This is a genomic window from Legionella moravica DSM 19234 (assembly GCF_000423305.1).
GTDB lineage: Bacteria > Pseudomonadota > Gammaproteobacteria > Legionellales > Legionellaceae > Legionella > Legionella moravica.
This window is the reverse complement of record NZ_KE384005.1, coordinates 27,733-70,370: the sequence shown is the minus strand read 5'-3', so window position 1 is coordinate 70,370 and position 42,638 is coordinate 27,733. Positions and strand designations below refer to the sequence as shown.

Below are 42,638 nucleotides of genomic sequence, written 5' to 3'. Positions count from 1 at the left end.
CCCTATCTGCCGTGGGCGTAGGAAAATTGAGAGGAGCTGCTCCTAGTACGAGAGGACCGGAGTGGACGAACCTCTGGTGTACCGGTTGTCACGCCAGTGGCATAGCCGGGTAGCTAAGTTCGGACGGGATAACCGCTGAAAGCATCTAAGCGGGAAGCCTCCCTCAAGATGAGTTTTCCCATGAAGCCCGTTGAAGACTACGACGTTGATAGGCAAGGTGTGGAAGCGCAGTAATGTGTGAAGCTAACTTGTACTAATTGGCTGATTGTCTTGACCATATAATCTGAGTTACTTCGGGTTATAGAAGTAGACGATAAAATAGAGTAGAATGTGTTACCTCGAATCTTTACCAGGCCTTGGGCTTGTTGATTAAAAAAATCATCAATCTGAAGGTAAACAGTTTTCCTGGCGACAATAGCGGTTTGGAACCACCTGATCCCATCTCGAACTCAGAAGTGAAACGAACATGCGCCGATGATAGTGTGAGGCTTCCTCATGCGAAAGTAGGTCATCGCCAGGGTTTTATTTAAGTGACCTAAATATAGTTATTAATATATAAAAAAGTCACTAAATGTTTTACAAATAATGTAAAAGCGTACAGGCTGGCGTAGCTCAGTTGGTAGAGCAACTGACTTGTAATCAGTAGGTCCCGGGTTCGATTCCTGGTGCCAGCACCATCTAAGTAGAAGAGAATGTCAACTAAAATGTTGACATTCTCTTCATCTTAAAAGACAATAGCGTTCTTTTTGGAGGGGTTCCCGAGCGGTCAAAGGGATCAGACTGTAAATCTGACGGCTCTGCCTTCGAAGGTTCGAATCCTTCCCCCTCCACCAGTTAAAGTTGAAAAGATAGAAAGCGGGTGTAGTTCAATGGTAGAACTTCAGCCTTCCAAGCTGATAGCGTGGGTTCGATTCCCATCACCCGCTCCATAAATGTAGTAGAATATTTGCTTGTGGATGAATATTTGGCAAGCCGATATATTAAGCCCACATAGCTCAGGCGGTAGAGCACTTCCTTGGTAAGGAAGAGGTCGTTGGTTCGAGTCCAGTTGTGGGCACCATGTAAATATCAATTAGCAAACGGGGAGACTTTCCGATGGCGAAGGAAAAATTTGAACGTAAAAAGCCGCACGTAAATGTGGGGACTATTGGCCACGTGGATCATGGTAAAACAACCTTGACAGCTGCGATTACAACAATCATGGCGAAGAAGTATGGCGGTACTGCAAAAGCGTACGATCAGATTGATGCTGCGCCAGAAGAAAGAGAGCGTGGTATTACTATTTCTACTGCACACGTAGAATATGAATCAGCTAACCGTCACTACGCGCACGTTGACTGCCCAGGACATGCTGACTACGTTAAGAACATGATCACCGGAGCTGCCCAGATGGATGGAGCAATCTTGGTTGTATCTGCAGCAGATGGCCCTATGCCACAAACCAGAGAACACATATTGTTATCTCGTCAGGTTGGTGTTCCTTATATTGTTGTATACATGAACAAAGCGGACATGGTTGACGATGCTGAGCTGTTAGAGCTGGTTGAGATGGAAGTTCGTGATCTGTTAAGCAGTTACGAGTTCCCTGGCGATGATATTCCAATTGTTGTTGGTTCAGCGTTAAAAGCATTGGAAGGTGATACCAGCGATATCGGCGTACCGTCTATTGAAAAATTGGTTGAAACTTTGGATTCATATATTCCAGAACCAGTTCGTAACATTGATAAATCATTCCTGTTACCAATTGAAGACGTATTCTCAATTTCAGGACGTGGAACAGTTGTTACTGGACGTGTTGAGAGTGGAATTATTAAAGTTGGTGAAGAAGTTGAGATTGTTGGTATTCATGATACTCAGAAAACAATCTGTACCGGTGTTGAAATGTTCCGTAAACTTCTTGATGAAGGACGTGCCGGTGATAACGTGGGTGTGTTATTGCGTGGAACCAAGCGTGATGAAGTTGAGCGTGGACAAGTATTAGCTAAACCAGGTACAATCAAGCCGCACACCAAGTTTGAAGCTGAAGTATACGTATTGTCTAAAGAAGAAGGTGGTCGTCATACGCCATTTTTCAATGGATACCGTCCTCAGTTCTATTTCAGAACGACTGACGTAACAGGTACTTGTGATCTTCCATCTGGAATTGAAATGGTTATGCCAGGAGATAACGTTCAACTCGTTATTAACTTGCATGCACCTATTGCGATGACAGAAGGTTTACGTTTCGCAATTCGGGAAGGTGGCCGTACTGTAGGCGCCGGTGTTGTCGCTAAAATAATCGAGTAATTATAATGAGTAGCAATCAAAACATTAAAATAAGATTAAAATCCTTCGATCATCGGTTGATTGACTTATCAACTCGAGAGATCGTTGAGACAGCTAAGCGTACAGGTGCTCAAATTCGTGGACCTATACCTTTGCCTATCAGAAAGGAAAAATTTACCGTATTGACTTCTCCGCATGTAAACAAAGATGCGAGAGATCAATATGAATTACGTACTCATAAACGCTTGGTCGTTATTGTTCATCCAACTGAAAAAACAGTAGATGCATTGATGAAATTGGATCTGGCTGCTGGGGTTGATGTTCAGATAAGCCTTGATGACTAATTGTTAGGGTGAAGGATATTAAAGAGGTGTTACAATGATGATCGGTTTATTAGGCCGTAAAATCGGTATGACGCGTGTTTTTACCGCAGAAGGAGTTTCAGTTCCTGTTTCTGTTGTAGAAGTACACCCAAATCGTGTTTCTCAAGTTAAAACTATTGATGCTGATGGCTATTCAGCAGTTCAATTAACTGGCGGAACCAAAAAAGCTAGCAAAGTAAGCAAGCCTATGGCTGGTCACTTTGCCAAGGCTGAGATTGAAGCTGGTGATATGCTCACTGAATTTCATGTTGAATCTGAAGATGCTTACACTCTTGGTCAGGTTATTTCTGTAGCTGATTTGTTCAGTGCAGGACAATATGTTGATGTGTCTGGTGTCAGTAAAGGTAAAGGTTTCGCTGGTACCGTAAAACGATACAACTTCAGAACACAAGATGCGACTCATGGTAACTCCAGATCTCATCGTGTACCCGGTTCAATAGGTCAAAACCAAACTCCAGGTCGTGTTTTTAAAGGTAAAAAAATGGCAGGTCATATGGGTAATGCTCATTGCACTACTCAAAGCCTGGAACTTGTTCGTGTTGACGCTGAGAGAAATTTACTACTGATTAAAGGTGCTATTCCTGGAGCTCCAGGTTCACGAGTAGAAATTAAGCCTGCGATCAAAAAGCAAGCAAGAGGTGAGTGATGGAAATTACTACTATAGATACAAAAACTCAACTGCAACTTAATGATGAAGTTTTTGCATATGCATACAACGAAGGCTTGGTGCATCAGGCAGTTGTTACATACATGAATAATGCGCGCAGCGGTAATAGCGCACAAAAAACACGCTCTGAAGTTAGAGGTGGTGGAAAAAAACCTTGGAACCAAAAAGGAACTGGCCGTGCTAGAGCTGGTACCATCAGAAGTCCTATTTGGAGAAGTGGTGGAGTAACTTTCGCATCAAAAAAACGAGATTACTCACAAAAACTTAATAAAAAAATGTACAAACGTGCATTACGTAGTATAATCTCCGAACTTTGTCGTACAGGCAACCTGGTAGTCGTTAATGATTTCCAATGTGAGAGCCATAAGACTAAAGATTTCATCAACAAAATGACACAGATGGATATTAAAAATGCTCTGATCATTATGAATGAAGTTGGTGAAAGTGAATATTTAGGTTCTAGAAATCTAATTGACTACGATATCTGTGATGTTACAACTATAGATCCTGTTTCCTTACTCAGATTTGAAAAAGTTGTTGTTACAGAAGCTGCAATTAAAAAAATTGAGGAACAGTTACAATGAATGCTGAGAGATTGATGATGGTTCTTCGTGAACCACATACTTCTGAAAAGGCTACTGTCATGGCCGATAAGTTTAAGCAGTTCACATTTAAAGTGTTAAAAACTGCGACAAAAACAGAAATTAAAATGGCTGTGGAGCACATATTTAATGTAAAAGTTAAGCATGTATCTGTTATCAATGTAAAGGGCAAATCCAAACGCTTTAAACAAACCAGCGGTAAAAGAAGTGACTGGAAAAAAGCATTTGTATCCCTTCACGCTGATCAAGATATTGACTTTACAGTTACCGAATAAGGCAGATTAAGATGGCACTACTAAAATCGAAACCGACTTCGCCTGGGAAACGTGGCGAAATACGTGTTGTTCATCACAATATCCATAAAGGCAAACCCCATGCAGCATTAGTTGAAAAACTAAAGAAAACTGGTGGAAGAAATAACCAGGGTAGAATCACTGTACGACATATTGGTGGTGGACAACGTCAAAAATACAGACTTGTAGATTTCAAGCGTGATAAAGATGGAATCGCAGGACGAGTAGAGCGTCTAGAGTACGATCCTAACCGGACAGCGCTAATTGCTCTGATTGCATATAAAGACGGTGAAAAAAGATATATTATCGCCCCATCAAATCTGGAAGTAGGAGCTACAGTACTAAGTGGTGCTGATTCTCCAATTAGTGTAGGTAATTGCCTGCCGCTTAAAAATATTCCAGTTGGTACAACGATCCACTGCGTTGAAATGAAACCAGGAAAAGGCGCTCAGATGTTAAGAAGTGCTGGATGTAGTGGACAAATTGTAGCTAAAGAAGGTATCTATGCTACTTTACGCCTTCGTTCAGGTGAGATGCGTAAAATACACGTTTTATGCCGCGCTGTAATAGGAGAAGTAAGTAATAGCGAGCATAGTCTGCGCTCTTTAGGTAAAGCAGGTGCAAAACGTTGGAGAGGTGTAAGACCAACTGTTCGTGGTGTGGCTATGAACCCTGTTGATCACCCACATGGTGGTGGTGAAGGTCGTACTTCTGGTGGACGTCATCCAGTTTCTCCTTGGGGTGTTCCAACTAAAGGTTATAAAACCAGAAGTAATAAGCGTACTGATGGCTTTATTGTCAGAAGACGTAAAAAGAAATAATTATTGAGAGGATATCAAGTGGCTCGTTCTATTAGAAAAGGTCCATTTATTGACCATCATTTGATCAGCAAAGTAGAAGCTGCAATCGAATCAAAATCAAAAAAGCCAATTAAAACCTGGTCTAGACGTTCAACAATCGTTCCTGAAATGATTGATTTAACAATTGCCGTTCATAACGGTAAAGATCACGTACCTGTATATATTACAGATAATATGGTTGGTCACAAACTAGGTGAGTTTGCCATGACTCGTACATTCAAAGGCCATTCTGGAGACAGAAAGGCTAAAGGCAAGTAAGAGGATATGATGGAAGTTACAGCTAAGTTAAAAGGTGCTCCTTTATCCGCTCAAAAGGGCAGATTGGTAGCCGATATGATACGTAATATGAACGTATCTGGTGCGCTTGATGTCCTCAAGTTTACACCAAAAAAAGGTGCTCAATTGATGTTGAAATTATTAGAATCAGCGATTGCTAATGCTGAAAATAATAATGGAGCAGATATTGATGATCTAAAAGTAGGTATGGTATGCGTTGATGAAGCAGCGACTTTAAAACGTATTAGTCCCAGAGCTAAGGGTCGTGCAAATCGTATTTGTAAACGTACCTGCCATATCACGATTAAAGTGTCTGACGAGGAATAGCAATGGGACAAAAAGTAAACCCGATAGGCATACGCCTTGGTATTATTAAAGATTGGAACTCAAAGTGGTTCGCTGGAAAACGCTACGCTGAATTCTTAATTCAGGATATTAAATTACGCACTGAGCTTAAGAAAAAACTTATGGCTGCGGCAGTAAGCAAAATTTTAATTGAGCGTCCTGCTAATAATGCTGTAGTTACGATTCAAACTGCCAGACCTGGAATTATCATTGGTAAAAAAGGTGGCGGTATTGAAACGCTGCGTAAAGAGATTTCTGACAAATTAGGTGTACCTGTTCATCTAAATATTGAAGAAATAAAGAAACCCGAACTTGATTCAACTCTTGTTGCTGAAGGTATTGCTCAACAGTTAGAGCAACGCGTTATGTTTAGAAGAGCTATGAAACGAGCGGTAACATCAGCTCTAAAGGCTGGTGCAAAAGGTATCAAAATCTGCGTAAGCGGACGACTTGGTGGTGCTGAAATAGCTCGTTCTGAGTGGTATAGAGAAGGTCGTGTACCATTACATACATTTAGAGCTGACATCGATTACGGTACGGCCGAATCTAAAACAACCTACGGAATTATTGGTGTTAAAGTCTGGATCTTCAAAGGTGAAATTTTGCCTCAAAAGAAAAGATTATCTGACAGCGCCCAGTGAGTGAGGAATAAGTATCATGTTGCAACCAAAGCGTACTAAATACCGCAAACAGATGAAAGGCCGTAATAGAGGTTTAGCCTTACGCGGTAGCAAAATTAGTTTCGGTGAGTTTGGTCTGAAGGCTTTAGAGCGTGGTCGTTTAACCGCTCGTCAGATTGAAGCCGCTCGTCGAGCGATGACACGTCATATTAAGCGTGGTGGTAAAATTTGGATTCGAGTATTTCCAGATAAACCAATTACACAAAAGCCTTTAGAAGTGAGACAAGGTAAAGGTAAAGGTAGTGTTGAATATTGGGTAGCTCAAATACAGCCTGGAAAGGTTCTATTTGAAATGGAAGGTGTTTCAAGAGAGCTTGCAATGGAAGCTTTCGACCTTGCCAAAGCAAAACTTCCTTTCAAAGTAATATTTGAAGAACGGACGGTAATGTAATGAAAAAAATCGATGAATTGCGCAATTTGACTGTAGAAGAATTGCAAACTGAATTGCTTTCATTACGTAAAGAACAATTTAATTTACGAATGAAGAAAGCAAGTGGCTCACTAGATAAAACACATCTCATCACTCTGGTGCGTAAATCAGTGGCAAAAGTTAAAACAATGTTGACTGAAAAGGCAGGTAAGTGAAATGTCTACTAATAGTGAATCGAATGCCAGAACTATGGTTGGAAAAGTAGTTAGTGACAAAATGGATAAAACAATCGTAGTAATGATTGAGCGTACTGTGAAACATCCTAAGTACGGAAAAATCATGAAGCGCAGAACTAAATTGCATGCACACGATGAAAATCAAGTATGTCAAATAGGTAATACTGTAAAGATCCGTGAGTCAAGACCACTCTCTAAAACGAAAAGCTGGGTATTAGTCGAAGTAATTTCTTAATCAACTCGGTTGATATACTTTTAAAACCCTAAAAGGCCTGATATAATCAGCAACCTTTTTCTGGTCGAAATTAGAGCTGGAGAATATAATGATCCAAATGCAGACAGTGCTCGAAGTTGCTGATAATAGCGGAGCACGAAAGGTAATGTGTATTAAAGTACTTGGCGGATCACACAGACGGTATGCCCGTGTTGGTGATGTCATCAAAGTCAGTATTAAAGATGCGATACCAAGAAGTAAAGTAAAAAAGGGTGCTGTGATGAAGGCTGTTGTTGTTCGAACTGCGCAAGGTGTGCGTCGAGATGACGGGTCTTTAATTCGATTTGATGGAAACGCAGCAGTACTTTTAAATAACCAAAACGAGCCAATTGGAACTCGTATATTTGGCCCTGTTACTCGCGAGCTACGAGAGAAATTTATGAAAATAATTTCTCTGGCTGCTGAAGTTTTGTGAGAAGGATTAAAGTATGAAACGTATTAGATCAGGCGATGAAGTAATTGTAATCGCCGGTAAAAGTAAAGGTCATGTGGGTAAAGTCCTACGAGTAATCGGTAACTCAGTTGTAGTTGAGGGGGGCAATTTAATTAAGAAACACGTTAAGCCTAATCCTCAAAAACCAGAAAACAAAGGTGGAATTATTTCACGTGAGGCTCCACTACACGTTTCAAACGTTGCTCTTTACAACCCTGTTACTAAAAAGGCAGATAAAGTAGGCTTTAAGTATCTTGAGAATAGCGGCGTTAATAAAAAAGTTAGATATTTTAAATCTAACGATGAAATAATTGACCGTGTTTAATTAGGTGATTGAAATGGCAAGACTTAAAGAGTTTTACAAGAAAGACGTCGTCACAATGATGATGAAACGGTTCAACTATTCAAGTGTTATGGAAGTTCCAAAAATACTGAAAATCACCCTGAATATGGGTGTTGGAGAAGCCGTTGGTGATAAAAAAGTTATGAATCATGCTGTAGAAGACATGACTCTTATTTCTGGTCAAAAACCAGTTATTACCAAAGCTAAAAAATCACTTGCTGGTTTTAAAATCAGAGAAGGTTGGCCGATTGGATGTAAAGTTACTCTAAGACGCGAACGGATGTATGAGTTTCTAGACAGATTGATTTCAGTTACTTTACCCCGGGTGAGAGATTTTCGTGGATTAAACCCTAAATCTTTTGACGGAACTGGTAACTACAGTATGGGTATACATGAGCAAATTGTATTTCCAGAAATTGATTTTGATAAAACTGATGGTATAAGAGGTTTAGACATTTGTATTACTACAAGTGCTAAAACAAACGAAGAAGCTAAAGCTTTGTTAGAAGCATTTAATCTTCCATTGAAAGATAGAGATAGAAAATAAAAGGGTGAAATTGTGGCTAAAAAATCAATGCTTGTGCGAGAGTTAAAGCGTGGAAAACTGGTAGAAAAATACAGACAACGCAGAAACGAATTAAAACAATTGATTAAATCTTCTGATGATTTCCAAGTTATAATGGAATCTCAGGCAAAATTAGCAAAATTACCAGTTAATTCAAATCCTGTTCGTCATAGTACTCGATGCCAGTGTTGTGGACGGCCACATGCAGTCTATCGCAAATTCAGTCTTTGCAGAATTTGCCTCAGACAACAGCTTATGGTTGGCAATGTACCCGGCGGAAGAAAATCGAGCTGGTAAATTATTTAGATTGGAGAACGATTGTGAGTATGCATGATCCAGTTGCTGATATGCTGACCAGAATACGAAATGGTCAACAAGCGAAACATCAGCAAATAACATTAGTTTCTTCTAAGTTAAAGGAAGAAATTGCTCGTGTTTTGAAGGAAGAAGGTTATATTGAGAATTTCTTCGTTGAAACATTAGACAATAATCTTAAGTCCATAACTGTTAAGCTAAAGTATTATCACGGTAGACCAGTTATTGAGTTGATTAAAAGAATTAGCCGGCCAGGACTAAGAGTATACAAATCTTACAAAGATTTATCATCAATCCCAGGATTTGGTGTGGCTATTTTATCTACATCTAAAGGTATAATGACTCACATATCTGCTAAATCTAAAGGTGTTGGTGGCGAAGTCATTTGTGAAGTGGCTTAATTCTTGCGAGGAATGATATGTCTAGAGTAGCTAAAGCCCCTGTTGTTCATCCAGCAAATGTTGAAGTAACATTCGTTGATGGAACAATCACTGTAAAAGGGCCTAAAGGAACACTAACCCAAAAAATTAACCGGTTAGTTAGTATTACTAAAAGTAAAGAGTCTAACCAATTAGAATTTGCTCCTGCAGCAAACGATCCAAAGGCATGGGCTCAAGCTGGAACAGCAAGAGCATTGGTAAGCAATATGGTTCACGGTGTTACTGATGGTTTTACAGTAACTCTTGAGTTGGTTGGTGTGGGTTATAGAGCACAAGCCAAAGATAATTCTATTACCTTATCTCTAGGTTTTTCTCATCCTGTTGAATATGAATTACCAAAAGGTGTGAGTGTTGAAACCCCAAACAATACAACTGTTGTACTGAAAGGCGTTGATAAGCAAATTTTGGGACAAGTAGCTTCTGAAATTAGAGCGTTTAGACCACCAGAGCCTTATAAAGGCAAAGGAGTTCGCTACGCTGGTGAAGTAATTGCTCGAAAAGAAGCCAAAAAGAAATAAGGTATAAGTTATGAATAAGCAAAACTCGCGTGAGAGACGTGGATTAAAAGCAAAAGCCTTAATCCGTAAATCGGGTAGAGCAAGATTAGTTGTTTATAGAAGCGGAACGCATATCTATTCACAAATTGTTCAAGCTGATCAACTCGGTGATAAAGTTTTGGTAGTATGTTCTACCAATGAAAAAGAATTACGAGCCAGTTTATCTGGGAAATGCAAAGTAGAACAAGCTACTTTAGTTGGCAAGATGCTTGGAAATCGTGCCAAAGAACAAGGCATTAGCCAAGTTGCATTTGATCGTGCTGGTTATAAATATCATGGCCGAGTGAAAGCACTTGCTGAAGGTGCTCGCGAAGCTGGATTAGATTTTTAAGGAACGATTATGGCATTCGAAGATTCACCCAAGTCAGATGGATATCAAGAAAAGTTGGTATCAGTAACTCGTACCGCAAAAGTTGTTAAAGGCGGACGTGTTTTTGGCTTTGCTGTTTTGGTCGTTGTTGGTGACGGAAAGGGTAAAGTTGGTTTTGGTAGAGGTAAGGCACGAGAAGTTCCAATTGCAATTCAGAAAGCTATGGATCAAGCCAAGAAAAACATGGTTTACATTCCTCTTTCTGGAACGACAATATTCCATGAAATTACCTTTAACTACGGCGCATCAAAAGTATTTATGAAACCAGCTAGCGAAGGTACAGGGATTATTGCTGGTGGTGCTATGAGAGCTGTACTTGAAGTATTAGGTGTACAAAATATACTTGCAAAAAGTATTGGTTCTACTAATCCAAGTAATATTGTCCGAGCAACTATTGGTGCCTTAACCAGTATTGGTACACCAGATTACGTTGCAGCCAAACGTGGTAAAACTGTTAATGAAGTAATGGCGGGCTAATTATGGAAAAGAAAATTAAAATCACTTTGGTTAAAAGTACTATTGGTAGAAAACCAAAGCATATTCATATTGCAAAGCAGTTAGGTTTAGGTAAAACAAATTCAAGTGTATGTCACAATGACACACCAGCTATTCGTGGACTTGTTAATGCAATAAACTACCTGCTGCTAGTCGAGGAGAGTGTATAATGAATCTGAATTCACTATCACCAGATCCCGGTTCAAGACCTCCAAAAAAGCGTTTAGGTAGAGGTATAGGATCCGGTTTAGGTAAAACCAGTGGTAAAGGCCATAAAGGTCAAAAAGCCAGAGCAGGCGGATACCATAAGATTAACTTTGAAGGCGGTCAGATGCCAATTCAAAGACGTCTTCCTAAAATGGGATTTAAGTCTCGTATTGGCAGAACAGTTGATGAAGTATGCTTGAGTGAGCTTGCTAAGTTAACCGCAGATGTCATTGATATTAAAGTTTTGCGTGAAGCTGGAATAATTAACAGTTCAATAAAAGATGTAAAAGTTATTCTTTCCGGTGAGTTAACTACAGCCATCAAGCTTAAGGGTTTAAGAGTTACTAAAGGTGCTCGTTTAGCTATCGAAGGCTTGGGTGGTAGTATAGAAGAGTGACTATGAAAAACCAAAAACATAATGGAAGCCAATCACGTGGTGGGTTGGCTGAACTAAAATCAAGATTGATATTTGTTATTCTAGGGATTTTAGTTTACAGATTAGGCGCTCATATTCCTGTTCCAGGATTGGATCCTAATAAGTTGGCTAATTTCTTTAATGAGCAACAAAATACAATTTTTGGCTTATTTAATATGTTTTCTGGTGGCGCATTATCTCGTGTAACGGTCTTTGCTATTGGAATAATGCCGTATATTTCTGCTTCCATTATCATACAACTCTTTTCGGTTGTTTCTCCAAAACTGGAGCAATTGAAGAAAGAAGGCGAGTCTGGACGTAGAAAAATAAATCAATACACTAGATATCTAACTCTGTTGCTATCAATATTCCAGTCACTAGGCATGGCTCGATGGCTCGCAGGACAACAAATTGCATTACAACCAGATTTTTCATTTTATTTTACAGCTGTTGTTACATTAGTCACTGGAACAATGTTCTTAATGTGGTTGGGTGAACAGATAACAGAAAAGGGTGTAGGGAATGGTATTTCTCTGATCATTTTCTCTGGTATCGTTTCCAGTATGCCAACAGCAATTGCCTCAGTGCTGCAACAAGTTAAAGAAGGGCAAATGCAAGCGTTGACCTTGGTCATCGTTGCTGTAGTTGTAGTAGTGGTAACTGGTTTTGTAGTGTTCATGGAGCGTGCGCAACGTCGTATACGAGTTAATTATGCTCAAAGAACGCAAGGTAGAAAGGTTTATGCTGCTCAAACTAGCCATTTACCTTTAAAAATCAATATGTCTGGAGTAATTCCCCCAATTTTTGCGTCCAGTATTATTTTACTGCCTGCAACTTTAGCACAATTTTTTTCGCACACTAAAGGTATGGGTTGGCTGTCGGATGTCGGAATGGCTCTGTCTCCAGGACAACCGTTGTATTTGATTGTATATGCCCTTGCAATTTTGTTTTTTGCTTTCTTCTACGCAGCGTTAGTATTTAACCCAAAGGATACAGCAGAGAACTTGAAGAAATCTGGAGCATATATACCCGGAATTAGACCTGGTGAACAAACAACTAAATATATTGATTCTGTTATGACTCGATTAACTTTGGTTGGCGCTTTATATCTGGTACTGGTTTGTTTATTGCCTCAGATCTTAATGTACACATGGCATGTTCCTTTCTATTTTGGTGGAACATCATTACTGATTATAGTTGTAGTTATTATGGATTTTGTAGCTCAGATACAAGCTCATTTAATGACCCAACAATATGATTCGTTAATGAAAAAGGCTAATTTTAAAGGTACGAAACTACCTGGTCTATTATGATTTTTATCGGAGTTCGGAATGAAAGTAAGAGCATCAGTAAAGCGAATTTGTCGCAATTGCAAAATTATTAAAAGAAGTGGCACTATACGAGTAATTTGTAAGGATGCCAGGCATAAACAAAAGCAAGGTTAATATCTGCTTGATTTAATTTTATAAAAATAGTATTCTTCTGTCCCTTTCGACAGAACAAAATAACGTTCGGAGAAGCTAATGGCTCGTATTGCAGGAGTGAACATACCTGATCACAAACATGTGGTAATTGCTTTAACAGCTATTTATGGTATTGGTAAAACCACATCGTTAAAATTATGTAAAACAGTTGATATTGATCCTTCAGCTAAAGTTTCGCAATTATCAGATGCTCAGTTAGAGTCATTAAGAATTGAAATTGCAAAAATTACAGTAGAAGGTGATTTACGTCGTGTTGTTACTATGAACATTAAACGATTGATGGACCTTGGCTGTTATAGAGGCTTAAGGCATAGAAGAGGATTACCCTTGCGCGGACAACGTACGAAAACAAATGCTCGTACTAGAAAAGGCCGTAGAAAAGGCACTAGTAATTGATTTTTCATGTAGGAAAATAAGATGGCAATAACTAAGTCAAAACAGCAAAAAGTACGAAAAAAGGCAAAACGTGTTGTATCAGATGGTATAGTTCATGTTCATGCATCTTTCAATAATACAATTGTTACCTTTACTGATAGACAAGGTAATGCATTATGTTGGGCAACATCTGGTGGTTCTGGTTTCAGAGGTTCCAGAAAAAGTACACCTTATGCTGCACAAGTTGCAACAGAGCGTGCAGCTGTTGTTGCTAAAGAATATGGTATGAAATCTGTAGCAGTATTTGTTCATGGTCCTGGTCCTGGTAGAGAGTCCACTATTCGTGAATTAATATCCCAGGATTTTAAAATTGTTGAAATAACCGATGTAACTGGCATACCCCATAATGGTTGTAAGCCACCTAAAAAACGTCGTGTATAAGACTCAGGAGTAATTAATGGCTAGATATCTTGGTCCAAAATGTAAATTATCACGACGTGAAGGTTGTGATCTATTACTAAAAAGTGGTGTGCGTGATCATAAATCCAAGTGTAAATCTGAAAAGTTACCTGGACAACATGGTGATAAAAAGCCACGTTTAAATGGCTACGGAATTCAGCTTAGAGAAAAACAAAAAATCAGAAGATTATATGGTGTTCTTGAAAAGCAATTCCGCAATTATTATACAATGGCAGCTCGTCAAAAGGGTTCTACAGGTGAAAATCTGATGTCTCTTTTAGAAAGACGTCTTGATAATGTTGTATATCGTATGGGTTTTGCTAGCACTCGTGCAGAAGCTAGACAATTAGTAACTCATAAGGCAATACTTGTTAATGATAAAATAGTTAACGTACCTTCATTTTTAGTAAGTCCTGGCGACGTTGTTACTGTTCGTCAAAGAGCTAAAAGTCAGGGTCGGGTTCAGGCAGCTTTGGCATTATCTGAACAACGAGCTCCTTGTGATTGGATTACTGTAGATTCTACTGCTTTTAAAGGTACTTTCTCTACAGCACCAACGTTAACTGACTTATCTTCAGACTACAACGTAAATCTTGTTGTAGAACTTTACTCTAAGTAAGCTCGGAGAAATAGCTGAATGTATACTGAAATCAATGAAATGCTAACGCCTAAAGTGCTTAAGGTACAGGCAGAGTCACCTTATAAAGCTAGAATCGTTCTAGAGCCTTTGGAGAGAGGTTTTGGTCACACCCTCGGCAATGCGTTGAGACGTATATTATTGTCATCTATGCCTGGAAGTGCCATTACTGAAGCCTCAATTGATGGAGTTCTTCATGAATACAGTACAATTGAGGGCGTTCAAGAAGACGTGGTTGATTTGTTACTTAACTTGAAGTTAGTAGCTATTAAATTGACCGTGGGTGAGGAAGCTACTATTACTCTGAATAAACAAGGTCCTTGTCAGGTAACTGCTGGCGACATTCAATTGACGCATGGGCAGGAAATTGTAAATCCTGAGCTTGTTCTTGCCAACTTGAATGAAAAGGGTAAATTGAATATGACCCTGAAGGTAGAGCGTGGAATTGGTTTTCATAATACTGATTCGTTCGTTAGTCACCTTGATGATGAGATTGAAAAGAAATCAGTTGGTAAATTAAAAATTGATAATAGCTTCTCTCCTGTAAAGAAAGTTGCTTATTTTGTCGATAGTGCGCGTGTTGAAAATCGTACTGATCTTGACAAGTTAACAATTGAATTAGAAACGAATGGTACGATTGATGCGGAAGAAGCAATCCGTATTTCAGCCAGTATTCTTCAAAGACAGCTTCATGCCTTTGTTGATATGAAATTTGAAGAATCACGATCTGATAATAAAGAGCGCAATGATTTCGACCCCGTTTTATTACGTTCTGTTGATGATTTAGAGTTAACTGTTCGTTCTGCTAATTGTTTAAAAGCAGAAAACATTCATTATATTGGCGATTTAGTTCAAAGAACTGAAAATGAGCTGTTAAAAACACCTAATCTTGGTAAGAAATCTCTTACTGAAATTAAGGATGTATTAGCTTCTCGCTCATTATCGCTTGGAATGAAACTTGAGAATTGGCCGCCAGCAAGTCTTGGCGAGTAATATTTAGGAGTCTTTGTTATGCGTCACCGTAATTCGGGCCGTAGTTTTAGCCGTACAAGTAGCCATCGTAAAGCCATGTTTTCTAACATGTGCTGTTCTTTGATTGAGCATGAGTTGATTAAAACAACTTTACCAAAAGCAAAAGATTTACGTCGTTACATTGAACCTTTAATTACTGTTAGTAAGGCTGATTCAGTAGCATCTCGTCGTCATGCTTTTGATATTTTACGTTCTAAATCTGCTGTAGGAAAATTGTTTAGTGATTTAGGACCACGTTTTGTGGAAAGACCTGGTGGTTATGTTCGTATCATCAAATGTGGCTTCAGAGAAGGTGATAATGCGCCAATGGCTATAGTTGAGTTATTAGATAGACCAGTGGCTAATACTGAAGCAGATGAGTAGTTTATACTGTCTTTATACGAACCCGCTTAAAGCGGGTTTTTTTTTACTTTTATATATTGTTATAATTGAATTTTACTACCTAATAAGTGGATTTTTGAAGCTGTATATATAATTCAAATATTATGGCCAGGTTCCTTTTTTATGTTTCAGGCCATCAATTAAGTACATTGAATCTCCTAACCTCTCCAGATATATTGGGGAAGTTAAAAGATTATCGACTATGGTTTACTTGCTCTTTGTTGTAGGTATCACGTTATTTTGTTCGGAAATTGCCTCAATGAACTGTTCACCATGGCTTGGTTTAAAAAATTTGGGGGCCTGCCCAGTAACTATCCGGTATAGTCCCACACCGCTACACAGCAGACCAATTATTCGCACACAATCTCTGAAAAATCGCTGCCATAAAGGATCCCTGTGTTCTTGAATCTTGTCTTGAGTTTCCTTAAGCCTACTATTAAATTGGACCAATTGCTCAGAGGGTAGTTTGTGGGTTTCCTTCAGGCAGTTGATCAGCTCTGTGACCGCCTTGTTCTTTGCGTGGAACAAAACACTATTATCCTTTGATTGGTTTAGATGGTTCAAATAGTGTGTTGTTATTTTTAATAACGAATCAATAGCAACAATTGCGTCTCTTTCTTCTTTGCTTTGATAGGCATCTAAAAGGGATGTTAATCGCGCGACTTCTTTTTCTTTGGCGTTTTCGGTCTCACTGATGATCTGTTCCAATTGATGCTGGGTCGATTTTTGTTGTTTTCGAGTGGAATCGAGTTCCAAGGTTATTTGTTCTAGTTTCATCTGTGTCGTTTGAACTGTCTGCTCTAAACGCTCAACGTTGGCAAGTTTATGGATATATGAGTAAAATTTGCTGTCGAGTTGTTCAGGTTGATTGGCTAGAGCTTCGGGCATTTTACTTAGTATAGTACTGGCATTGGTCAGTAGTATGACTTGTTGTTGGCTTATGATGTGGAATATATGTTCTTTAGATTTATCAAAACAAATCTCTTCTGCATTTCCCCCTAATATGGGCAAATCCCTGGACCAATGATCAACAAGCTTTTTTTGATCGTACCATGGTTCTAAGGCATTAATTTGTTCTATTAACATATCCAGGTCTTCAACTAATTTTTGGGTGTCCATGAGCCATGAGATTGGAGTTCCGTCAGTAGTATCAAACTTATCTGTACTTGCTAGAGTTTTCCGAAGATCTTCAGCGTCACGTGACAGTTTATACGCCATTGATAAAAGCGCCTGTTGATGTTGCAGTATGGTTGAGGTTAAATCTTTTCTGATTTCCTCCATAAAAGTTGACGCCAGTTTGGTTCTGTTGGGATCTATTCCCGACGTAGCTGTAGCAGCCTCTCTAAGTGTATCAAACGTGTTAGCGACACAGTTTCTGCATTGCATTCTCTCTTCAATGGATAAATGATTTCTCAAGTAGGTTTGTGTAACGGTGTTTACCAGGTATGAAAGAGATTCTTGTACTAAAGTATGATTTTTTTCTTCCATTAGCAGGCTGGATATCATATGGTTTTGATCTTTGATGGGTTGAGTCAAATCAACCGGTTTAAAGGCATATTCAATGTTGTCCTTGAGCCATTTTACTTGTTCAACTAAATTCAATTCGAAAAAATTGGATAGTTTTAATGTGTTTGCCATCCACAATTTAACATGTTGAAGGTTGAGAAATATTGTTCCATCTCCATGAACATCAAGATCGGTAATGGGTGTATTTCCTCTTTGACGAAAATGAACCTGACGTTGAGCCATGTAACGCCCCAATCCGGTATAGTTACGAGTTGCAAGCCACTCGAACGCCGGATAGTTATCCTGAATGTGTTGATAGTTACTCAGAAGTTGACTAGAGCGCTCTGATGAGTTGGCTGGCAGATATGCATTTGTTACCGCATCCAGCTCAGAATGCCCCAGATCAATAGCTGTATCCATTTTAACTTCGTTAGGAAACATAAAATCAATCCATCGCCTTAAAACCAGATCTTGGACGCCCGAAAGATCACTATTTTGTTTAAATGATTCAGGAACAGGCGAACCATTGTGATCAAACTGGTTTCCGTCACCAGTACCGTGACAACCTGGAATTACTTCATAGGGCATACCTAGTGGAATAATTGGCTTAAAACAATTAGATGTTTCATGTTTTTGTACAAACTCCTGTCTTTGCACGACGAATTCTGGAAGTGTATAAAAACATTCTTCCTGCCATCCCAGGCGAATTAATTTACCGAAATTTCCACCAGGTACCGGATCAAGAACAAACAGTTTAACCTGTAGTGCATTCAGATTATTCAAGAGCTTCAATTTAAGTTCTTGTTCATCATCTAATGGTTCGCTGGTGACTAATTCTGTGAGCACCTGGCGTGTATAGCTGGGATCTTTTACTAGAGCAAGGCCAGGTACGCTGTTACTTTCTTGTATAAGGGTAGCCAGTGAGCGACGGTCTCCTGGTTTTTCAATGCTTAAATCTCTCGCCAGCGCATCGCGGACTCGTGCCAGTTCATGGGTTAATACAATGGACTCTACTCCTCCGCGACTGAACCCCGAGATACTTAATTGAGTTTTTCCTTCTGCAACAGCAGCAAGGGCTAACATAAGCGCTTTTGCTAATCTATCACCTACTTCATATCCTGGCGTATCCGCACCATTGATCACATCAACTGAATTCGAATGATAGGCATGCGCATAATAGGGGGACTTGGGGAGGTGGGCGTCAGCGTATTTTATTGTAGAGTCCTGTTCACCGAGCAACAGGGTCATTAACTGAGCAGTATAAGAAAATGTTTCACCACGAATATAGGATTTATTGATGTTGGGGTCTGTCGGGCGATCAACGTAATCAACTGCAGTACCCAATAGGAACAAATGGTGTTCTTTTCCCAAATCCTTGCCTGGATTACGAAGTTTGGTAATAAGATCTTTGAAATAGTGAGACATGTAATTGTTCCAGGGTGATACAAAAGAAGACTAATAGTTTAATCGTTTAAGCTTAAGAGAATATTACCAAAATAAATCAAAGTGCTTATTTTAAGGCCTTTTTTTGATGTGGCAATACGCAGTAGTACCGTGAGCTGTTCTGTAGTGAGTTGAGAAGTATTTTTGTTGTAAGAAATTGGTATCCGGATGGACGTTTTGGGGGCATTACCTTTGAACAAAATTTCCTAACCCGCAATACGGTCATTACGGGTTAGGAGGCAAACTTAGAACTTAGAATGGAATATCATCATCCAATTCATCAAACGCGTCTTGAGCTGCTTGAGCTGGTTGTTGTCTATTGGCATTTGAGTATTGGGCAGGGGCTGATTGTGGTTGCGCTTGTGGCATGTCATCATAAGATGGGCCGCTGCTGCCTTTACTGTCAAGCATTTGAATATCAGAAGCAATAATTTCTGTTGTGTATCTGTCTTGGCCTTGTTGATCTTGCCATTTACGGGTACGTAAACTGCCTTCTACATAGAGTTTTGAACCTTTTCGAACGTATTCACCAGCTATTTCGCCTAAGCGATTAAAACAAACCACGCGGTGCCATTCGGTTCTGTCTTGTTTTTCACCTGTTGTCTTGTCTTTCCAGGTTTCACTGGTAGCTAAGGATAAAGTGGTTACAGCATTTCCGTTTGGTAAGTAGCGGACATCAGGATCAACCCCTACATTACCAACCAAGATGACTTTGTTTATTCCTCTTGCCATTTTTTATCTCCTGTATGCGAAAGTTAGAGAGAAAGATTATACCTAAATTAAGAGATATTGCGTAGCAACTGATTTAAATTAAACCTTATTCACTATGAATTGATGCCAGTATTTGCTCCGCGGAACCAGGCTGGTACTGATCTTTATCAATGCGAACATAGATGACTTGCTCATCCTGCGACAGAACAGCCTCCTTGACTCCCTGCACTTGTAACAATTTTTGGATGAGGGAATCATCGTTATCAACTTGAGGTGAGTAATGCAGTATCAGGGTTGAAACATAAACATTGGGTTTCATAAATATGGCGACACTCAACCAGATAATGCCTAGAAAGGCATTAATTAAAAAGATACCCTGGCTGCTATGCCATTGATATAAAATACCGGCAAGAGAGCCTCCAGCAAAAATTCCTAAAAATTGGCTGGTAGAATAGATGCCCATAGCAGTGCCTTTGCTGTTGGGATTTGCCTGCTTCGATATCAGTGAAGGTAATGTTGCTTCCAGGATATTAAAGGCAATGAAATAAACAAACATCAGGAGGCAAAGGCTGTACCAATCCTGGCAGGTAAGCGCCAGAAGAAATTGTGCGGCTGTTGAAAACAGAACGGAAAGAACAAATACAATTTTCATTAATTTTTTCTTTTCGGCGATAACAATAAAAGGAATCATTACAATGAAAGAAAAAAGCATCAAGGGCAAATAGAAATGCCATTGTTGGGTTAAATGCCCTTGTTTGATATGGTGGCTCAGTAAGATGGGTATAGCAAAAAATGTTGAAGTTAAAATAAAATGCTGGCAGAAAATACCTACATTCAATCGTTGTAAATGTCGGTTACTAATAACCGGTTTAAATAAAGAGACAGTTGCTTCACTGTCTGCATGAAAGCATTCTTTGATAGGATTGGGTATAACCAAATGCAGTAATACAATCCCTGAAATTGCCAAGAATGCAGTGAGATAAAAGATACCCGAAAGCCCCGCATAATGCGAAAGAGCAGGACTGACAATCATTGCCAGACTGAAGGAGATGCCGATGGTCATGCCAATTACCGCCATGCCCTTAGTACGTTGTTCATCGGGAGTTAAATCAGCTAATAGGGCAATCAGCACGCTGCCTACCGCGCCTGTTCCCTGAAGTGTTCTGGCGAGAATCATGCCGTATATAGAGTCGGTTATGGCTCCTAGTAAACTGCCCAAAGTGAAAAGCACCAATCCGATCGTTATCATTGGCTTTCTGCCAAATTTGTCAGAAAGCATGCCGAAAGGCATTTGCAGTAACCCTTGTGTTAATCCATATCCACCTAATGCAAGACCTATCAGTGCAGGTGTTGCTCCTTTGAGTTCCTCAGCATAAACAGAAAATACGGGTATAAGCAGGAATAGTCCCAACATTCGAAAAGAAAAAATGGCAGCAATTGGAAAAACTGTTTTTAACCAGGAATACTTCATGGATATGAATTTTTAATATAGTGATGTTCAGATGGTACAAAGTTAAAGCGTTAGAAACAAGGTATTTTACTATTCCTATACGTATTAGGTCATTGACAGATTTTAATATTCCCGGTAGTTTGGTGCCTTTTTATACTAGAGGATGACTCTATGAGTTCAGTATTTGCAGGAAAGGTCGCTTTAATTACTGGAGGAGCAAGGGGCATAGGAAAAGCAACTGCTCTAAAATTAGCTCAGGCAGGAAGTGATGTGGCTATTGTGTACTACAACAGTTCCGATGAGGCGCAGGCTCTTGTGCAGGAAATACAAAATTTAGGGCGTAAAGCCGTTGCCCTGCAGGCTAATGTCGCGGATCACCAATCTGTTAAAGAACTGTTTGGTCAATTCAAAGAGCACTTTAATCATCTTGATTTTCTCATTAGTAATGCTGCCAGCGGAGTATTAAAACCCGCATTAAAGATGTCGACCAAACATTGGCGGTGGTGCATGGAAACCAATGCTCTGGCGCTAAATCATTTGGTAAGTGAAGGTCGTGAGTTGATGCCTAAAAACAGCCGGGTTATTGCTTTATCCAGTTTGGGAGCATCCAGGGCAATACCTAATTATGCCTTTATTGGCGCATCCAAAGCAGCTCTTGAGGCTCTAGTTCGCTCATTGAGTTTGGAGTTGGCTGCTTTTGGAATTACAGTGAATACTGTTTCTGCCGGAGTGGTTGATACAGATGCTCTAAAACATTTCCCTAACAGAGAACAGTTACTTGATGAATATCAGTCTCATGCTCTTGCTGAAAGACCATTGATTCCTGAAGATGTAGCTAATGCTGTCTATCTTCTTTGTTTACCCGAAGCGTCTATGATCAATGCACATACCTTGTTTGTAGATGCTGGATACAGCCAGGTTGGATAGAGCAGTATTATATATAGATGAATAATGATCTTTTTGTGATATAATTTTCAGCTTTGTGAACTTGGTTAGCACTGGGGAAGAATTATGAATGTAGCTGGCGTTTACCCTAAAGTTAGGGAAATTATTGCTGATGTATTAGTTATCGATGCTGAGGAAGTCTCTTTAAACAGTCGATTAATTACAGATTTGGGCGCAGAGTCCATTGATTTTCTTGATTTGGTTTTTCAACTGGAAAAAGAATTTAAGATTAAAATTCCTCGTGGGCAGTTGGAAAAAAATGCACGTGGCGAACTGGCTGAAGATGAGTTTGAGAAAGGCGGCACATTAACACCAGCAGGACTTGATGCATTAAAAAACTATTTAAGTGAAGTCCCTGCGGATCAATTTAAATCCAATATGAAAGTTAATGAAATTCCTATGCTGTTTACTGTAGAAACATTTTGTAAATTGGTCGTTGCTGCAGTGGAACAACAAAGCGCGGAACCTGTTGCCTGATGCGATTTTTATTTGTTGATCAAATTGTGCATCTATCCCCCGGCGAATGGGTTGGGGGAATCAAACACATCACCAGGGACGATGCCTATGTCACCCTTGATGAGCAAGGAAATACCTGTTTTATTCCTTCATTAATCGGGGAAACTCTCGGGCAATTAGCCGCCTGGAATGTGATGCAACATAATGATTTTACTTTAAGACCTGTTGCCGGAGTTGTTGCAAGCGCGCGTTTGTATCGGCCTGCTTATGTCGGCGAAACTCTGTTACTTGAGTCTCATATCGATTCTCTGGATGACAAGGCCGTCCATTATCATAGCGTTGCGCGCGTGGGTGACGAACCTGTCTTTAGTATTGAAGGAGCATTGGGTCCTTTGCTCCCTATGACTGATTTTATCGATGCGGAACTAATCAGGCAGCAGTTTGCAGAAATTTACCATCCGGCAGACTGGGACGAAGTGTGCAGTATGAACTCGATGGTAGCCAGTAATGAGCTGACAGGTCATGGGCCAACAATTGCACCTTTGATGTTTGATCGGATCACTTCAAGTGAAGCAGGCGTCAGTATGACTGCAGAAAAGAGAATTTCTCTTGCGGCTCCCTACTTTCCAGATCATTTTCCCAAGAAACCCGTTTTACCCATGACGGTCTTATTGGAGTGTAAATTAAACCTGGCGCGCGAATTTGTTGCGCGGGCTGGGTTTCCAATCGCTTATCAAGTGAGTGAATTGCGCAAAATTAAAATGAATGATTTTGTTCTTCCCGGTGATGTTGTGGTGTGTTCTGTGAAAGTCAAGCAACAAACTGATGAAGAAATTATCCTGTCTTATCGCAGTGAAGTAGAGGGTAAGCGGGTATGTGTTGTGGATTTAGTGCTTATACCTAAAGGTTGATGAGATGAATAAAAGACGAGTTGCAATAACAGGGCTGGGTGCCGTTTCACCCATAGGTCATGATGTCGACTCCACCTGGAGTAATTTGATTGCCGGAAAATCTGGAATCGATGAAATCAAGCAATTCGATGCAAGCGCTTTTCCAACTTATATCGCGGCAGAAGTGAAGAATTTCATCCCTGACCCTTCTCTAAAGGGAAAACACACCCGTTTCGCAATGTCCTTTACTCATTATGCTTTGGAAGCCGCACGTCAGGCTTTTGAAGATGCTGCTGTAATGCCAACCCAACAGAACTCCTCACGATGGGGCGTTGTAACGGGGAGTGGCATGATGACCGCTGAATTTGACTATTTGAAGCGATTTCAAAAAGTCTGTGCACTAAGCGGTGAAGCCGATTGGGGCGCTTTACAGGCTAATTCCAGGGAATTTTATAAATTAACCGATTTTGGAAAAACCACATCTAATTCAGGATTGTCATTACTGATCCAGCATTTTGGTATCACTGGTTATGCATCATCAGTCCATACTGCGTGCGCATCAGGTGGCCAAGCTTTAGGTTTGGCTATGCAGGTTATTCGTCGTGGAGATGCTGATTTTATGCTTGCCGGTGGGTTTGATTCCATGATTAATCCATTGGGTCTCTCCAGTTTTTGTTTATTGGGCGCTTTATCTACCTACAATGATACGCCTCATAGCGCCAGCCGTCCTTTTGACGCAGCGCGTAATGGTTTTGTTCTGGGCGAAGGCGCTGCTTTTCTAATTCTTGAAGAATGGGATAAAGCAAAAGCACGTGGTGCTCGTATTTATGCTGAACTCGCTGGCGAAGGTAACTCATTAAGCTCGTACCGAATTACCGATTCTCATCCTAATGGAGATGGCGCAATTCAGGCTATTGAACGCGCTCTTAAAGACGCTGGGGTTCAAGCTCGTGATGTGGATTATATTAATGCCCACGGGACTTCAACCAAAATGAATGATCTTAGTGAAACTAATGCCATTAAGGCTGTATTTGGTAGCCGAAGTGCCAGTTTACCGACGAGCTCTACCAAGAGCCAAACGGGTCATTTGATCGCTGCGGCAGGTGCTCTTGAGGCGGTTTTATCTGTAAAATCCATAGAGCAAGCGCAAATTCCTCAAACTGCTAATTTAACAAATCCTGATCCTGAATGTGATTTGGATTATGTTACAGAAGGGCCTCGAGAAAAGTCTCTGGGGGTTGTTTTATCCAATTCGTTCGGATTTGGTGGTTCAAATAGTTGCCTGTTGTTCAAGCATCCTGAGTTTGAAGGAGCACGTCAATGACCGATCTAAACAGAGTATTTATAACAGGACGAAGTGCGTTAACTGCTTCAGGAAATACTGCGGATGAGACCTGGCAGGCAATTCTGTCCGGTGACAGTGGAATAGATGAAATTAAATATTGGGATTTATCTCAGTGGTCACATCGTCTGGGTGGTGAATTAAAAGATTTTCAACCCGCTAAAATGTTGCCTGATCGAAAATTAATTAAAGTTATCTCCCGCCAGGATGTTATGGGCATTAATGCCGCTGTGCAAGCGGTAGAACACAGTCAAATGCTTGCCTATCGAGATACTCTTGAGTCTGCTGAATCATTTAATGAGCAAACCGCTGTTTATGTTGGTTCACCAGGAAATAAATATTTTCAACAATATGATTTTTTGCCTTTATTAGCTAAAACTCAAGATGACATGCAGAGCTTTGCTAAAAATCTTTTTGAAGAAGTTCACCCAATGTGGTTGTTAAGGATTTTACCCAATAATGTTCTTGCGTACACTGGTATTACATATGGCTTTAAAGGACCAAACCACAATGTCACCAACCATGCAGTAGGTGGCACGCAAGCCATTTTGGAGGCATATCATGCAATACGCAGTGGTCAAGCGGATCGAGCTGTAGTTGTTGCTTATGACATGGGAATTGAACCACAATCTTTATTTTATTATGAGAAATTGGGCGTAGTCAGTAATCGTCATTTAAAACCATTTGATGGTGAGCATGATGGAACCTTGCTGGCAGAGGGAGCTGCAGCACTTGTTTTGGAAAGTGAAGCCAGTGTTCGTGCCCGTTCTGCCAAGTGTTACGGTGAAATTGTTGGTGGTCAATCGGCGAGTGAAGCAACTGGATTATTTTCCATAGAACCCGATGGCCACCGTTTGGCTGCGTTAATCAATCAAACTCTGGAGTCTGCTGGACTGGAGCCCGGACACATTGGCTTAATTGTCGCCCATGGAAATGGAAACAGTAAATCAGATGACAGTGAAGCTCAATCAATTAGAACAGTATTTGCTGATCAGCATGTTCCCGTCACGGCGTTTAAATGGTCTATGGGCCATACCTTATGCGCTTCAGGTGTATTGGATGCAGTATTGACAACCTATGCGCTGGAAAACCAATGTGCGCCTGGCATTGCCAATTTGGTACATGCTGCTGGCAGTTGCGAGGGGGTAGCCCTCAGTGCAAATCATCAGAAGATAAAAGCCCACTCATCGGCTCTGATGATTAACAGAGGTTTTGCCAGTATGAATGCTTGTTTGGTGATTAATTCCTGTGACTGAATTAGAACAACAAATCGAATCCTTGCCTGTTAGTCTGGCAGGGAAGTTTATTTATCGATTTTTGCCCTATCGTCGACGTTTGGTTTTGGCCAATATTCATCAGGTCTATTCTGATCAACTCTCTGACGATCAAAAAATACATTTGGCTAAAGCCTATTATTCACACATTGCCAAATCACTAAAAGAAGCACTGCAGCTACGATTTATGAGTGAAAAAAAGCTTAAGAATCAAGTCGAGGTCATTGGCCACGAAAAGATGTTGGCCGTGGTTGCACAGGAAAAAGGTGTGTTGGTCGTCACTGGACATTTCGGAAATTGGGAGTTTGCACCTTTAGGTGGGGTATTAAATTTTAAAGAATTTCAGGGACAATTTCATTTTATCAGGCGGACTTTAAGATTTAAGATGATAGAGCGTTTATTATTTAAGAATTATTATAAAGTCGGCTTAAATGTGATTCCTAAAAAAAATTCCCTGGAACAAGTCCGTGACGCTTTAGATAAAAATCATGCAGTGATTTTTGTTCTGGATCAACATGCTTCTTTGGTTAATCGAGATGGAATCGCCGTCGAGTTTTTTGGTAAAAAAGCAGGGACTTATCGAAGTTTAGCTACACTATCTCGCCATACTGGTGTGCCAGTAATCCCGGCTGCAGGGTATCGATTGCCTAATGGCAAGCACGTTCTGGAGTTTCATGACCCAATTCCATGGGAAGATCATGATTCTACACAAGAAGCCCTTTATCAAAATACCTTAAGATACAATCAGGCTTTAGAACAGATTATTTTGGCTCATCCGGAGCAGTGGAACTGGATGCACCGTCGCTGGAAACTCTCTTGAACGGGCGTCTTTGGCGCATCTTGAATGGAGTGGGGACTTATAAAAATGCTCATGTACCTGATGTACACTGCGCTTTTTTTAAGTCCCCGTTTCGTCCAACCTGCACTCAAATACGACCGTTCAAGGTGGAGTAGGAAAATATAAAAATGCTCATGTACCTGATGTACACTGCGCTTTTTTTAAGTCCCCGTTTCGTCCAACCTGCACTCAAATACGACCGTTCAAGGTGGAGTAGGAAAATAAAAAAATGCTTATGTACCTCACTGCGCTTTTTTTAAGTCCCCGTTTCGTTCAACCTGCACTCAAATACGACCGTTTACGCTGGTTAGATTTGGGGTTTGTGAACTCTTCGTTCGTCCCTTAATTGTTTCAGGGCAACAAAAATGCGATCAATTTCAGCATCATTAGTAAATATGATGATGGTGGAATTATTTTCGAACCTTAATATTTTATAGTGCATCTCTATAGAAAATCGATTGATTGAGATTTCAATGGTACCCTCGTCAGCAAGCTGTGAATTATTCGTTATGCGCGCTCCTGTTGCTGATATATCAATAATTTCAAAATACTGGCTTGAAATTTTAGCCAGAATTTCTCCGTTATTTTTTAATCTGAAAAATGACCTTCTTTCATCCATATTTTTGCCAAATCAGAGTCTTATTTTTATTGTAGGTTTATCAAGAGGCTATCGTCAAGTTGCATGACAGTATTACGATTAAACTAATCATATTATTAATATCCTTAAATCATTTGATTCAACCGATCATACTCAGCTTTAAAATTTCGGCATTTTTATTATCATCATTACACCCCATCTTTAATTAGTGCGCTGTTTCATTCGATGAGTAAATCATTGTAATCTTACCATTCATTCATACACGCTAAAGATTTGCCCGGCATAGAATTGCGGGGCAAAGTGCTAATGAAGTGGATTCGGGTTTAATGGTGTCTGAGGTGGGGTCTCTGCTGGAGGAGGCAGAGAAGAATTGTTGGCAAAAAAAACACCAACATTTCCTTTTGTCCAACTCCAGGCATTGTTAAATAGATTGGACATTGTGTCCATGCTTAATAGTTCTGATGCTGCAACAGCGCCTTTTTGGGGAGGTAATTCGATTTCATCATTCAGCTCGGGTAACACGACCTTGAATTCACTAACTATTGATTGTATCTGTGTTGTATCACGAGCCGGTGGTAAATAGGTTGAATCGTCATTCACTTGGTTTATAAACAATTCCAAATCCTCTTGAGAACCATGGGTGAATATAAGCTCTAAAAGACGAAAGCGATTTGCATTTAATAGGGGATGATTTTTGGCTAACCAGGAGTTAATTCCTTTATTTTGTTTACTGTCTAGTATAAGTTCATGAAACAACAGATTGATTCGGGCTCTTAAGTTCAGCTCCTCTTGAGCATTTGACTTGAACAAGTTTGTAGTCATAATATCAATTAATTCATCAATATTTTGAATTGTGCATTGTTTCTCTATGTTTTTTAAAATTCTGGCAAGCTTCTGTTCGGAGTCTTTTATAGAGGGTTTGCTTTCAGCTTCTAAAACTGACCGGTCTCTATCTGTAACAATGGGTTTCGTATATGAGGGCGCAACGTATACAGGCAAATTGGGGGAAAAGAATCCTGTCCAACCGTTGATCCAGCAACGTTTAATACGTTGAATTAACCAAGTAAAAAAACCCTTTTCTTCACTAAACGACAATTCTTGCTTTGCTTCGGCATAAGCTTGATTTGCTATTTGAATAATATGCTTGTCTTTAGTGGGATCGAGCTTTTTGAGGGCATCCGTGCACAATTCCATTATCAGAATGTAATTGGGAGCTCCTCCCTTTAGACCAAAATGCTGCAGCGTTCTTTTGGCATCATAGCGAAGCAGCCAGCAACTGATACTCTCATCATATAATTCCGGGTAGTGCAGGAGAGAGGTATATATTGCCTCTCGTACGGAATTTTTAACTTCAGGGCGATTCATTAATATTGCGGTATGATATATCGTTTTGCGACGAGATTCGGAACAACCCTCTTGTACATGATACTCTAGATAGTTCTTTATGGTTTTAGAAAGATTTCTTGTATTTCCTTTGAAATGTAATAAAAAATAATCGAATGCTCTTACTGACTTTTCTTTTTGTGCTAACAAAGGAATGAGCGAGTTTTCTGGAATGGGATTTTGTTCAACGATGGATTGAGGTTGCTGTTGATCGGTGGGTTGAATCCATTTGAGCAAGCGTCTTGTTTCTTCCTCTTTTGGAGGTAATGAAGGTCTTAATTGAACAAGCTGGGTCATTACATGAATATTTAATTTGCCTTCATTATAAAAGAGTTGGGTATCACCTGATTGAGCCTTGAACCTTAGATAATAATTGATGAGGTAACTGGTTTTGTTTGTTATTTCGCTGAATTCTTTGTTGTCGTTTAAGGAAATTAATAGTTGAATGGTATCCAAAGAGAGCAATGTCTGCTCTAAAAATAATTTTCTTGTTAACAGTTTGATATAAATGACATAATTCTGATGATGATTGCCATTGAGATAATGATTAATTACTGTTTTAAGCTGGTGTTCTAATTCATCTTCATGTAACAGTTTAAACAAAGGATTGTATAAATCCAGATGCTCTAAAATGGAGTTGATGATTGCCGTCTTTTTATCCTGGCTCAATTTGTGTACTTCGTTTAGTACGTGTGTATCAACCAGTTTGCTTAGATGAGCCAAGGTATAGTATGCATTGGGCATCAAGGCATAGTGATTGATCCAATACTGGATTACTGTCGGATCGGGGTATTGCCCTATAAGCTCATTAATTTGATCTTTATTTAATAAATGGAAGTGAGGTATTGAGCAGAGAATACTGATTGCTGCTTCTGGTTGGAGCCGTTTGATTTGCTCAAGCGTTAAATGCGTGATGTCCATCTGGTAGATCAGTGGATTGAGTCGTGACGGGATATGGGATTCATGTGAGCCTAATCTGTTCAATATGGAATTGCCCATAAGACTTTTTAAGTATTCTTCCATACTTAATAAATGGGTAATTAACAGGCTTCGAACCAATTTATCCTGAGTCATATGAATTAATTCAAGGATTTCATAATGCGTATACTGGTTTGTCTGGAGTGTGCTGATAAATTCGTTTTGAGCGTCTAAAGTTTTAGTGATTGATTTTTGGTATTGAGGTGTATTGATCGATTCTTTCAATAAACTGAATTTCATGGCGGCATTGTTATGCATGTTAATCCTCCTTGACCATAAATTCACTGATATTTGATTTAATCATTTGCTTGAGAATAAACCGTGAACTCTATATTGGTTTTTAATTCTGTGGATTTTCCAGCTTTAGGCTTACTGATGTAATAATGCTGGTTTTGCCCAGCATAACTGTTTGGAAGAAAAATTCAATAGTTGTTGTATTTTTGTGACTATGGTCACTAAAACAGCGTGCCTTCATAAACAAAAGTGGCAGGACCTGTGAGGGTAAGGTGATCATTAAAATGAGGCCATTCAATGATTAGATCTCCCCCGGGAAGCGATACGGTGATGTGTTCTGATAGATTATAAAATAAACGCCCAATTGCAGCTGCTGCTACAGCACCGCTACCGCAGGCTTTTGTTTCTCCACAACCTCGTTCAAAAACCCTGAGCTTAATATGATCTTTGTTTATAATTTGCATGAAGCCAGTATTGGTTTGTTCCGGGAATCGGGGGTGAGTCGTGATTTGTCTTCCCAGTTCGGTCACTGGGGCTGATTCTGTATCCTGTACCAAAAGCACCGCATGAGGATTTCCAACATTAATAGCATGAAGCGTAACCCGTGTATGCTGATCCAAATCCAGTGAATATTCCGCTAATTGGTGTTCTGCTATGAATGGAATATCCTGGGGTGCCAGTTTGGGCTTGCCCATATCGACGCTTACGCTGTTATCGTCATTAATGATTAATTCCATGGTCGTGGATTGAGTCGCGACGGTTAATTTATTCTTTGAAGTTAATCCATAATATTTGGCAAAAAGGGCAAGGCATCGTGCCCCATTTCCACATTGCCCAACTTCTTGCCCATTGGCATTAAAAATGCGATAGCTAAAATCCACTTCTTCCTTTTTTGCTGGTTCAATAAGCAGACACTGATCAAAGCCTATCCCTGTATTCCGATGAGCTAATAATGCGATTTGCTTAGGGGGTAAATTAATTTTTTGATTGACGCCGTCAATCACCATAAAGTCATTACCTAATCCATGCATTTTTGTAAATCGAATATTCATAATCAATCTCTTTGGGGTGATTCAGACGGAGCGTTTTTTTCAGGAGTGGGTAGATATAAAGGGCCTTTTTGTCCACAAGCGGATATCAATAATGCTGTAGCACAAATTAAAAATGCAAAGTAACGGGTCATGATCGAGGCCAATACTAAAATTTTATTATATGAAATTTATTGATAAAAGAGAAATGAACGCCTGAATCATTTTTGATTACAAAGACTTTCCCTTGTTCAATTAAAATTTAAAGCCACTTGATGGGGGCCAATCATCCTGAACGGTATGGCTATTTTCTCTTAGTACATCAATTGAGTCGTGCATGCTTTTGGTAATGCGTTGATACGACTGAGGATTTATATAGAAAATTTGTTCGTGTTGTTTATCATGGCATTCGACCCAGGACAACGTGTACGTAAGCATATTGGGGATATGGGATTGACCAGTGTATTCCGGGGTTACTTTAATAAGGATATTATCGGTGTCTTCGTCAATCAGTTTCTTTCTGATATACAGTTCAACAGCTTCGAGGGTATTATAATTTGCTGCATCTGTAGTGGGGACCAGATTAATGATTTCCTTTTCGGGAGTATCTGTGGCTAATTCCTGGGTGTCTGCTAAAAAATGGGCTATTAGATGCGACCAATGAAATGATCGTCCTTCAGCGGGTTTAATTTCTATACCATGAGCCCGAAATACATCGCTGGCTTTTGCCTTGGTAATCGAAAATTGACTGTGTCGTCTTGATAAGCCGGAACGCTCCTGTATTCCTTCTAATGTGGCTACAAATCGTATTTCCTGAGCCTGTTCTAAATTTAACTTTGGTATAGCGGCCAATAACTCTTCCCGTGATATATCAAGCAAGCTAAGCCGGCCTTTTTTGGGGGCTTGGCTTACAGGCGTTAAGTGTTTAAATAAAGTTTGACCATCTATTCTGCAAAGTGGTCGTGCTTTATTTCCTCCGGGAGTTTTTACCACTGCCGGATAGCGTTTATCGGGGGTGGCCGGAAACATCTTGCCATATCGTGCACCAGTAGCTTCAATTTGAGGTTGAAGATAACGATTTTCATCTGTCTCTTCGAGAATGAGTGGATTAAAGCCATCATCTTTGCGAAACGACTGAAATGTCCTTTTGACTGGCGGTGCATCTTCTCTGAAAATGCTTCGCTTTGCCATTCTGGAGGGTTGCGATTTGCTTAAAGAGTGTGTCAGGTCGTCATAGGGTATTTTTCTGATGGAGCTTAGAGTGCTAAAAAAGAACGTAGGTGTCACATTGTGCCTGTTCTGTTGCTCATATTTCTTGATAATGGTTAGCCATTCTGCACGAGAAATAGCTAAGGATTCTATATCGATATTTTTAAAACAATTTCTATCTTGCATCTGGATGATTTTTTCAGAAGCAGTTTCCTGGGCAGCTTGAAGCTCTGATAACATGTCTCTTTGGTTTACCAAATCAGTGTCTTCTTGATTCAGGCTAGTTAACGCGATTAATATCTGTGAGGATGAGACACCGCTGTGGTTTGCAAGAACATGGATAAATGAGGAACGTAATGAATCTTCTAATTCATGATATTGTTTACTGTACAAGAACCAATCATCGTTGCTCAGTGAACTGGTAGAAGGTCTGCTGGCCAGTTCTTTAATCAGTTGCTTTATCATTCGTTCATATCTCAATAAGCGTTAAACTTCATCGGTGTTCATACTAAAAATGCTGTATTTTTAGCTTTTAGGGAACGTTCCATTTAGGGGCTGTTGGCATCTCATCTATTTACCCCTACTTTCCGCTCTTTAAGCGCGGGTTCTATAGGTTTCTCACTAAAATGAACCCAAACAATGCAGCGGCAGTTTATGCAATGAAACGACACCTAACCATTTCAATGGTAAACACTATGATAAAATTTTATACATAAAAATGCAAGAGATTATCGACCCTGGCTCTAAAATTAAATAGGGCAGTGATGCGTTTCGTGTATTGATTGAATTTTAAAGTACCTTGGTTTTTTTTGAATCCGGTGCCTCAAATCCTTATTTGTATCGTCATTGACTCATTGGCGATGGTTAGAGCCTCGATTAATTCTGTGGTTTAAGAATACTTAACTTGCGCTGCTCCATTTCATTGGCGATAATTTGAGTTTTTTTGGTGGAGAACCAATTTTGAGCGTATATATAAACGATTCGCAGGAAAAGGCACAGGCATGTGTTATCTGGCTGCATGGGTTAGGTGCTGATGCGTCTGATATGATGGGATTGGCAGATCAGTTAATGATTAAGGATGCGGCAATAAGGCATGTATTTATTGATGCCCCCTCACGCCCTGTAACTTTGAATGGTGGTATGGTCATGCCCGCATGGTATGACATTGTTGGAATGAAATTGTTGGACAGGGAAGACAGACAAGGCATTGAGCAATCAGAAGAAATAATTCGAAAAGTAATGAATTCTCAGTGCGATGACGGTTTTCAATATTCTCAACTCTATCTTGCCGGGTTTTCACAAGGTGGGGCAATGGCGCTGCACACTGCGCTTCATACAGAACATACTTTAGGCGGTGTCATTGCATTATCTGCCTATTTGCCCCTGGCTGGAACGAGTAACCCTCGATTGGATAAAAGTACTCCCTTTTTTATGGGCTCCGGTCAATTTGATCCCCTTGTTTTACCTTTATGGACTCAACAAAGTAGAGATTGGTTATTGAATAAAGGATATAATGATATTTCTTTTCAACAATACCCAATGGAACATTCCATTTGTTATGAAGAAATCAAAGACCTGAGTCTTTGGCTTAATAAGCAGATTCAAGGAGCTGTGTAATGCCAATTGTAAAAAGATCACGAATAGTCAATTATACTTGTGAACAAATGTATGGTTTGGTTAATGATGTTGACCATTATGCGGAATTTCTTCCTTATTGCGCAGAAAGTACCGTACATCATCGAGATGACGATGAAGTACAGGCTACCTTAGTTATCGGTGCTGCAGGAATGAGCAAATCATTTACTACCCGCAATCGTTTGCAAGTTAACAAAATGATCGAAATTCGCCTTGTTGATGGTCCTTTCAGCCATTTGGAAGGTTTTTGGCGTTTCGATGAGGTAGAGGATGGCTGCAAAATTTCCTTTGACCTAGAGTTTGAATTTTCTGGAAAAATATTTTCCATGCTTCTTGGCCCTGTGTTCGATCAAGTAACCGATAAAATGGTTGATGCATTTTGTGACCGGGCAGAGGTTATTTATGGTAAAAGTTGAGGTGGTTTACATTGCCAAGGAAGGCACTGTTGTGCATTTTGATTTAGCATTAAACCCCGGATCCTGCGTAGCAGATGCTTTAACCGCATCAGGGATCTTTGATTCTCATCCAGAAACCAGGGATTTGCCCGTGGGTATATTTGCGAAGCAGATTGCCAGGGATACGGTACTTAAAGATGGCGATCGGGTCGAATTATATCGGCCATTACAGTGTGACCCTAAAGAGAAAAGACGTCAGAAAGCTCGCTTAAGAAAATAAATCAGGCGGCTTTGTAACGCGATGCCCGTCTTTTCTTGGATCCTCTTTCTACGGTAAGGAACTACCAGCTTAAGGCACTGTATGCTGGCATTCAGTGACCCTATGTTTCAATGTCTTATCGATACATCATCTTCCAAACGTATGAATGGATGTTTTGGAATAACAAACCTGACTTAACGACAGCGCACCCTGGATTATGATATTTCCCAGGGTGCCGCTTGTGATTAGGGTTTGTGTTCAATTCGACTTATCGAGTTTCCTTTAAAATAAATAACAACGGTTTTGATGGTCATGCTGCCCATACCTCGACGCCAGGTATATGCATAATCCCAGCGATCGTTATTAAATGTAGGGCTCATTAGGCTGGTTCCCATTAAAATAGCCGCGTCATTTTTGCTCATTCCTACTCTTAATCGCTCAACTTTTGATTGGGGAAGCAAGTTCCCTTGCTGACTGATGCGTCTGGCAAAATCATAGGATGCACATTGAGTCAAAGTTAATGATAAAATGAGTGTTACAATAAGGGTTATTATTCGCATATTTTTTGCCTACCGTGAAAAATTTCGCCATAATAACATGCCATTTATTTAAAGACACCACTAAACGGGTGCAAATTCATTACTGTTAAGGAGCACAAGTGGAAGAGAGTCAGCAGTTAAAAGAAGCCGGATTAAAAATTACCTTACCGCGCTTGAAGGTACTGCAAATTTTAGAACAATCTCGTAATCATCATTTAAGCGCTGAGGATGTCTATAAGGCCTTATTGGAAACAGGTGAAGATGTTGGCCTGGCTACTGTGTATCGAGTTCTTACCCAGTTCGAAGCAGCCGGATTAGTGTCCCGTCACAATTTTGAAGGGGGTTATTCCGTTTTTGAATTGAGTCAGGGGGAGCATCATGATCATTTGGTTTGTGTAAAATGTGGCCGAGTAGAAGAGTTTGTTGATGAGATCATCGAACAACGACAAAAAGTTATTGCGGAAAAGGCTCATTTTAAAATGACGGATCATGCGCTGAATATATATGGCATTTGCTCACAGTGCACTTGAGTTGAGATGCTCAATAAGGATTGTAATTCAACAGCGTTATTAAAACCTGCTTTTTAATCGATGGATAACTTGAGCATGGAATTTGATTACATTATTGTAGGTGGAGGAAGTGCTGGTTGCGTACTTGCTTCCCGATTAAGTGAAAACCCGGCGAATCAAGTGTTACTTGTTGAGGCTGGGGGCAGTAATAAATCTCCTCTGATTCAAATTCCTTTTCTCACTGTTTTGACCATGCCTTTTTGGCTCAAGAACTGGCATTATTGGACTGAGCCGCAACCAGGACTTTATAATCGACGCGGCTATCAGCCTAGAGGTAAAGCTCTAGGTGGTTCCAGTGCTATTAATGCCATGATTTATATCAGAGGGCAAAGCGAAGATTATGATGAATGGGCGCAAACTACATCAAAGGACTGGTCGTATGATTCAGTTTTGCCTCTTTTTAAAAAATTTGAGCACAACTACCGAATTAATGATTCATATCATGGACAAGAAGGTGAGTTGGCCGTAAATGATTTACTAAGTCCTAATCCAGTATCGCAATTGTTTGTTGAGGCAGGAAAAGCTTGTGGGTATGGCTATAACCCCGATTTTAATGGAGTAAGTCAGTCTGGAATTGGGTTATATCAGGTGACTCAGAAAGCAGGTAAACGCCATTGCGCAGCAGATGCATTCCTGGACCCAATATTGGCTAGAGCCAATTTGACGGTTTTAACCAGGACGCGTGTTTTAAAATTATTGATTCGCAGTGCGCATTGTCATGGAATAAGTGTACGCCATAAAGGGAACATCATAGAGTTTCGCGCCAGAAAGAACGTTATATTAAGTGCTGGAGCGATTAATACACCGCATTTATTAATGGTGTCGGGAGTTGGGTCGCGAGAAGAGTTATCACGTCATGGAGTCAACTGCATTCATGAACTACCTGGTGTGGGTGAAAATTTTCATGATCATCCAGACTATGTCCATGCATACAAAGCCAATCATCCCAATCTTTTAGGCTTTGGCCCCACCGCTCTATGGGATATTTTTAAAGCCTATCGTGAATATAGAACCAACGCAACAGGGATGATGACTACAAATTTTGCTGAGGCGGGTGGATTTATTTCTACTGATGCACGACAAGCCAGGCCTGATATTCAATTGCATTTTGTCCCGGGCATTGTTGACGCGCATTGTCATAAGTTTCATATCGCGAGAGGAATGTCGCTGCATTTTTGTGTGCTTCGTCCTAAAAGTCGTGGGCGAATCCGATTGAAATCCGCAAATCCATTCCATGCTCCGGCAATTGATCCTAATTTTTTAGCCCATGATTACGATTTAGAGATTCTGTTGCGAGCTTATAAAATGACCCAGGAACTGATGGAGCATGAGCTTTTTTCTCCTTTTAAAGCCAGGCCTTTGTATCAAGCAACTTCAGACGAAGAAATCATTCAGTTAATAAGGCAACGTGCTGATACCGTCTACCATCCAGTGGGAAGTTGCCGCATGGGGCATGACGACATGGCCGTGGTGGATTCTCGTCTGCATGTCCATGGCATTACCGGACTGGTTATTGCTGATGCGTCCATTATGCCGCAAGTCGTATCGGGTAACACAAATGCTCCGGTGATGATGATCGCAGAGCAGGCTGCACGATTCATTCTGGATTAAAGCAATATCAGGGTTTTAAGATTATACTTAAGATATTTGATTGATAAGGATTCTTTTTATGTATGAAGATTTACGTATTCCCTACCAAACCGGAAACTTACCTTCATTGCAATTGGGTGGTATTGAAGTTGAAAATCAACTCATTACGGATGCTGCAGTAAATCTGGTGTTAAAATCCTTTAATCGACATGGATTGATAGCTGGAGCTACAGGCAGTGGAAAAACTAAAACCATTCAGGTTTTGAGCGAACAACTCTCATTAGCAGGAGTACCAAGCCTGGTTATGGATATTAAAGGGGATGTTTCTGGTCTGGCCATGGCTGGGGATGCATCCGAGACCATGATCACAAGAAGCAAATCCTTGCATCTGGATTTTAATCCTCGTGGTTTTCCTGTTGAATTTCTTACCTTGAATGAGTCTCATCCTGGTGTACCGCTACGTTCAACTGTTTCTGATTTTGGTCCCGTCTTGTTTGCCCGTATGCTTGATGTGAACGAGACTCAGGAGGGGGTTGTAACGGTATTATTTGAATACGCCAAGCAAGAGCAATTGCCGCTCATTGAGTTGGCTGATTTGAAAGCTTTATTACAATTTGTGCAGACCGATACAGGAAAAAATAAAATTGAAGCTCGATTTGGCAGTGTTGCTTCGTCCTCGGTAGGTACGATTATGCGTAAAATCATTGAGTTGGAATCTCAGGGAGGGGACAGATTTTTTGGTGAGCCTGCATTTAATGTTTTGGATTTGGTTCGAACCAATGCACAAGGTTTGGGCGTTATTTCAATTTTACGGCTTTTGGACATGCAGGATAAGCCGAAATTGTTTTCTACCTTTATGCTGAAATTATTATCTGACGTTTACAGAACTATGCCTGAATTAGGCGATCCGGACAAACCCAAGCTCATTCTATTTATCGATGAAGCGCATCTTATCTTTAGTAATGCCAGTAAAGCCCTGCTGAGTTTGCTGGATACTATGGTGAAATTAATTCGCTCCAAGGGAGTCGGACTCATATTTTGTACTCAAACGCCCAATGATATTCCAGAGAGTGTTTTAAGTCAGTTGGGTTTGAAAGTCCAGCACGCTTTGCGCGCTTTTACAGCAAAAGATCGAAAAGCGATGAAGTTGGTCGCTCAGAATTTTCCCCCATCCGAACATTATGACACGGAGCAATTGTTAACTGCATTGCGTATTGGGGAAGCTTTGGTCAGCAGTTTGGATGGAAAAGGTCAGCCGACCCCTTTGATTCAATGCATGATAAGAGCGCCTGAATCGCGGATGGGAGTTTTAACCGATCAAGAGTTAAATCAGGTTGTTGCTGCTTCAACTTTATATCCACGTTATCGTCAACGTCAGGAGAGAAATTCAGCGAAGGAAATTTTGGCGGCTCAAAACAGCACATCAGAACAACAGCAAAACACAAAGACTAAGGCGAGTAATGAAACAAATGAGCCGTCAGTTATCACTGCTGTTACGAAAAATACATTATTTCGCCAGATTGTACGTCAGCTTGTGCGCGATATGACACGCGCACTGATGTCTGCGTTGGGGATCAAAAAGCGTTAATGAGCTCTTAGTCCAAATTAATTGAGTAAGAATAGCTTCCAAAGCTGTCGTAGCTCAGGCCTAAATAGCGTATGCCTTTGCATGATGCAGTAACGGTTGGTGTGTACATAAATGGGCCGTCTTTAATGTCCAGTACGCACCAGTTTTCAGTATCATAGGCTACTGTTACATGGGCATAACCTGAGCGACAATCAAAACCGTCTCTAATTATAAAACTGCGCGGGCCTACTCGTTCTAAAATAACATCCGATTCGCTATAACCACTGACAACGTATATTCCTGGATGTGATTTATCACTCAAATGGAAAAAATCTTTGTATCCACAAAAACCTTCATTTGCAGAGGCATTAAACATAACCATGCTGCTTGCTGCTGCCAAGATCCATTTTTTCATATGAAATTACCTTATTGTTATTGTTATTGATGCGGATTATAAGGAAGAATTGGATATTAAACAATCATGTTGGTTTTATTCTTTCTGACTTGTTTTGTCTGGAACTGAATGAAAGGAGTATGAATAAGGCGTATTCTCCTTATAGAATCCGCGGTCAATGCCGCGCCATTAGCAAAGGCCATCCACCGCTCTTCCAATGAGGCATCGAACCCCAGGGTAAACCCTTGTTGCACTCTGTCTTTGTCATTCATTTCATAAAGCTTGCTTGCGACGGAAATATAATGACAAATACTGCTATGAGGTATTTCTACACCTTTGGGTTTGCCGGTAGAGCCGGAAGTATAAATGATTTAGCAGAGGTTATTTTCATCAATTTGGCTTTCTTCGCCACTCTCTTATTTCTTTGGCATACGTCTAGTCTCACTGAATTTTTTCTAAAAACCAGGTGTGAAGGATGAAGAAAATCTGGCTGAATGAGCTTGAAATTCAGGAAGAGGATTATTTATTTATCTGCAAAAGTTAGTAAGTCTTTTTGATATGAACAACATCAACGGTGATTTGATTATTAATTTAAAAATTAACTTGGATAAGGTTAATATTTAAATTACTCTTGCTGATCATAAAATCAGAAGTATGAGTTTAATGAATAAAATGAGTATGAGTTTTCTTTTAAGTTTTAAAAACAGAATGGTGTTTTTATTCATTTTGTTGCTCAACGCCAATACTTCGTCAGCAACTAATTTAACTCCAGAACAAATTGATGCCTTAATAGAAGAAACACGCTCTTTAAGGAAAGAGGTCGTGCAATTAAGGCAGCAACTTAATGAACATACTCATCTTCATAAAAAAACACAAACCAATAACAGCACCATTAAGCCGCGAAGAGCAGCAGGAGGCTCTTTAAAGAAATCATCCAACCCGGCAAAGAGACAAGAGACGTCCACTAAGAAGGTACGATCTCCTGGTGCTCAAAATCATCAAAGTGTTTCCAGGAATATAACCCAGTCAACATCGACAAGTTCTGCACAGAACACTTCAATTAAATCTGATTCATCAGCATCGTTACAGGATAAGGCCAAACAACAGCATAATGTACTCACTCTAGGGGGAATCCCCGTTGTCATTTCACCCTATTTGGGTTCACCCTCCGCTTACGATGGTTCTGATTTATTGACTAATTTATCGCAACAGAATGGAGACTTACTTGCCTTACAATATCGACAGGAGATTGAAAATGCTTTTTCCGGATCCAAGCCTAGAGCATCTGAATATTATCTTGTTTTAAGTGGTTCTCTTGGTGCTCAAATTTATAATACCAGACCCTATATTGGACCGCCCACCAATGATATCGATTTGACAACGGCAAACATTACCGCTTTGGCCGGCATGGGGCCATGGGTGACAGGGTTTTTTAGTTTTGATTTCGATAACCAGCCTCCTGATGGGTTAACTCCTCCGCAAATTGGCCCTAGAGAAGCGAATTCAAGAGTCTACCTTGAGCAAGGGTATTTAAGTATTGGCAATCTGAACAAATCGGATTGGTATGGGTCGATTGGGCAAATGTATCTTCCTTTTGGCCAATATAATGGATTTATGATTAACAGCCCATTAACCTCTACACTCTTTTCAACCATTGAGCGCCCTATATTGCTTGGTTATACCTATAGTACTGATTCAGCAGAACTGGATTTGGATGCGTTTGGGTATCAAGGGGAAACGGTGACTTCTTTGACGGGTAACAACACGATTAATGAGTGGGGTTTGAGTGCACAGTACACGCTCACTAAAACTAATTGGAACGGGAGCCTCGGAGTTGGGTACATCTCTAATATCGCAGATGCAGAGGGAATGCAATTAAACAGTCAGGACTCTCTGTATTGTCGGGTTTTTGGAGGTTTTGCTTATCCTTGTGGTAATGGTAACATATTAAAACATAAGGTGCCTGGCCTTGATCTTAATGCCAGTTACTCAATAAATGCATACAGTTTTGTCGCTGAATATCTAACAGCAACAAAAGCTTTTGCGATAGAGGATTTGTCTTATAATCGTCGTGGAGCAAAACCGCGTGCCTTTGATATAGAAGCAGCCTATTCGTTTAGTATATTTAATAAACCAAGTAGCATTGCTATAGGCTATACTTTTACCAAAGAGTCTTTGGCATTTTTATTGCCTGCTAAAGAGTACTCTATTGCCCTAAATACTTCATTATGGCGCAATACCACTGAAAGTTTAGGCTTTCAGCATGATGTAAATTATGGTATCGATGATTTTGCAACGGGACAATTACTTCCTGTTTTTTATTCAGCAACTCGTGCCAATTTAGGTAAAACCAGTGACACAGTATTATTTGCTATTAACGCGAGTTTTTAATAGTCTGAAGGAGTGCTTCAAATGGTAAAATACAATGCATTGCTATTGATCGGTGCTTTCGGCTTTCTTGTATCCTGCACTCCGTTAGACGGAGTAACACCGAGTGCCGCCTCAGGATCTACCCAGGCAGTTGACAATCCATTATCGTCGAATCATTCCATAAAGTTAAGAACGGGTAAAAAATTCACTAAATATCGTAAAGCACAAAGAAGAGCCGTGCACAGGGCACATGGACGGCATTGATTTTAGCTGTTTTTTTGTCGTTTTTTATTTTGGCTTTGGTACTGCTTTGCATCAGTGCGTACTTAGTTAAGATAGCTCGCAACTCTGCAATGGAAACGACATAATCTAGATCGCCAAAGAGCGGCTGTATGGCGTGCAGCATCCAGTTAAACGATCGTATTGGTTGAAATTCCATGATTGGAGCTGATAAGCTTGATTCGACCTTATTTAATCCATTATTAAGAAAAAGCACCATGCTTAATCATCCGTTAGTTCTAAAAAACCTCTCTGGCCCGTCTATTCATCTCGAACTATTGAATAAGACTCATTATGAATCATTGCGCCGTGCTGCAAATGATGAACGGATCTGGACTTATATGCCAATGAAGGCTTATAACGAGTATTTTGATGATTGGTTTTATGAGAATTTAACCAAGCAAACGCTGGGGACACAAATTACCTACGCGATTCGTTGTCACGTTGATGGTCAGGTTGTTGGTTGTCGTTCCTATTATGATATCGATATGCAGCACAGGCGTTTAGAGGTTGGCTATGGTTGGCTTACTCCTGGGGTTTGGGGAAAGAAAATCAGTCTTGAGTGCATGTGGTTGTTATTTCGTCAGGCGATTGAAGAATGGCAGTTTAACCGAATTCAAATTGCTACAGATCCTAAGAATGAGCGCTCATATAACAATCTTAAAAAATTGGGAGCAAAGGAGGAGGGGGTGCTTCGTGAGCATATGATTCATCACAATGGTTCCATTACTGATACGGTTATTTTCAGTATATTATCCAGCGAATGGCCTTTAATAAATGAGGGGATTATAAAGAGATTGGTTCTTTAGGATTTTTTCAGGGTTAGGGCACTTTTCTGGATTGATATCATAGCTCAACGTGGCAACTCATCAATTAACGCTAACTCCCTCAGTCTCCTTCTCCCTATGTTGCGAGCAGGTGAGAGGGGAAATTTAGTCTCCTTCTCCCCACGCTGCGCGCGGGGGCGAGGGGAAATTCAGTCTCCTTCTCCCCACGC

At 40.1% G+C, this 42,638-nt stretch carries 55 protein-coding genes, 4 tRNA genes and 2 rRNA genes; 50 read left to right on the top strand and 11 right to left on the bottom strand.

Annotation, left to right across the window (positions count from 1 at the left end):
• The 35 genes from G543_RS0116705 to rplQ form a co-directional block, all read left to right on the top strand.
• A 23S ribosomal RNA gene (locus tag G543_RS0116705) occupies positions 1-278 on the top strand; the annotation flags it as partial.
• Between the two features lie 126 nt (positions 279-404).
• Positions 405-520, top strand: a 5S ribosomal RNA gene (gene rrf, locus G543_RS0116700).
• A gap of 81 nt (positions 521-601) precedes the next feature.
• Positions 602-677, top strand: a tRNA-Thr gene (locus tag G543_RS0116695).
• Between the two features lie 71 nt (positions 678-748).
• A tRNA-Tyr gene (locus G543_RS0116690) sits at positions 749-833 on the top strand.
• A 22-nt stretch (positions 834-855) separates the two neighbouring features.
• A tRNA-Gly gene (locus G543_RS0116685) sits at positions 856-929 on the top strand.
• Between the two features lie 55 nt (positions 930-984).
• Positions 985-1,060: transfer RNA gene (locus G543_RS0116680), tRNA-Thr, on the top strand.
• 35 nt (positions 1,061-1,095) lie between these two features.
• On the top strand, positions 1,096-2,286 hold the full coding sequence (gene tuf / locus G543_RS0116675) for an elongation factor Tu (protein WP_028385545.1): 1,191 nt from the start codon (positions 1,096-1,098) through the stop codon (positions 2,284-2,286).
• A 5-nt stretch (positions 2,287-2,291) separates the two neighbouring features.
• Positions 2,292-2,609: a 30S ribosomal protein S10 gene (gene rpsJ / locus G543_RS0116670; protein WP_003633094.1), complete on the top strand. Its 318-nt coding sequence runs from the start codon at positions 2,292-2,294 to the stop codon at positions 2,607-2,609.
• 34 nt (positions 2,610-2,643) lie between these two features.
• Entirely contained in the window at positions 2,644-3,294 is a 651-nt protein-coding gene (gene rplC / locus G543_RS0116665; RefSeq protein WP_051190762.1) for a 50S ribosomal protein L3, read from the top strand.
• Positions 3,294-3,899 (top strand): 50S ribosomal protein L4, encoded by a 606-nt coding sequence (rplD, locus tag G543_RS0116660; RefSeq protein ID WP_028385543.1) that lies wholly within the window; start codon positions 3,294-3,296, stop codon positions 3,897-3,899. The genes rplC and rplD overlap by 1 nt, the downstream gene beginning before the upstream one ends.
• Positions 3,896-4,192 carry a 50S ribosomal protein L23 gene (rplW, locus tag G543_RS0116655; RefSeq protein ID WP_028385542.1) on the top strand — a complete coding sequence of 99 codons (297 nt, stop codon included), beginning with the start codon at positions 3,896-3,898 and terminating at the stop codon, positions 4,190-4,192. Before rplD ends, rplW begins: the two co-directional genes overlap by 4 nt.
• Before the next feature lie 11 nt (positions 4,193-4,203).
• A complete protein-coding gene (gene rplB, locus G543_RS0116650; RefSeq protein ID WP_028385541.1) occupies positions 4,204-5,031 on the top strand; it encodes a 50S ribosomal protein L2 in 828 nt (275 codons plus the stop codon).
• Between the two features lie 18 nt (positions 5,032-5,049).
• Positions 5,050-5,328 (top strand): 30S ribosomal protein S19, encoded by a 279-nt coding sequence (gene rpsS / locus G543_RS0116645; RefSeq protein ID WP_018577115.1) that lies wholly within the window; start codon positions 5,050-5,052, stop codon positions 5,326-5,328.
• Positions 5,329-5,337: 9 nt separating this feature from the next.
• Positions 5,338-5,673 carry a 50S ribosomal protein L22 gene (gene rplV, locus G543_RS0116640; RefSeq protein WP_028385540.1) on the top strand — a complete coding sequence of 112 codons (336 nt, stop codon included), beginning with the start codon at positions 5,338-5,340 and terminating at the stop codon, positions 5,671-5,673.
• 2 nt (positions 5,674-5,675) lie between these two features.
• The gene (rpsC, locus tag G543_RS0116635) at positions 5,676-6,332 is read left to right on the top strand and encodes a 30S ribosomal protein S3 (protein ID WP_028385539.1); all 657 of its coding nucleotides are present in this window, start codon (positions 5,676-5,678) and stop codon (positions 6,330-6,332) included.
• A gap of 16 nt (positions 6,333-6,348) precedes the next feature.
• On the top strand, positions 6,349-6,762 hold the full coding sequence (gene rplP / locus G543_RS0116630; RefSeq protein ID WP_028385538.1) for a 50S ribosomal protein L16: 414 nt from the start codon (positions 6,349-6,351) through the stop codon (positions 6,760-6,762).
• Positions 6,762-6,956 carry a 50S ribosomal protein L29 gene (gene rpmC, locus G543_RS0116625; protein ID WP_028385537.1) on the top strand — a complete coding sequence of 65 codons (195 nt, stop codon included), beginning with the start codon at positions 6,762-6,764 and terminating at the stop codon, positions 6,954-6,956. The genes rplP and rpmC overlap by 1 nt, the downstream gene beginning before the upstream one ends.
• Position 6,957: 1 nt before the next feature.
• A complete protein-coding gene (rpsQ, locus tag G543_RS0116620) occupies positions 6,958-7,212 on the top strand; it encodes a 30S ribosomal protein S17 (protein WP_028385536.1) in 255 nt (84 codons plus the stop codon).
• Between the two features lie 88 nt (positions 7,213-7,300).
• Positions 7,301-7,666 carry a 50S ribosomal protein L14 gene (rplN, locus tag G543_RS0116615; RefSeq protein WP_028385535.1) on the top strand — a complete coding sequence of 122 codons (366 nt, stop codon included), beginning with the start codon at positions 7,301-7,303 and terminating at the stop codon, positions 7,664-7,666.
• Positions 7,667-7,679: 13 nt separating this feature from the next.
• Entirely contained in the window at positions 7,680-8,009 is a 330-nt protein-coding gene (gene rplX / locus G543_RS0116610; RefSeq protein WP_028385534.1) for a 50S ribosomal protein L24, read from the top strand.
• A 13-nt stretch (positions 8,010-8,022) separates the two neighbouring features.
• Positions 8,023-8,574: a 50S ribosomal protein L5 gene (gene rplE, locus G543_RS0116605; protein WP_028385533.1), complete on the top strand. Its 552-nt coding sequence runs from the start codon at positions 8,023-8,025 to the stop codon at positions 8,572-8,574.
• A 12-nt stretch (positions 8,575-8,586) separates the two neighbouring features.
• On the top strand, positions 8,587-8,889 hold the full coding sequence (gene rpsN, locus G543_RS0116600; RefSeq protein ID WP_028385532.1) for a 30S ribosomal protein S14: 303 nt from the start codon (positions 8,587-8,589) through the stop codon (positions 8,887-8,889).
• A 29-nt stretch (positions 8,890-8,918) separates the two neighbouring features.
• Positions 8,919-9,308, top strand: a complete 390-nt coding sequence (rpsH, locus tag G543_RS0116595; RefSeq protein ID WP_199741688.1) for a 30S ribosomal protein S8 — start codon at positions 8,919-8,921, stop codon at positions 9,306-9,308.
• 17 nt (positions 9,309-9,325) lie between these two features.
• Positions 9,326-9,865 (top strand): 50S ribosomal protein L6, encoded by a 540-nt coding sequence (rplF, locus tag G543_RS0116590; protein WP_028385530.1) that lies wholly within the window; start codon positions 9,326-9,328, stop codon positions 9,863-9,865.
• A 10-nt stretch (positions 9,866-9,875) separates the two neighbouring features.
• Positions 9,876-10,235, top strand: coding sequence for a 50S ribosomal protein L18 (rplR, locus tag G543_RS0116585; protein WP_028385529.1), 360 nt, complete (start codon positions 9,876-9,878; stop codon positions 10,233-10,235).
• 9 nt (positions 10,236-10,244) lie between these two features.
• The gene (gene rpsE, locus G543_RS0116580; protein WP_028385528.1) at positions 10,245-10,751 is read left to right on the top strand and encodes a 30S ribosomal protein S5; all 507 of its coding nucleotides are present in this window, start codon (positions 10,245-10,247) and stop codon (positions 10,749-10,751) included.
• 2 nt (positions 10,752-10,753) lie between these two features.
• Positions 10,754-10,939 carry a 50S ribosomal protein L30 gene (rpmD, locus tag G543_RS0116575; protein WP_028385527.1) on the top strand — a complete coding sequence of 62 codons (186 nt, stop codon included), beginning with the start codon at positions 10,754-10,756 and terminating at the stop codon, positions 10,937-10,939.
• The gene (gene rplO, locus G543_RS0116570) at positions 10,939-11,373 is read left to right on the top strand and encodes a 50S ribosomal protein L15 (protein WP_028385526.1); all 435 of its coding nucleotides are present in this window, start codon (positions 10,939-10,941) and stop codon (positions 11,371-11,373) included. Before rpmD ends, rplO begins: the two co-directional genes overlap by 1 nt.
• 2 nt (positions 11,374-11,375) lie before the next feature.
• Complete coding sequence (gene secY / locus G543_RS0116565) at positions 11,376-12,704, top strand: preprotein translocase subunit SecY (protein WP_028385525.1); 1,329 nt, start codon at positions 11,376-11,378, stop codon at positions 12,702-12,704.
• A gap of 18 nt (positions 12,705-12,722) precedes the next feature.
• Complete coding sequence (rpmJ, locus tag G543_RS18855; protein WP_010946099.1) at positions 12,723-12,836, top strand: 50S ribosomal protein L36; 114 nt, start codon at positions 12,723-12,725, stop codon at positions 12,834-12,836.
• A 78-nt stretch (positions 12,837-12,914) separates the two neighbouring features.
• The gene (rpsM, locus tag G543_RS0116560; RefSeq protein ID WP_028385524.1) at positions 12,915-13,271 is read left to right on the top strand and encodes a 30S ribosomal protein S13; all 357 of its coding nucleotides are present in this window, start codon (positions 12,915-12,917) and stop codon (positions 13,269-13,271) included.
• A 21-nt stretch (positions 13,272-13,292) separates the two neighbouring features.
• Positions 13,293-13,691, top strand: a complete 399-nt coding sequence (gene rpsK / locus G543_RS0116555; protein WP_028385523.1) for a 30S ribosomal protein S11 — start codon at positions 13,293-13,295, stop codon at positions 13,689-13,691.
• Between the two features lie 16 nt (positions 13,692-13,707).
• Positions 13,708-14,328, top strand: a complete 621-nt coding sequence (gene rpsD / locus G543_RS0116550; RefSeq protein WP_028385522.1) for a 30S ribosomal protein S4 — start codon at positions 13,708-13,710, stop codon at positions 14,326-14,328.
• 18 nt (positions 14,329-14,346) lie between these two features.
• The gene (locus tag G543_RS0116545) at positions 14,347-15,339 is read left to right on the top strand and encodes a DNA-directed RNA polymerase subunit alpha (RefSeq protein ID WP_028385521.1); all 993 of its coding nucleotides are present in this window, start codon (positions 14,347-14,349) and stop codon (positions 15,337-15,339) included.
• An 18-nt stretch (positions 15,340-15,357) separates the two neighbouring features.
• On the top strand, positions 15,358-15,741 hold the full coding sequence (gene rplQ / locus G543_RS0116540; protein ID WP_028385520.1) for a 50S ribosomal protein L17: 384 nt from the start codon (positions 15,358-15,360) through the stop codon (positions 15,739-15,741).
• Positions 15,742-15,966: 225 nt separating this feature from the next.
• On the opposite strand, the gene G543_RS0116535 is transcribed toward rplQ, so the two are convergent.
• From G543_RS0116535 to G543_RS0116525, 3 genes are all read right to left on the bottom strand, one after another.
• Entirely contained in the window at positions 15,967-18,690 is a 2,724-nt protein-coding gene (locus G543_RS0116535) for a hypothetical protein (RefSeq protein ID WP_028385519.1), read from the bottom strand.
• Between the two features lie 270 nt (positions 18,691-18,960).
• The gene (ssb, locus tag G543_RS0116530; RefSeq protein ID WP_028385518.1) at positions 18,961-19,440 is read right to left on the bottom strand and encodes a single-stranded DNA-binding protein; all 480 of its coding nucleotides are present in this window, start codon (positions 19,438-19,440) and stop codon (positions 18,961-18,963) included.
• Between the two features lie 85 nt (positions 19,441-19,525).
• Complete coding sequence (locus tag G543_RS0116525) at positions 19,526-20,890, bottom strand: MFS transporter (RefSeq protein ID WP_028385517.1); 1,365 nt, start codon at positions 20,888-20,890, stop codon at positions 19,526-19,528.
• A 150-nt stretch (positions 20,891-21,040) separates the two neighbouring features.
• Here G543_RS0116525 and fabL point away from each other — a divergent pair, with 150 nt between their 5' ends.
• From fabL to G543_RS0116495, 6 genes are all read left to right on the top strand, one after another.
• Positions 21,041-21,796, top strand: a complete 756-nt coding sequence (gene fabL / locus G543_RS0116520; RefSeq protein ID WP_028385516.1) for an enoyl-[acyl-carrier-protein] reductase FabL — start codon at positions 21,041-21,043, stop codon at positions 21,794-21,796.
• 84 nt (positions 21,797-21,880) lie between these two features.
• Positions 21,881-22,291 carry an acyl carrier protein gene (locus G543_RS0116515; RefSeq protein ID WP_028385515.1) on the top strand — a complete coding sequence of 137 codons (411 nt, stop codon included), beginning with the start codon at positions 21,881-21,883 and terminating at the stop codon, positions 22,289-22,291.
• Complete coding sequence (locus G543_RS0116510; RefSeq protein ID WP_028385514.1) at positions 22,291-23,181, top strand: ApeI family dehydratase; 891 nt, start codon at positions 22,291-22,293, stop codon at positions 23,179-23,181. The genes G543_RS0116515 and G543_RS0116510 overlap by 1 nt, the downstream gene beginning before the upstream one ends.
• A 4-nt stretch (positions 23,182-23,185) precedes the next feature.
• On the top strand, positions 23,186-24,484 hold the full coding sequence (locus G543_RS0116505) for a beta-ketoacyl-[acyl-carrier-protein] synthase family protein (RefSeq protein ID WP_028385513.1): 1,299 nt from the start codon (positions 23,186-23,188) through the stop codon (positions 24,482-24,484).
• Positions 24,481-25,758 (top strand): beta-ketoacyl-[acyl-carrier-protein] synthase family protein, encoded by a 1,278-nt coding sequence (locus G543_RS0116500; RefSeq protein ID WP_028385512.1) that lies wholly within the window; start codon positions 24,481-24,483, stop codon positions 25,756-25,758. Before G543_RS0116505 ends, G543_RS0116500 begins: the two co-directional genes overlap by 4 nt.
• Positions 25,751-26,596 (top strand): lysophospholipid acyltransferase family protein, encoded by an 846-nt coding sequence (locus G543_RS0116495; protein WP_028385511.1) that lies wholly within the window; start codon positions 25,751-25,753, stop codon positions 26,594-26,596. The genes G543_RS0116500 and G543_RS0116495 overlap by 8 nt, the downstream gene beginning before the upstream one ends.
• 325 nt (positions 26,597-26,921) lie before the next feature.
• Here G543_RS0116495 and G543_RS0116490 read toward each other — a convergent pair whose 3' ends face one another.
• From G543_RS0116490 to G543_RS0116475, 5 genes are all read right to left on the bottom strand, one after another.
• Positions 26,922-27,233: a PilZ domain-containing protein gene (locus G543_RS0116490; RefSeq protein WP_028385510.1), complete on the bottom strand. Its 312-nt coding sequence runs from the start codon at positions 27,231-27,233 to the stop codon at positions 26,922-26,924.
• Positions 27,234-27,515: 282 nt separating this feature from the next.
• Positions 27,516-29,831, bottom strand: coding sequence for a hypothetical protein (locus G543_RS18210; protein WP_051190761.1), 2,316 nt, complete (start codon positions 29,829-29,831; stop codon positions 27,516-27,518).
• A gap of 197 nt (positions 29,832-30,028) precedes the next feature.
• Positions 30,029-30,859 (bottom strand): diaminopimelate epimerase, encoded by an 831-nt coding sequence (gene dapF, locus G543_RS0116480; RefSeq protein ID WP_028385509.1) that lies wholly within the window; start codon positions 30,857-30,859, stop codon positions 30,029-30,031.
• A gap of 2 nt (positions 30,860-30,861) precedes the next feature.
• A complete protein-coding gene (gene lptM / locus G543_RS18850) occupies positions 30,862-30,990 on the bottom strand; it encodes an LPS translocon maturation chaperone LptM (protein WP_081675705.1) in 129 nt (42 codons plus the stop codon).
• A 100-nt stretch (positions 30,991-31,090) separates the two neighbouring features.
• A complete protein-coding gene (locus G543_RS0116475; RefSeq protein ID WP_028385508.1) occupies positions 31,091-32,509 on the bottom strand; it encodes a hypothetical protein in 1,419 nt (472 codons plus the stop codon).
• Between the two features lie 495 nt (positions 32,510-33,004).
• Here G543_RS0116475 and G543_RS0116470 point away from each other — a divergent pair, with 495 nt between their 5' ends.
• The 3 genes from G543_RS0116470 to G543_RS0116460 are packed head-to-tail and all read left to right on the top strand — an operon-like array spanning position 33,005 to position 34,354.
• Positions 33,005-33,661 carry an alpha/beta hydrolase gene (locus G543_RS0116470; RefSeq protein WP_035922656.1) on the top strand — a complete coding sequence of 219 codons (657 nt, stop codon included), beginning with the start codon at positions 33,005-33,007 and terminating at the stop codon, positions 33,659-33,661.
• Positions 33,661-34,095: a type II toxin-antitoxin system RatA family toxin gene (locus tag G543_RS0116465; protein WP_028385506.1), complete on the top strand. Its 435-nt coding sequence runs from the start codon at positions 33,661-33,663 to the stop codon at positions 34,093-34,095. The genes G543_RS0116470 and G543_RS0116465 overlap by 1 nt, the downstream gene beginning before the upstream one ends.
• Positions 34,082-34,354 carry an RnfH family protein gene (locus G543_RS0116460; protein WP_028385505.1) on the top strand — a complete coding sequence of 91 codons (273 nt, stop codon included), beginning with the start codon at positions 34,082-34,084 and terminating at the stop codon, positions 34,352-34,354. Before G543_RS0116465 ends, G543_RS0116460 begins: the two co-directional genes overlap by 14 nt.
• A gap of 224 nt (positions 34,355-34,578) precedes the next feature.
• Here the strand turns inward: G543_RS0116460 and G543_RS0116455 are convergent, their stop codons facing one another.
• Positions 34,579-34,893, bottom strand: a complete 315-nt coding sequence (locus G543_RS0116455; protein WP_028385504.1) for an outer membrane protein assembly factor BamE — start codon at positions 34,891-34,893, stop codon at positions 34,579-34,581.
• Between the two features lie 98 nt (positions 34,894-34,991).
• On the opposite strand from G543_RS0116455, the gene fur reads away from it, so the two are divergent.
• From fur to G543_RS0116440, 3 genes are all read left to right on the top strand, one after another.
• A complete protein-coding gene (gene fur, locus G543_RS0116450; protein ID WP_028385503.1) occupies positions 34,992-35,402 on the top strand; it encodes a ferric iron uptake transcriptional regulator in 411 nt (136 codons plus the stop codon).
• Positions 35,403-35,477: 75 nt separating this feature from the next.
• Complete coding sequence (locus tag G543_RS0116445) at positions 35,478-37,052, top strand: GMC family oxidoreductase (RefSeq protein WP_028385502.1); 1,575 nt, start codon at positions 35,478-35,480, stop codon at positions 37,050-37,052.
• A gap of 58 nt (positions 37,053-37,110) precedes the next feature.
• Positions 37,111-38,619, top strand: a complete 1,509-nt coding sequence (locus tag G543_RS0116440; protein WP_028385501.1) for a helicase HerA-like domain-containing protein — start codon at positions 37,111-37,113, stop codon at positions 38,617-38,619.
• Positions 38,620-38,626: 7 nt separating this feature from the next.
• On the opposite strand, the gene G543_RS0116435 is transcribed toward G543_RS0116440, so the two are convergent.
• Positions 38,627-39,013, bottom strand: a complete 387-nt coding sequence (locus G543_RS0116435) for a hypothetical protein (protein ID WP_028385500.1) — start codon at positions 39,011-39,013, stop codon at positions 38,627-38,629.
• Positions 39,014-39,069: 56 nt separating this feature from the next.
• Positions 39,070-39,360, bottom strand: a complete 291-nt coding sequence (locus G543_RS0116430; RefSeq protein WP_274519396.1) for an AMP-binding protein — start codon at positions 39,358-39,360, stop codon at positions 39,070-39,072.
• A gap of 295 nt (positions 39,361-39,655) precedes the next feature.
• Here G543_RS0116430 and G543_RS0116420 point away from each other — a divergent pair, with 295 nt between their 5' ends.
• From G543_RS0116420 to G543_RS0116410, 3 genes are all read left to right on the top strand, one after another.
• Complete coding sequence (locus G543_RS0116420; protein WP_028385498.1) at positions 39,656-41,383, top strand: LbtU family siderophore porin; 1,728 nt, start codon at positions 39,656-39,658, stop codon at positions 41,381-41,383.
• 21 nt (positions 41,384-41,404) lie between these two features.
• On the top strand, positions 41,405-41,626 hold the full coding sequence (locus G543_RS19075; RefSeq protein ID WP_133141378.1) for a hypothetical protein: 222 nt from the start codon (positions 41,405-41,407) through the stop codon (positions 41,624-41,626).
• 173 nt (positions 41,627-41,799) lie between these two features.
• Positions 41,800-42,450 (top strand): GNAT family N-acetyltransferase, encoded by a 651-nt coding sequence (locus G543_RS0116410; RefSeq protein ID WP_238584757.1) that lies wholly within the window; start codon positions 41,800-41,802, stop codon positions 42,448-42,450.
• The last annotated feature ends 188 nt before the right edge of the window (positions 42,451-42,638 follow it).

Coding starts and splice junctions, on each gene's coding strand:
- G543_RS0116510 (WP_028385514.1), top strand. CDS start 22,291: ATGCGATTTTTATTTGTTGATCAAATTGTGCATCTATCCCCCGGCGAA.
- G543_RS0116490 (WP_028385510.1), bottom strand. CDS start 27,233: ATGGATGAAAGAAGGTCATTTTTCAGATTAAAAAATAACGGAGAAATT.
- fabL (WP_028385516.1), top strand. CDS start 21,041: ATGAGTTCAGTATTTGCAGGAAAGGTCGCTTTAATTACTGGAGGAGCA.
- G543_RS0116460 (WP_028385505.1), top strand. CDS start 34,082: ATGGTAAAAGTTGAGGTGGTTTACATTGCCAAGGAAGGCACTGTTGTG.
- G543_RS0116515 (WP_028385515.1), top strand. CDS start 21,881: ATGAATGTAGCTGGCGTTTACCCTAAAGTTAGGGAAATTATTGCTGAT.
- rpmJ (WP_010946099.1), top strand. CDS start 12,723: ATGAAAGTAAGAGCATCAGTAAAGCGAATTTGTCGCAATTGCAAAATT.
- dapF (WP_028385509.1), bottom strand. CDS start 30,859: ATGAATATTCGATTTACAAAAATGCATGGATTAGGTAATGACTTTATG.
- G543_RS18210 (WP_051190761.1), bottom strand. CDS start 29,831: ATGCATAACAATGCCGCCATGAAATTCAGTTTATTGAAAGAATCGATC.
- rplB (WP_028385541.1), top strand. CDS start 4,204: ATGGCACTACTAAAATCGAAACCGACTTCGCCTGGGAAACGTGGCGAA.
- G543_RS0116545 (WP_028385521.1), top strand. CDS start 14,347: ATGTATACTGAAATCAATGAAATGCTAACGCCTAAAGTGCTTAAGGTA.
- G543_RS0116435 (WP_028385500.1), bottom strand. CDS start 39,013: ATGAAAAAATGGATCTTGGCAGCAGCAAGCAGCATGGTTATGTTTAAT.
- rplP (WP_028385538.1), top strand. CDS start 6,349: ATGTTGCAACCAAAGCGTACTAAATACCGCAAACAGATGAAAGGCCGT.
- rpsJ (WP_003633094.1), top strand. CDS start 2,292: ATGAGTAGCAATCAAAACATTAAAATAAGATTAAAATCCTTCGATCAT.
- rplC (WP_051190762.1), top strand. CDS start 2,644: ATGATGATCGGTTTATTAGGCCGTAAAATCGGTATGACGCGTGTTTTT.
- G543_RS0116410 (WP_238584757.1), top strand. CDS start 41,800: ATGATTGGAGCTGATAAGCTTGATTCGACCTTATTTAATCCATTATTA.
- G543_RS0116500 (WP_028385512.1), top strand. CDS start 24,481: ATGACCGATCTAAACAGAGTATTTATAACAGGACGAAGTGCGTTAACT.
- G543_RS0116535 (WP_028385519.1), bottom strand. CDS start 18,690: ATGTCTCACTATTTCAAAGATCTTATTACCAAACTTCGTAATCCAGGC.
- rpsQ (WP_028385536.1), top strand. CDS start 6,958: ATGTCTACTAATAGTGAATCGAATGCCAGAACTATGGTTGGAAAAGTA.
- rplQ (WP_028385520.1), top strand. CDS start 15,358: ATGCGTCACCGTAATTCGGGCCGTAGTTTTAGCCGTACAAGTAGCCAT.
- rplW (WP_028385542.1), top strand. CDS start 3,896: ATGAATGCTGAGAGATTGATGATGGTTCTTCGTGAACCACATACTTCT.
- rplX (WP_028385534.1), top strand. CDS start 7,680: ATGAAACGTATTAGATCAGGCGATGAAGTAATTGTAATCGCCGGTAAA.
- rpsM (WP_028385524.1), top strand. CDS start 12,915: ATGGCTCGTATTGCAGGAGTGAACATACCTGATCACAAACATGTGGTA.
- rpmD (WP_028385527.1), top strand. CDS start 10,754: ATGGAAAAGAAAATTAAAATCACTTTGGTTAAAAGTACTATTGGTAGA.
- ssb (WP_028385518.1), bottom strand. CDS start 19,440: ATGGCAAGAGGAATAAACAAAGTCATCTTGGTTGGTAATGTAGGGGTT.
- secY (WP_028385525.1), top strand. CDS start 11,376: ATGAAAAACCAAAAACATAATGGAAGCCAATCACGTGGTGGGTTGGCT.
- rplF (WP_028385530.1), top strand. CDS start 9,326: ATGTCTAGAGTAGCTAAAGCCCCTGTTGTTCATCCAGCAAATGTTGAA.
- rpsD (WP_028385522.1), top strand. CDS start 13,708: ATGGCTAGATATCTTGGTCCAAAATGTAAATTATCACGACGTGAAGGT.
- G543_RS0116420 (WP_028385498.1), top strand. CDS start 39,656: ATGAATAAAATGAGTATGAGTTTTCTTTTAAGTTTTAAAAACAGAATG.
- G543_RS0116445 (WP_028385502.1), top strand. CDS start 35,478: ATGGAATTTGATTACATTATTGTAGGTGGAGGAAGTGCTGGTTGCGTA.
- G543_RS19075 (WP_133141378.1), top strand. CDS start 41,405: ATGGTAAAATACAATGCATTGCTATTGATCGGTGCTTTCGGCTTTCTT.
- tuf (WP_028385545.1), top strand. CDS start 1,096: ATGGCGAAGGAAAAATTTGAACGTAAAAAGCCGCACGTAAATGTGGGG.
- rplO (WP_028385526.1), top strand. CDS start 10,939: ATGAATCTGAATTCACTATCACCAGATCCCGGTTCAAGACCTCCAAAA.
- rplN (WP_028385535.1), top strand. CDS start 7,301: ATGATCCAAATGCAGACAGTGCTCGAAGTTGCTGATAATAGCGGAGCA.
- rpsE (WP_028385528.1), top strand. CDS start 10,245: ATGGCATTCGAAGATTCACCCAAGTCAGATGGATATCAAGAAAAGTTG.
- rpsH (WP_199741688.1), top strand. CDS start 8,919: ATGCATGATCCAGTTGCTGATATGCTGACCAGAATACGAAATGGTCAA.
- rpsC (WP_028385539.1), top strand. CDS start 5,676: ATGGGACAAAAAGTAAACCCGATAGGCATACGCCTTGGTATTATTAAA.
- G543_RS0116465 (WP_028385506.1), top strand. CDS start 33,661: ATGCCAATTGTAAAAAGATCACGAATAGTCAATTATACTTGTGAACAA.
- G543_RS0116525 (WP_028385517.1), bottom strand. CDS start 20,890: ATGAAGTATTCCTGGTTAAAAACAGTTTTTCCAATTGCTGCCATTTTT.
- G543_RS0116440 (WP_028385501.1), top strand. CDS start 37,111: ATGTATGAAGATTTACGTATTCCCTACCAAACCGGAAACTTACCTTCA.
- rplE (WP_028385533.1), top strand. CDS start 8,023: ATGGCAAGACTTAAAGAGTTTTACAAGAAAGACGTCGTCACAATGATG.
- lptM (WP_081675705.1), bottom strand. CDS start 30,990: ATGACCCGTTACTTTGCATTTTTAATTTGTGCTACAGCATTATTGATA.
- rplV (WP_028385540.1), top strand. CDS start 5,338: ATGGAAGTTACAGCTAAGTTAAAAGGTGCTCCTTTATCCGCTCAAAAG.
- rplD (WP_028385543.1), top strand. CDS start 3,294: ATGGAAATTACTACTATAGATACAAAAACTCAACTGCAACTTAATGAT.
- rpsK (WP_028385523.1), top strand. CDS start 13,293: ATGGCAATAACTAAGTCAAAACAGCAAAAAGTACGAAAAAAGGCAAAA.
- G543_RS0116505 (WP_028385513.1), top strand. CDS start 23,186: ATGAATAAAAGACGAGTTGCAATAACAGGGCTGGGTGCCGTTTCACCC.
- G543_RS0116455 (WP_028385504.1), bottom strand. CDS start 34,893: ATGCGAATAATAACCCTTATTGTAACACTCATTTTATCATTAACTTTG.
- rplR (WP_028385529.1), top strand. CDS start 9,876: ATGAATAAGCAAAACTCGCGTGAGAGACGTGGATTAAAAGCAAAAGCC.
- G543_RS0116475 (WP_028385508.1), bottom strand. CDS start 32,509: ATGATAAAGCAACTGATTAAAGAACTGGCCAGCAGACCTTCTACCAGT.
- rpmC (WP_028385537.1), top strand. CDS start 6,762: ATGAAAAAAATCGATGAATTGCGCAATTTGACTGTAGAAGAATTGCAA.